The following is a 57367-nucleotide window of genomic DNA, read 5'->3' as shown; positions in this document are numbered from 1 at the left end:
AATCTCCTGCAGCTCATCTGTGCCACGGTCGAATAACAAGCTGGCCAGGTCGCTGCGCGAGAACAGCAACGCCTGCGGCTGATCGAAACCGAGCATGCGCGCCAAGGCAGGATTAGCCGCCCGCATGCCTTGCTCCAAGCTGGCCTGGAAGATCCCATGTACCGCGTGCTCGAACAGCCACTTGTAGCGATTGCGCTCTGCCTCCAACTCCTCCAGGCGCACCGCCAACTCCGGGTAATGGCTCTTGCGCACGGTGTGGTTGGACAACCCCAGCAGCCCAGCCAGGGCATCGGCGCTGGGCTCAGAGGGCCTCGCCATACACCACCTCGACATCACGCAGGCTGGAGTTCCTCGGGTTGGTGAGGATGCACGGGTCATCCATGGCGTGACGCGACAAAAATGGGATATCGCTGCTACCCACCCCGTGCAAGCCAAGCGTTTCATGGAAACCCACCGCATGCTTGAGGGCGATCAGATGCTCGACCAAGCGCTTGCGTACCTGCTCATGGTTCAGGCCACGGCAATCGATACCCAAGGTTTGGGCGATCACCTTGAAGCGATCTGGCGCGGCGCTGTAGTTGAACGCCACCACATGCTCGACCAGCACCGCATTGCACAGCCCATGCGGAAGATCGAGAAAGCCGCCCAGGCTATGCGACATCGCATGCACCGCGCCAAGGATGGCATTGGAAAACGCCAGGCCCGCCTGCATGCTGCCCAGCATGACTTTTTCGCGCAGGGCGATATCGTTGGGGCTGGCGATCATCTGCACCAGGTTGCCATTGATCAGGCGCATCGCCTCCAGTGCATGCGGGTCGGTCAGCGGCCCGTGGCCGGTAGAGACGAACGCCTCGATGGCATGCACCAGGGCATCGATGCCGGTGCAGGCAGACAGGAACGGATCCATGCTCAAGGTGGTTTCGGGGTCGATCAACGACACATCCGGCACCACTGCCTTGCTGACGATGGAAAACTTCATCCGCTCTTGCTGGTTGGAAATGATCACGAACTGCGAAACATCGGCAGAGGTGCCCGCCGTGGTGGGGATCAGGATCAGCGGCGGGCTCGGCACGCGAATGGTGTCGACCCCTTCGAACTCAAGAATGTGCCGGCCGTGGGCGACCACGATGCCAATACCCTTGGCGCAGTCCATCGGGCTGCCGCCGCCAACGGCGACGATCACATCGCACTGTTCGCTGCGGTAACGTTCGGCGCCGGCCATCACCTCTTCGACCCGCGGATTGGGCGAGACGTCGGTGTACAGGCAGTAGTCGATGCCCTGCCCTTGCAGACTGGCTTCGATATCGGCCACCCATCCGGCAGCCACCACACCCGGGTCGCTGACCAGCAGCACCTTGCGCGCACCGAACGTGCGGGCATAGTTGGCGACATGGTGCCTGCAACCGGCACCAAAGATGATTTCGGGGGAAACGAACTTGCGCAACTGGCTCAGATTCGGGCTCATGCAACGCCTATTGTTCTTGTCGTAGTGTTCCTGAGCCTAAAGCATCCAGCAGGGTTTGTAATCAAGGTGAGCGCCGGCCGCCGCACACAGCGACCGGCGCCTGGAGGATCAACGGTTGGCGAAGTACATGGTCACTTCGAAACCGATACGCAGATCAGTGAACGCGGGCTTTTTCCACATAGGTTCATCCTCTTCTGGCACCACGAGATTGCGGTGCGTTTATTGATACACCGTTTCCGGTGCACTGCCATTGCTACTTTAGGACCGGTTACGACCCGTACCGATCAAAAAAAGCCCAGGGGATTGATGTCGTAACTGACCAGCAGGTTCTTGGTCTGCTGGTAGTGATCGAGCATCATCTTGTGGGTTTCACGGCCTACGCCGGATTTCTTGTAGCCGCCGAAAGCGGCGTGGGCCGGATACAGATGGTAGCAGTTGGTCCACACTCGGCCAGCCTTGATCCCCCGCCCCATGCGATAGGCGCGGTTGATGTCGCGGGTCCACACCCCGGCCCCGAGGCCAAACTCGGTATCGTTGGCAATCGCCAGCGCCTCGGCCTCATCCTTGAAGGTAGTGATGCTGACCACCGGACCGAAGATTTCCTCCTGGAACACGCGCATCTGGTTATTGCCCTTGAGCAGGGTCGGCTGGATGTAATAACCGCTGGCAAGCTCACCCTCAAGTCGCTCGGCCCGGCCGCCAGTCAGCAGCTCAGCGCCCTCCTGCTCGGCAATTTCAAGGTAGGAGAGAATCTTGTCGAACTGCTGCTCGGAGGCCTGGGCGCCGACCATGGTCGCGGTGTCCAGCGGGTTGCCGCGCTTGATCTGTTTGATCTTTTCCAGCACCACCTGGATGAATTGCGGATAGATCGACTCCTGCACCAGCGCCCGCGACGGACAGGTACACACCTCGCCCTGGTTGAAGAACGCCAGCACCAGCCCTTCGGCGGCCTTGTCGATAAAGGCAGGTTCGGCTTGCAGGATGTCCTCGAAGAAGATGTTCGGCGACTTGCCGCCCAGCTCCACAGTGGAAGGAATGATGTTTTCGGCTGCGCATTTCATGATGTGCGAGCCTACCGGGGTGGAGCCGGTAAAGGCGATCTTGGCGATGCGTTTGCTGGTGGCCAGCGCCTCGCCCGCTTCACGGCCCAAACCATGGACGATGTTGAATACGCCGGCAGGCAGCAGATCGCTGACCAGTTCGGCCAGCAGGGTGATCGATTGCGGGGTCTGCTCGGCCGGTTTGAGCACCACGCAGTTACCCGCAGCCAAGGCCGGCGCGAGCTTCCAGGCGGCCATCAGCAGTGGGAAGTTCCACGGAATGATTTGCCCAACCACCCCCAACGGTTCGTGGAAGTGATAAGCCACAGTGCCGTCATTGATCTCGGCAGCGCCGCCTTCCTGGGCGCGGATACAGCCGGCGAAGTAACGAAAGTGATCCGCCGCCAGCGGCACATCGGCATTGAGCGTCTCGCGGATGGCCTTGCCGTTGTCCCAGGTTTCGGTGATCGCCAGCTTCTCAAGGTTGGCCTCGATGCGATCGGCGATCTTCAGCAAGATCAGCGAGCGCTCCTGCACCGAGGTTCGGCCCCAGGCATCGGCAGCGGCGTGTGCGGCATCCAGTGCACGCTCGATATCAGCGGCGCCGGAACGGGGGAACTCGGCGATCGGCTGGCCATTGACCGGTGATGAATTGGTGAAGTATTCACCGGCAACCGGCGCAACGAACTCACCGCCGATGTAGTTGCCATAGCGCAATCTGAACTGAACGAGGGCACCGGGGGTGCCGGGTGCGGCGTAGATCATGGGAAGAGCCTCGGCTGGACTGGGCCTGTCGCGCTGACAGGCGGTGTCTGGATTCTAGGGACGCCGGCGGCGCCGACGAATCAGCCGATGGGCGCACTTGACTGGTTCCTTGGTATCAACCGGTTAACACCCATCAACCCCAGCTCAAAGGCTTGATGCAGGTCCATCAACTACGGCTGGAACCCTCATGGATCTGCATCAACGCCTTGCCCAATACAGCGCCCTGGAGTGCCAGGTCGCCAAACGCTTCAGCTCTCGCCCGACGCTGCTGGAAGTAGCCACCGGTATGCTTCGCCAGCAGTGGTCTGCGCAGCATATAAGCAACCGCTACGATCCCTTGAACATCTACCTGGTCAGCCGCGAATCAGCCGACCTTGCCTGGATACGCCCACTGCCCCAGGTTGTCGTGGAGCGTTTCTGCCTGCGCCGTACCCTGAACCTGATCGATGGCGAAGACAGCCTTTCAATGCGCGAGGATGGTGACCCCAGCGGCAAGGTATATGTCGACCTGCACAAGGTTGAAACGCTGATCAACGCCTGTGCGCCGTTCTTGCTCGATATCTACAAACAGGCCCTGGTCAGCTACTGGAGCCAGTTTGACCGCAGCGGGCAAACGCCCTGGGGCTGGTACGCCAGCCACCTGCAAGAGCAACTCAAGCTGGCCATCGACGCAAGCCAACCCGACAACGCTCAGTCGACCTTTGCCAACAGCCTCGCCCGCCTGGTACAGCGCTATCCAGACCACGTCCAACGCAATCTGCGACCCAATGCCGAGAACCTGAGCGTGTCGAACCTGCAACTGGACTTTTCCAAGGCCGGTTTCATGGACGAGGACATGGCCAGCGCGGTGCTGATCGAACACCCTTGCCAAAGCCCAGAGCGCAACGTTCACCTGCTGTACACCTTGGGCGGAATTCTCTACCCGTTCGCTTCGCGCCAAGCACTGCTCAGCGCCATAACCAGACATTGGCCTGCGCAAGCGGCAGACCTGCCACGCCAAGTATCTATCGAACCGTCGCTGGGGCAGGTGTTCGAGGTTCAGGCCAGCACCCTGTTGAACCAGCAACTCAACCTGATCGATCAGCTAGCTCCAGGCTATCGCACACGCCAGCAGGCCCTCACCCTTGAACTGGACCTTGATCGGCTGACGGCCATGCTCGACCTGTGTAGCGCCAGTGAAGCCGATCAACGGCGAGGCTTGATCAGCCAACTGCCGGATTGGCTACGCGATGCCCAAGCCCAGACGTTGGTGCGCTATAGCACCCTGCTGTTGAACGTGGCACAGGCTTACAAGAATGCCAACGGCCAGTTCTGGCTCGACGACGTCGCCACTGCCGAGCAATTCGCCAACCAGGCGTTGGCGGCGCGCTTTAACCTTGATCACCCTGGCCAGCCGCTGGATCCCAACCAGGTGCGGGTCATCAATCACCAGACCATTGCCGCCGCCAGCCCCGCACAGGGTGCGCCATTCGTCGCTGGTGAAGTGCGCAGCGTAGAACTGTCCCTGGCCCAATTGGCCATCGGCAATCTTGGCTTGCTCAAGCCCGGGCGGGTCGAGCTACTGTCCAGCACCGAGCAGGCACTGCCGAAATGGATGAACGAGGCCTATGTACGCACCCTCGTTACCCAACTCGACATCGCCAGCCGCTACCCACAGATGCTCACCACGAAGTTGCTCGATAATCCGTCCCAACGCCAACACCGCCAACGTCTGCTGGCCAATCAACTGCGCTCACAGCTGCCAACGCTAGCCCTGGAATTGCACCTGCGTGGCCAGGGTATCGGGATCGATGCCGCAGACCACATCGCCCAGGTCTTCAGCCCAGTGCCGGTCGAGGAAGCGCTGCGTTGGGTACTAAGGCCGCTGGGCTTCATCAAGTCGGCAGGGGCAGCCCCCGATCATCCGCTCAATACCTGGTTGATCGAACCCCTGCGCCCCGGCCATACACCTTGCCTGCTGTATCGCCCGCTGCATCGCCAATCGCTGTTGGCGTTTAGCGACCGCATGGCCTTGTTCGTTGCCATCAGCACCCCCGGCCCACTGCAAGATGACCTGTTGCAGCGGCTGCCGGCCGTTGATCGCAAGGTATACGCCCATGGCGGGTTCGTTGAACCGCACCTGTTCTACCCACTGGATGACACCAGCGCCATCCCCTTCGGCGCCCCGCCCCCGGTGGAGCTGGCGACCGAAGCCCCCGCAAGTGACCCGGCTCAGGCCTTGTATCAAGGCTGTGTCGAGGAATCCATCCAGCGTTTTCGCGAACACTCCGCTACCAGTGCCCAGACCCGCTGGAACAGTTGGAAAGAGCTCAGTTGGCTGCTATTCAACACCTTGCTGCCACTGGCCGGTGAGACCCTGGGCAGGGTAGCTTGGCTGGCGCAGATGGAAGTGGCCCTGGCCGAGTACGTTGACCTCGAGCCGCAAACCGAACCTGGCAAGCAGCGCCTGGCATTGGTCAATCTGCTGCTCAATGTCGCGATGCTATTGTTTTCCCATTCGATGTTCCGCATGCGCCTGGAGCTGGATGAATCTGCTCAGCCGAACGAGGTCCAGCCCCTGCAACCCGATCAGCCGCTTGCCCAGGCGCAGCCCTCGACACTGCCTGCCATGTTGGATTTCAGCTGGGCACGGGCGCAACCTGCGCTGTCAGCCATCCAACGCACGGCGCTGGCGCAGTTGCAGTCGACACTCAGCTACCATGAACTGGGCAGCGCCATCCCCCATGGCCCTCTATGGGGCCTCTACCTGCATCAGGACAGGCTCTGGGCGGTCGTGGAAGGCAAGGTCTACCCGGTCATGCTCGATCCTCAACAGAACCAGGTACGCATCGCCGCGCAGACACCTGAACAGACCTATGGCCCGTGGTTGAGGCGCGACGAATCCGGGCGCTGGCAGTTGGATCTGAGCCTGCGCCTGCGCGGCGGCATGCCATTGGACGAACGACTGCGCCAACGTCAACAGCGGCTGGCCGAGCAGTGCAAACCACTCGATGCCCAGCTCGATGAAGAAATGGCTGCCAGCAAACTGTGGGAACAAAAGCTCAAAGTCGTCACCAACCTGGCCAATAGCACCAGCGAACAGAGCGTACTCAATAGCTGCCTGATCACCGCCAGGACAGTTTCGTCAGCCTGGTCCGAGCATGTGCGCCACGCCGACGCCCGTAATGCCATCATGCCGATGGCCGATTATGCGACCGTGCGCGCCCAAGGCCTGCACCAAGACAGCCTGTGCTTGCAACTGATCGAGCTGATTTTGCGCAAGCTGTGGAAGCCCAAGCGCGAACAGCTGTTGGCACTGGCCCGGCGCCAGGAAACCGGAGCTGTGCTCAGCCCTGCCGAGCTGGCCGACGCAACCGACCGGCTCAACGAAATGGCGCCGTTGCTGGAGCAAAGGATCAGCAACATCGATGCGCTCAAAGCGCGCCAATTGGAGCTGGGCAAGATGGCCAGCCGCACTCGCTCCGATATTGCCCATGCACATCGCCAGGCATGCTGGGTCGATGCCGGGCCCGAGAAAGCCCTGATACTGCGTTTCATGCACTTGGAATCATTGGTCAACCGAATGATTCTGGTGCATGGCGTGACTGACGACGACGCCGCTTTCTGGCTGGAGCGCTGCTGGACCAACATCCAACTGGGCATCGGCCAGCGCATCAAGCTGTTCGAACACGATGACCTGAGCGAAGAGGTGCAGGTTCGCCTGCTACGCAGCATCCATGAGCAATTCAACGCCGCCAAGCGCCAGTTGGGCAACCTCATGCCACTGTACGAGCAAACGCCCGCGGCGTTAGAGACCCTGACGCGGTTGGATCAGGCCCTGGACTCAGTCATCGGCAGGGTGACCCAAGACCTGGGCGAACTGCCCAATTATCCTCCAGTCAAGACCCTCGCCCAGCTGCGACGCAATTTGCCCGGGCTGATCGAGACCAGCGAGCATGGTCTGCTTCTGGGAGAGCCGAGCGCCAATGACAGCAACATCGTGCAAATTGCCGGCCCCGACGGGCAGAGCCCGGCGCAAACCTACCGTCTCGATCAAGGCGCCTGGCGTGAGGTTGCAGCGCCGCCAGCAGCGCCTGCGCGCAACCGTCAAGCGCTGGCGCAGCTGCTTGGCGACAGCACCCGCTTGATGGACCGTGCCCGTGCAGAGGTGCAAAGGCTTGGCGCCTACAGCGCTAGTAACTACTTACCGATCGAGCTCGAAGAGTTGGTCCATCATCAGCGCGACAAACTGCGGGCTCAGGTCAGCGCCATCGAACAGCGCCTGACCGAGCACAATCAGGTCGATGAAGCTGGCGACGGTGAGAGTGCCGCCCAGATGATCCAGGCGCTCGACACCCTGGCCACGCAGTTCGATGAGCAAGCCATCACCCTGCGAACTCGCGCCGCGCTTGCCCAGCGCCCTCGCATGGCCGAAGTGCAGTATCTGATCGACAACCATCAGGTGACCGTCAGCCCCATCGGGACACGCACTCGCCTGGCCAAGGTCAAAGGCAGGCCAGACGACTTCCTCGACGAGTACGCCATCAATTACCAAGGGCGCACCCTGTGGTTCGCGCATTTTCACTATGCGGCCAACAACACCGCCAGAGCGCAGTTCACCGTAGGTCATCTGAAGACGGCGGCGCAGCGCCATAGCGCCGGCCAGCAGGCCAACGACCCAGTGACCGGCAGGCCGGTTGCGGTATATCGCGCGCCGATAACCGCAGCTGCCGCGCAGCGTTACTTCTTTTCGACTTGAACCTTGTCCGGATCCGGTTACGGCCAGTCCGCGCCCGGCCCCCCGGCCAGAAGACGGGGGCGCTGGCCGACCGTGCAATTGCATGACATCAGCGATCTTTAAACTGCGCCTCGCGCTTGGCAACGAAGGCCGCCATGCCTTCCTTCTGGTCTTCGGTGGCGAAGGCTGCGTGGAACACCCGGCGCTCGAAGCGCACACCTTCGCTCAAGGTCACTTCGAAGGCGCGGTTGACGCTTTCCTTGACCATCATGCTGACCGGGATCGATTTGCTGGCGATGGTCGCGGCCACCTTCAAGGCTTCTTCCAGCAGTTCGGCCTGTGGTACCACCCGAGCCACCAAGCCAGCGCGCTCGGCCTCTTCAGCACCCATCAGGCGACCGGTCAGGCACAACTCCATGGCCTTGGCCTTGCCCACCGCACGGGTCAGGCGCTGGGTGCCGCCCATACCCGGCAACACGCCGAGATTGACTTCCGGCTGACCGAACCTGGCGTTGTCAGCGGCCAGGATGAAATCGCACATCATCGCCAGTTCGCAGCCGCCGCCCAAGGCAAAGCCAGCTACCGCGGCGATGATCGGCTTGCGCCGGTTGGCAATGCGATCGGCGTCGCTGAACAGGTCATCGACATAGATCTGCGGGTAGGTAAGGTCGGCCATTTCCTTGATGTCGGCGCCAGCGGCGAACGCCTTGGCCGAGCCGGTCAGCACCACGCAGCCGATGTTCGGATCCTTCTCCAGCTGGTCCAGCGCCTGGTTGATCTCACTGACGATCTGCGCGTTCAGTGCGTTCAACGCCTGCGGACGGTTGAGGGTGATCAGGCCGACTTTGCCGTGGATATCCAACAGGATGGTTTCAAATGACATGCAGGCTGCTCCTTCAAAGATTGCGCGCAATGACCATGCGCTGAATGTCGCTGGTGCCTTCGTAGATCTGGCAAACCCGCACATCGCGGTAGATGCGCTCCAGCGGGAAGTCGCTCAGATAGCCATAACCGCCCAGCGTCTGCAAGGCATCCGAACAGACCTTTTCAGCCATTTCCGAGGCGAACAGCTTGGCCATCGAGGCTTCTACCAGCGCTGGGCGCCCGGCATCGCGCAAGGCCGCAGCGTGCAGCACCATCTGCCGGGCGACGGCAATGCGCGTGGCCATGTCGGCCAAGCGGAAGGCGACCGCCTGGTGCTCGATCAATTTTTTGCCGAAGCTCTGGCGCTCGTTGGCGTAATCACGCGCCACCTCGAATGCGGCGCGGGCCATGCCGACCGATTGCGAGGCGATACCGATGCGCCCTCCCTCCAGGTTGGCCAGGGCGATCTTGTAGCCCTCGCCCTCCTCGCCCAAGCGATTGGCCAACGGTACGCGCACATCATCGAAGACGATCTGGCAGGTATCGGAGGCGTGCTGACCGAGTTTGTCTTCAACCCGCGCCACCTGATAACCGGGTGAGTCGGTGGGCACGATGAACGCGCTGATGCCACGTTTGCCCGCTTCAGGATCGGTAACGGCGAAGACGATCACCACCCCGGCGTTCTGCCCGGAGGTGATGAACTGCTTGCTGCCGTTGAGCACGTAGTGCTCGCCATCGCGCCGCGCCCGCGTCTTCAGGCTGCTGGCGTCGGAGCCGGCCTGCGGCTCGGTGAGGGCGAACGCGCCGAGCATCGCGCCACTGGCCAGCGGCGCGAGGAACTGCTGCTTTTGCTGCTCTGTGCCAAATTTGAGAATCGGTACGCAGCCCACCGAGTTGTGCACACTCATGATGGTCGAGCAGGCGCCATCGCCCGCAGCGATCTCTTCCAAGGCCATGGCATAGGCAACATAACCGGTGTCGCTGCCGCCATATTGCTCAGGCACCAGCATGCCAAACAGGCCCAGCCCGGCCATCTCGTCAATCGCCTCGCGGGGGAAGCGATGCTCCTTGTCCCATTGCTCGGCGAAAGGCTTCAGACGCTCCTGGGCAAAATCACGTACAGCGTCGGCAATCTGTTGTTGTTCGTCAGTGACCAGCATGTTTCACCTCAGTACAGGCATTCGACCGCGATGGCGGTCGCTTCACCGCCGCCGATGCAGATCGCCGCGATGCCACGGCGCAGGTTGTTCTGGCGCAGCGCCGACAGCAGGGTGACTAGGATGCGCGCACCAGACGCGCCAATCGGGTGGCCCAGGGCGCACGCGCCGCCATGGATATTGACCTTGGCGGGCGGCAGGTCCAGGTCCTTCATGGCCGCCAGGGTGACCACGGCGAAGGCTTCGTTGATCTCGAACAGATCGACCTCGGCCAGGGTCCAGCCGGTGCGCTTGATCAGCTTGTCGATGGCCCCGATTGGCGCGGTGGGGAACAGCGCCGGGGTGTCGGCAAAGGCCGCATGGCCATGGATCACCGCCAGCGGTTTGAGGCCACGTTGTTCAGCCTGAGAGCGGCGCATCAGCACCAATGCTGCGGCGCCATCGGAAATCGAACTGGAGTTGGCCGCAGTGACCGTACCGCCTTCGCGGAACGCCGGACGCAGTTGCGCAATTTTGTCCAGGCGCGCCTTGGGCGGCTGCTCGTCATCACTAACCAAACGTTTTTCCTTGCCCTCAGTGACTTCCACTGGAACGATTTCAGCAGCGAAACGACCATTCTGGATAGCCTGTTGAGCGCGGGTCAGCGACTCGATGGCAAAGGCATCCTGCACTTGCCGGCTGAACCCAGCACTTTGCGCGCAATCCTCGGCGAAGGTGCCCATCAGCCGGCCTTTGTCGTAGGCGTCTTCCAGGCCATCGAGGAACATGTGGTCGATGATCTTGCCGTGCCCCATGCGATAGCCACCGCGGGCCTTGTCCAGCAGGTACGGGGCATTGCTCATGCTTTCCATGCCGCCTGCCACCACCACCTCGGCGCTGCCTGCCAGCAGCAGATCATGAGCCATGATCGCCGCCTGCATGCCTGAGCCGCACATCTTGTTCAAGGTGGTGCAAGTAGTACCTTTATCCAGGCCTGCGCCCAGTGCCGCCTGGCGCGCCGGCGCCTGGCCGAGGCCTGCCGGCAGCACGCAACCGAACAGCACCTGCTCGACGCTGGCGGCATCGATGCCAGCGCGCTCGACAGCGGCCCGAATCGCCGCAGCACCCAGCTGCGGCGCGCTCAGGCTTTTCAGATCGCCCTGCAGGCCACCCATGGGCGTGCGCACGGCACTGACGATAACAATCGGATCGTTGGCGAGGGTCATGAGCAATTCTCCTTACTTGGCAGCCATGCGCAGGGCACCGTCGAGGCGGATCACCTCGCCGTTGAGCATGCTGTTTTCAATGATGTGGCGAGCTAGCGCTGCGTATTCGTCAGGGCGGCCCAGGCGTGGCGGGAACGGCACTCCGGCGGCCAGCGAGTCGCGTACTTCCTGGGTCATGCCGGCCATCATCGGGGTTTCGAAGATGCCCGGGGCGATGGTCATCACGCGGATGCCAAAGCGCGCCAGCTCGCGCGCCGCTGGCAGGGTCAGGCTGGCGATGGCACCCTTGGAGGCGGCGTAGGCGGCCTGGCCGATCTGGCCGTCATAGGCGGCAATCGAGGCGGTGTTGATAATCACCCCGCGCTCGCCATCTTCACCCGCCTCGCCCTCGGCCATGGCCGCAGCAGCCAGGCGCAGCAGGTTGAAGCTGCCAATCAGATTGACGTTGATCACCTTGGCGAAGCTGTCCAGGCCATGCGGCCCGTGCTTACCGAGAACCTTCTCGGCACCGACGATCCCGGCGCAATTGATCAACCCGTGGAGGCTGCCAAAGGCGCTGACGGCAGCGTCCACCGCAGCCTTGGCGGCCTGTTCGTCGCTGATGTCGGCGACCGCGTAGCGCGCCTGCTCACCCAGCGCCTGGGCCTTGGCCGCTACCGCTTCGGCGTTGAGGTCGACCAGCATTACCTTGGCGCCGGCTTCGATCAGCATCTGTGCGGTCGCCGCGCCCAGCCCGGAAGCTGCGCCGCTGACGATGAAGTGTTTGTTGGCAATGTGCATGATGAGGTTTCCTTCAGGCGCTGGCGGTTGCTGCCAGGGCTGCTTGTTGTTTGGCGATTTCCTGGTTGCGCAGGATGAAGCGTTGCAGCTTGCCGCTCGGGGTCTTGGGCAGCTCGCTGACGAATTCGATTTCACGCGGGTAGGCATGGGCATACAGGCGCTGGCGCACGTGCTGGCGCAGGGTCTCTTCCAGTTCAGGGCTACCCTGCACGCCGCTGGCCAGCACCACGAAAGCCTTGATCAGCTCGGTGCGCTCCGGGTCGGGCTTACCAACCACTGCGGCCTCGATCACTGCCGGGTGTTCGATCAGCGCGCTCTCGACATCGAACGGACCCACCCGATAACCGGAAGTGGTGATGACATCGTCACTGCGCCCGACGAAGCTGATACTGCCGTCAGTGTTGAACTCGACCGTGTCGCCACTGAGGTAGTACTTGCCCACGAAACTTTTGGTCGGCAAGCCGTGATAGCCGCCGAACCAGCACAACGGCGATTGCTCGCGGTCCACCGCAAGGATCCCGGGGACACCGGCCGGCAGTTCGTTGTGTTGCTCATCGAGCACAACGATGCGATGGCCGGGAATGGCAAAACCTGCCGAGCCCAGGTGCACCGGATGGGCCAGGCCATGGTGGTTGCACAGGACCATACCCAGTTCAGTCTGCCCGTAGTGATCGTGAATGGTCACGCCCAGCTCATCGGCAAACCAGCGGATAACCTCCGGATTAAGCGGCTCGCCAGCACTGCTGACCACCCGCAGACGACCCTTGATCGGCGCTGAGAACTCGCGCCCAGCGGCGATCAGCAAGCGATAAGCGGTGGGCGAGCCCGCCAGGTTGGTGATGCCGAGCTTGTTGATGATCCGCGCACAGCTCTCGACGCTGAACGGCCCATCATAGAAGGTGGTGGCGTGGCCCAGCGCCAGCGGCCCGGTGACCGCGTAATACAGTCCGTAAGCCCAGCCTGGGTCAGCCAGGTTCCAGAAGTTATCCTCAGGGCGCAGCTCGATGGCATCGCGCATGTAGCCTTGGAAGGCAACGATGGCGCGCAGCGGCACCTCCAGCGGCTTGGCCGGGCCGGTGGTGCCGGAAGTGAACATCAACAGAAACGGATCATCGCCACTGCGCAGCACCGGCTCGCACTCCGGCTCGGCCGACGCCAGCAGTTGCTGGAAATCAGCATCGCCGGCACGCGCATTGACGCTGATGATCGACGGGCAGTCAGCCACCTCATCGAGTTTGGCCCGGTTGTTGGCATCGGTGATGACCACCTTGGCCTGCGACTGCTGCAGTCGGTGCTCGATCGCCTTGGGCCCGAACGCGGTGAACAGTGGCTGATAGACAGCGCCCAGGCGCCAGGTGGCCAGAATCGTGATCAGTAGTTCAGGGGTGCGAGGCATCAGCCCTGCGACCCGGTCACCGGCAATAACGCCCTTGGCTTTGAGCACATTGGCAAAGCGCGCAGCCTGCGCCTGCAGTTGCTCGAAACTAAAGCGCTGGCCACGGCCATCGCGGTCTTCGTAGACCAGGGCGAGCGTGTTGCTGCCGGTGTGTCGATCACAGCATTCAACACAGGCATTGAGGGCGTTCAGATTGCCGTGCAAGGCCGCCTCTGCGGCCTTGGCGTGTTCGAACGAACGGACGGCCTCGGCATAATCGCGCATCGTCAGACTCCTGGTTTCTTATTGTTGGAGTAGCACCATCGGTCTGACGATGTTGTCGCCGCAAGAGCAGAGCGGCAATGGCCAAACCGCTCAATCAAGATGAGCGGTTTGGCCGTTACAGGGATCATTCAATTGGCGGGGTGCCAGGTTCTCATTATTTCGCGGGTCAATCGCAGGGCCAGGTCGGCTTGCGCCTGCCTGAACGCACTGGCGATCTCATTGCTGCGGGTCAACAGCTCACCCTCGGGCAGATCTCCCAGGGCTTCCAGTTGATCTTGGGCGCGCGTGGCGACACCTTCGAACTGGGCTGGACGGGTACGGCGCAAGTAATCGATCCAGAAATCGCGCTGAGCGACATCGGTCACCAGCGCGTCGGTCGCAGAGGACCATCTCACCTGGGCGGCTGCATTGCCCAATTGCTGCTGCGTTACCCCGGCAAGCGCTTCAAATTGCATGGTGCGCGGCTGCCCCGGCAGGCTCAAGGTACGGTGCAGACCAACCCGGTATGCCAAGCTGACTTCAATTTCATCCACCAGAGCCCGAGCCCGCACTGCAGCGTCAACTTCGGCCAAACCGGCGTTGCGTAACCTATCGGTTTCCAGGGTTATCCGCCGCTCGATATCCAGATGGGCAATTCGCTCGACTTCATCCAGGCGAAACAAGCCACGCGCCAATTCCAGCAGTGATTGTTGTTCGTTAGCCGTGCCCGCTTGCGCGATCAGCATGCGGATCTCCAGCCTACTGAAACAGGAAATCAAGCGGTCCACGCATCCCCGCGCGGCCGCCAGTTCGAACACTTCGGCACGCAACAAGCGGTTGTCGCTGGTCGCTGCAATCAGGTCCCATACGCGTCGACCCAAGTCGTGCTGGGCATGCTGAAAATCACTGGTATCCATCAACTGCTCAAGCATTCGGAAGAATTCTTCACTGTTGGGCTCGGCCTGTAATGCATCCCATTGCTCAGCCCGTGCAGCTCTGGCCCCGTCTTGCACCAGCGCGAGCCATGCTTGCCTGGCGGGCGGGCGTTCCTCAACGGGCGATTCCGGCTCAACCGGCGACTGGCCAGGAGCATATAGACGATCGCGAATATGCGACGATAGCGGGTTGTTACGCAGCTCCAAGGCACGTCGAGTACCTAGGGGCGCCGTGAGCAAGCTTTCCGGGATTTGTGCGATCTGGTTGTCGCGCATATCGGCCAGCTCCAGCAAGCCGCACCATTCCAATCCACCAGGTACTGCCTGCAGATTTGTCTGGCGCAACCCGAGGTTGCGAAGGCGTGACCACTGACGAAACTGCAGACTGATCGAGCCCAGTGGGTTGAAGCTCAAGTCCAGCGTTTGCAATCGATGCAGATCAACCAAGGCGTTGGCTGCGGTCTGGGTCATGCGAATCCGATTGCGCGCCAGGCGCAGATCGAGCAGATCATTCAACTGGCCGACTTCATCAGGCACCAGGGTGAGCCTGTTATCGCTGAGGTTGAGCAACCGCAAGCGAGAAAAACAGCGTAAGAATCCCTCTGGAACGGCTTCAAGATTCAATCCAACCAGGGCCAGGTCAGTAATGTGACCAAAGTCTGCGTTGCCAGGCAGCGTCGGCAGACTCCCGATATCGAAGCCTATCAGGCTCAAGCGCAAGCCGGCCAATTGCCCTGTTGCTGTTAGCAAACGGGGGCCTTCAAGGCGCCAGCTACGGCGCAGCTCATCAGCGACATGGCGGCGCCTGGCAGCCAAGTTCGCGGCTCGTCCTTGCACCACCCAATTCTCCAGCGACTCGTCAAGCAGCCGGTACTCCTGAAACTGCTGAGTCAGATTGATATAAGCCGTTTCGGGATTGTCCAGCAACAGTGTCACGAAACGGTCCAGTTCCCGGTCGTTGAACCCCGGATAAAGGGTCCGGGCAGCACTCATCAGAAAACGCCTGGATGGGTGCCGGCCCTGGCCACGCCCACTAAGCGGGTAACCAACGCGACCATCGGCGAATCGACGCAGCGGGTTATACCAAGGCTTGATCTCAGGCAGCTCAAGCAGTTGGGCCAATGCCAGGTTGCCTGAGGGCAGCCAACGACGCAGGTCGCCGATGATTCGTTCGCTGGCGTCGGCGCCAAGCCATTGCAGACGACTGAGATCGGACTCCGACAGACACATGGCCAAAACCTGCGGCAAGCCGCGTGGATCAGGCAGATCGATCGGTAGCTCACGCCCTTGCAGGTCATAGCAGCGGAAAACGCCAAAGCGCCTGACCAAGACTGCGCTGATCTTCTGCGGGTCCTTATCTGGGTACAGCCGCGCCAACACCGCCCCAGAATCAGAGCCTTCACGCAGTTCAAGATCAGCCGCGCCCGTCAGCGCTCCATACTGGCGCAGCAAGGCGAAGGCTAACTGCACCGTGCCCGCCTGATAGCTGCCCTTGAGGTACAAACCTTCGCGCATACGTGTCAGCTGCGCCAGTTGCAAGTGCGAGCGGGCCTGCTCGGCGACCGCCAGGGGAATACGCTTCTCGTTGAGCATCCGCTGACGTTGAACATCGTTGGCCAACTTCAGTACATCCAGCGCATAAGCGTCTGGCAACGTCTTGAAGTCCCGCTGGATCAGCGCCAGCAAGGGGTCGTCTGGCAAGTACCGACGTGAGAGATGCGCGAACAGTTGCTCGCGTAGCTCAGGAACATTCTCTAGGAAGGTCGCTCGTTGCTGATCGATTGACAACGTGTCGATACCCATCCTGTTGCTGCACCAACCAAACAACTCAAGATCATCTTCGCGACCTTTGGCCAACTGCGCGAAGAACGCCTCCAACCGCTCATCTACGGCAAATCGCTCGAGGGTGTCACGCAATGCGACTGGCAGTGCTCGCCCTTCCACGAGCAAGCCGCGCAGATAAGCCTCATCTACATCAGCCACCTTCAGGATCTGAGCAACACGCTCGGCCGGCAGGCTGACAGTTGCTGGCCACAAGCGCCCCAGCAGCAGGCCTGCCCCCTGCCACTCCAGTGGTGGTTCGACCGACAACCGCCAGCAGCGCTCCCCGTTGAATTCCAGCGTCGGCCCAAAGCTGGCCTCACGCAGGGGGTGGCACAACTGCCAGACACTGCGTCCCGGCACAGCCCTGACCCTGTAGTAAGTCTCGCCGTTGCGCCACCAATGACCTGTGCCGTTGGCTAGCAAGCCGTTGTCGAGTTCGACCAGGTCAGCAGGGGGTGAGCGGTCGGCAAAAGGGCTTAGATCGCCAGACCATAGCCGTGCCTGACCCGCGTCGTTCTCAATCGGCAACAGTTGATCGACAACCGAGCTGCGCCTGAATGCTCGGGCAGCTAGGGCTGCACCGCTCGCTACAGCAGTCGCAACGACCACTGTTTCGGCAACTCCAAGCAAGTGTTCGATAGCTTCATGTTGATGGCCCTCGCTCCAGTCCCAGACACCTTCACAGACCTGCGAAAGGGTTTGCCCGACCAGGTCAGCCGTCAGCAACGCGCCAATTGCCGGAACGAACAAACCGGCCAGATTGAGGAGGGTCAGCCCAGCCGATTCCAAGGTCTGTACCTGCTCGGCAGTAGCACGGGCATCGATCTGCGCCGTCGGTACCGCAAGGAATCGCGCATTGTCACGGATGCGTTGCACGTGCTGATTGGCCAGAGCCTGCAACAAAGGGTCGTGAATCACCTCGCAGGTTGCAGTGGCATCGCTCTGTGAATCGGCCAGACGCAGACGCAGCAATCCAAGGTAGCCAGCCCGATCAGCCAGTGCCACGCGCTGATTGAACCTGCGTTGGTAACCCGGCTCTCGTAACAGTCTGCCCAAGGCCAGACTGGCTTCTCTCCAGTTGCGATAGGCGCGTAGCGATTGCTGGTGATCGCCGGGAAGGTAGAGGATTACTCCTCGGACATTGACCCGCGGCAAGCGACCGGGAATGGGCACTATTGCCTGCAATTCGAATGCGAGGGCACCTTCGATGCAAACCCCCAGGACATGCAGCGCACCGGCATGAACCCTGTCACTTTGCGCGTGAGTCGCTGGCTGGCCGTTGGCAACCCGCCGCAACATGTCCAGATCAGCAGGCTGCAGTTGCCTTTTCAACGCTGCGATTTCAGTCGCCAAAGCCAGTTGCAGGCGCTTGTCCTCAGTCAGCGTAGTCAGCAAGGCTGGGCTGAGGATCGTATCCAGATGCTGCTGATACTGCCTGCCAACATCCACGCGGCGACACAGACTCACTAACTGCGCGCTGTCGCTGGTCAGTACCTGTTCTGCCTGACCGCTCGCCGGATCGGCGGGAATGACCAGGGCGGTCTGCGAGAAAAACGGCTCGCCCTGCTTGAAGTTCTGCAGGAAGGCCTGGAGAGCAGGCGTGCGTACGAAGTATGAGCTGTGTTCCTGAGGGCCAGATGTATCTGCGCGCAGTCGGCGCCGCTCCTCACGCCACTGGGCATTGCTCAGGTCGACCGACAAGGACATCGACGAGAGCAGCGCCTTGGCCAGCAGGGGCTTGGCGAAGCTGTCCAGCGGCTGCAAGCCGGCGAGCGCCTGCTGGACCAGCTGCTGGCTGCGAACATGCTGTTCGAAGCTGCTGCGCAGCGCCTGAAACTGATTGAAACTGGCGTTCTTCAGCCAGTCTGGAAGCGAATGCGCAATGAATGCATCGGTTGCCTGTTGCAGTTGGGTATCGGTGTTGTTCTGTTCCATGATCAGCACTGTTCGATTGATGAGCCACCTAGAGTGCGGTGCTTCAACAGCCTCGATCAGCCGGAAAGCGCACCGCCTAGGGCAGCTCGTCCCCACGGCTATGGACCAGGTTCCGATAGTGCCCAGGGTTGCAGCCGAACCACTTGCGAAACGCCTTGTAGAACGAGCTGCTATCAGCGAAGCCAAGCCGCTCGGCGATGTCCCCCAAGCTCGGCTCGGCCTGTGCTAGCCAAGCTATCGCCAGTTCTCGACGCACGCTGTCTTTGAGACCCTGATAGGTCTGCCCTTCCTCAGCCAGACGCCGACGCAAGGTTGCACTGGACAAGCACAAGTGCCGGGCCAGGCTACCTGCATCTGGCCATTGCGTCGGGTCCAGGCCCAGCAGATCAGCACGGATGCGCCTGGCCAAGCTGGCTGGGTCGCGGTACTTGACCAGGATATTGCCTGGGGCCTCGGCCAAGAAACGCTGCAGCTCCTGCGTCGAGCGCTTGATGGGCAGCTCCAGGCAGTCGGCGGCGATGATCATGCGCGTGCGTGGCCGACCAAATTGCAGGTTTTCCGAGAACATCACCCGATAATCATCGCAAAACGGCGGCTCGGCGCAGCGCAGGTCGACTGCCAGGATCGCAATGCGCCGCCCGGCCAGCCAGCAGGCAACGCCGTGCACGATCATCCAGAAGGTGAAATAGGTAAATGCCCGGCGCGGCTGCTCGCACGGTTCATTGATCACGATCTCGGCCAGGCTCTGCTGGCGCACCAGGCTCGGTTGCAGGTCGTCGAGCATCAACGAAAGAAAACCCAAGGCAATCTCCAGCCCCGCTCCCAGGCTCGGCTGGGCCATCGCCGCGCGGGTCATGAAGGCCAGGCTGCCATTGGGCAAACCGCGCCGGTCCATGGCGAAGAACTCATCGTTGCAGCGCCGCGCCAATAGCCGCCAGAGCCTTGCATAAGCTTGCGCAGAAACCCGCGCCTCAGGCAGCTCCAGCTGCGCCGGGTCGATGCCGGCACGCAGCAGCACGCCGGTGTCGGGCTGGCCCGCCGGGCAGGTCTGCAACAGGGCTTCGCGCACCAGTTGCATGGAGATGGTGTCTTTCTCGCTCATCGGCCGTCCAGCGCCAGGTTGCTCGGTGTCGGCCATCTTAGGCCGCTGCGCGGTATTCGTCAGCATGGCTCAAAGATCTATGGCCAGCCCCAGGAAGGCCTGGATCAAGCGCAGCTCGCGGCGCCGTTCCAGGCAACCGATCATATGCCGGTTGATCAGCCCCGGCCCGCTGATCGGCCGCGCCACCACCCGTGGGTCGTGGGCCACTTCAACCGACGAGACGATACCAATGCCAAGCTCGGCGGCGACCGCCTCGGTGACCGCCTCGCGGCTGTCCAGTTCGAGCAGCACTCGCGGGCTGACCTTGGCCTCGCCACAGGCCTGATCGAAGGTGCGCCGGGTGATCGAGCTGGGTTCGCGCAGCACCATGATCTGCCGATCGAGATCGGCCAAGGGCAGCTCGCCCTGATCGTCGGCCCACGGGTGACCGACCGGCAACAGCGCGCACAGGCGTGAGTCGCCCAGGCTTTGCAGGTACAAGCCCTTGCGCGGCTCGACCTCGGTCAGTACTGCCACGTCGGCATGCTCCGAAAGCAGCGCCGCCAAGGTTTCCTGGGCATTGCCCAGGCGCAGGTTGACGGTGATACCAGGGTAGCGGGCACGCAGCTGGGCGAGCATCGGCATCACCCGGTGCGGCCCATCGGCGGCAACCTCCAACCGTCCGGTCAGCAACTGGCGATTGGCTTCGAGCATCGCCTGCGCCTCTTCCGCCAGGCCGAACATGGCCCGCGTGATGGCTGCCAGGCGCGTGCCCTCTTCGGTCAGCTCGACCCGGCGCGCGGTCCGTCGCAGCAAGGTGATCTGGTAGTGCTCTTCCAGGGCTTTGACGTGTCCGGTCACTGCTGGCTGGCTGATGAACAAACGGGCGGCGGCGCGGGTGAAGCTGCCTTCGCGGGCGACAGCATCGAATGCACGGAGCTGGAACAGGTTCATATCTATCGGCCTGACTTATGGCTGGCATAACGACAAACAATTTGATTGATGGCAAGGCCAATTGCAACCTAGCACCCGTAGTTTCAGCACCACTTTTCGGCTGACCACCTGCTGCTTGCGAGGAACTTCGGTATGAGTAACGCCCCGATCCTGCTGACCCCCGGCCCACTGACCACCTCCGCCCGTACCCGCCAAGCCATGCTGGTGGACTGGGGCTCCTGGGACCGCGACTTCAATCAACTGACTGCCAGTGTCTGCGAGCAGCTCCTGGCAATCCTCGACGCCAGCGCCAGCCACCACTGCGTGCCGCTGCAAGGCAGCGGCACCTTCGCCGTGGAAGCCGCCATCGGCACCCTGGTGCCACGTGACGGCAAGGTCCTGGTACTGATCAATGGCGCCTATGGCCAGCGCCTGGCCAAGATCTGCAAAGTGCTGGGGCGCAACTTCAGCACCTTCGAGACCGCCGAAGACCAACCGACCACCGCCGAAGACGTCGAGCGCCTGCTGGCAGCCGATGCGGCCGTGACCCATGTGGCACTGATCCACTGCGAGACCAGCACCGGCATCCTCAACCCGCTGCCCGAGATCGCACAAGTCGTGAAACGCCACGGCAAGCGCTTGATCATCGACGCCATGAGTTCCTTCGGCGCGCTGCCGATCGATGCGCGTCAGGTGCCGTTCGAAGCGCTGATCGCCGCCTCCGGCAAGTGCCTGGAAGGCGTACCGGGGATGGGCTTCGTGTTTGCCGAGAAGAGTGCCCTGGCTGACGCCGAAGGCAACGCCCATTCGCTGGCCATGGACCTCTACGACCAGCACAGTTACATGGCCAAGACTGGCCAATGGCGCTTCACCCCACCGACTCACGTGGTAGCCGCCCTGCACGAAGCCTTGCAGCAATACGACGAAGAAGGCGGCCTGCCGGCGCGTCATCAGCGCTACTCGGACAACTGCCAGACCCTGCTCGAGGGCATGGCGGCGATCGGCCTGAAGAGCTTCCTGCCGGCTGAAATCCAGGCGCCGATCATCGTCACCTTCCACGCTCCCAACGACCCGCGCTATCAGTTCAAGGACTTCTACGAGCGGGTCAAGGCCAAGGGTTTCATCCTCTACCCAGGCAAGCTGACCCAGGTCGAAACCTTCCGTGTCGGCTGCATCGGCGTGGTTGGCGCAGACGGCATGCAGGCCGCCGTCGATGCCGTGGCCCAAGTGCTGCGGGAAATGGAAGTGCTGGACATCTGACTTCGCCCCTACCTTTGAAGGATTACAGGACATGAACTACAGCAACCCTACCCGCCTGCAAGCCGCCATCCTTGACTGGGCTGGCACCGTGGTCGACTTCGGCTCCTTCGCGCCAACCCAGATCTTCGTCGAGGCCTTTGCCGAGTTCGATGTCGAGGTGTCCATCGAAGAGGCCCGTGGCCCAATGGGCATGGGCAAGTGGGACCACATTCGCACCCTGTGCGACCAGCCGGCGATTGCCGAGCGCTATCGCAAGGTGTTTGGCCGCACCCCGACAGATGATGATGTCACAGCCATCTACAACCGCTTCATGCCGCTGCAGATCGAGAAGATCGCCGTGCACTCGGCGCTGATCCCAGGGGCGCTAGAGACCCTGACCGGGCTGCGCCAGGATGGCCTGAAGATCGGTTCGTGCTCGGGTTATCCGAAAGTGGTGATGGACAAGGTCGTGGAGCTGGCCAAGCAAAACGGCTATGTCGCCGACCACGTGGTGGCCACCGATGAGACCCCCAACGGCCGCCCCTGGCCGGCCCAGGCCCTGGCCAACGTGATCGCGCTGGGCATCGATGATGTGGCGGCGTGCGTAAAAGTCGACGACACCGTGCCGGGGATTCTCGAAGGTCGCCGCGCCGGCATGTGGACCGTGGCGCTGGTGTGCTCGGGCAATGCCCTGGGGCTGACCTGGGAAGGCTACCAGGCCCTTAGTGCCGAGAAGCTCGAAAGTGAGCGCAAGCGCATTCATGCGCTGTTCGAAGGCTCGCGCCCGCACTACCTGATCGACACGATCAATGACTTGCCAGAGGTGATTGCCGACATCAACCGGCGCTTGGCCAAGGGTGAGACGCCGCAGGCATTTTGATTATGTGCTGGCAGAGATGACGCTATCGCGGGGCAAGCCCGCTCCCACGCCACGCCTCAGGCATGAGGTAATTGGCGTGGGAGCGGGCTTGCCCCGCGATCAACGACTCACACGGCCCGATTGAGCTTCACCCAGGCAGTAAACTTATCGATAAACGCCTGCAAGAATGGCCGAGTCTTGTCATTGAGCTTGCCAGACTCTTCGAACAAGCTCGCCGCCCCACCGATATACGCCTCGGGCATCTGCATGCACGGCATATCGAGAAACACCAGCGACTGACGCACTGCATGGTTGGCGCCAAACCCGCCAATCGCCCCCGGCGAGACGCTCACCACCGCCGTTGGCTTACCCCCCCAGGCGCTCTGGCCATACGGCCGCGAGCCCACGTCAATGGCATTTTTCAGGCAACCCGGCACCGAGCGGTTGTACTCCGGGGTGACGAACAGCACTGCATCGCTACGGCGGATCTCGTCGCGAAAGCGCTTCCACGCATCCGGCGCGCCGCTGGCCTCGACATCCTCGTTGTACAGGGGCAGGTCGCCGATCTCGACGATCTTCAGGGCAAGGCTGGAGGACGCCAGCTCACTCAAGGCCCGGGCCACCTTGCGGTTGTAGGATTCCTTGCGCAAGCTGCCGACCACGACTGCTACCGAAAACACCTGGCTCATAGCGATTTACACCCTCTGCTGGCTGATGGACCTAGTAGTTATAGATGACCGTTCCTCGGCGCCGAGGTTTTTTTCCCCTTGATAGAAAACTTCCCAAGGGTTTCACTGGTCTACGTCTGCAGACATTTCCTACATTTTTCAGAGGTTTCCCCCCAAAATGGCAGCAGTACTGGTCGGCCAATTCCACGCCCGTGACGCCGAAGGCCGTATCTACCCCGTCCATGAGTTCCAGGAGTCGACCCTCCAGGCCGATGGCAGCGTGCTTGGCGCGCCGATCAGCAGCTATCGCCTAGCCATCGGTGACCGGGTCAACCACCTGGGTGAGGACCGTTTCGAACTGGCGCAAAGCGGCGTGGAAATCATCCGCATTCCTTGACGCAGTCGACCGTGTAGATGCGCCCTTGGCCACAGTCTTCGCTTTGCAGGCCGTGCACATCGGCGACAAAACCGGGGAAGCCCTGGTCGAACGCGCGGGCGAAGGCCAGGTAATCGAGGATCGAGCGCGTCGCTTCGGTGAAGCGCTCGCCTGGCATGATCAACGGGATACCAGGCGGATAGGGCACCAGCATCACCGCCGAGATCCGCCCTATCAACGCTTCGACCGGCACTGCCTCGACCGCCCCGCGCACCAGATGGTCATAGGCCAGCGCCGGGCTGATGGCCACGTCCGGCAAACGGGTAAACAGGCGCTTGAGCTGCTTGGCCGTGGCATTGCTGCGATAACACTCGTGCAACTGGCCGCACAGATCACGTAGGCCCAATCCCTGATAACGCATCGGCGCCTGCGCCACCACGCTCGGCAGGCTGACGCTCAAGGGGCTGTTCGCGTCATAGTGGCGCTTGAACTCCAGCAACTCGGTTAGCAAAGTGCTCCATTTGCCCTTGGTGATGCCCATCGAGAACAGCACCAGAAAGCTGTACAGTCCGGTCTTTTCCACCACCAGCCCACGCTCCCAGAGAAACTTGCTCACCACCGCCGCCGGAATGCCGTGCGCACCCAGCGCGCCACCAGCCGTCAGCCCAGGCATGACCAGGGTGACTTTGAGCGGATCGAGCAACACGTAGTCCTGCTCGACCTCGCCAAAGCCATGCCAGGGCGCACCGGGCTGCAACAGCCAATCCTGGGCGGTAATGTGCTGGCTGCCCTCGGCACGCTCCGGCTGCCAGATGCTGAACCACCAGTCATCGGCAGCGATATGCTCGCGCAGGTTGGCCAGGGCGCGGCGAAAGCTCAGCGCCTCGTCGAACATCTCCTGCAGCAGCGAGCGTCCGGCGGGGCCTTCCATCATCGCCGAGGCGACGTCCAGCGAAGCCAGGATGCTGTACTGCGGCGAGGTAGAGATGTGCATCATGAACGCTTCATTGAAGCGGTCGCGGTCGAGCTGGCGCGTGGCGCCGTCCTGCACATGAATCATCGACGCCTGGCTGAAGGCGGCCAACAACTTGTGGGTCGAATGGGTGCTGAACAGCAGCGGGCTGTCGGTGCTGCGCGGCGTACCCATGGCATAACGGCCGGCAAAAAACTCATGAAAGGCAGCATAGGCGAACCAGGCTTCGTCAAAATGCAGCACTTCGACGCTATTACCCAAAGCCTGCTTGATCATCCCGGCGTGATAGCACAGCCCGTCGTAGGTCGAGTTGGTCACCACTGCCAGCTTGATCCGCGCCGGTCGGCCTGTGGCCAGCGGGTTGGCGGCGATCTTGGCCTGGATCGACTCAGCGCTGAACTCACTCAACGGAATCGGCCCGATGATGCCGAGTTCGTTGCGCTCGGGGCACAGGTAAATGGGAATGGCGCCGGTCATGATGATCGCGTGCACCACTGACTTGTGACAGTTGCGGTCGACCAGCACCAGGTCGTCACGGCCGACCATCGAATGCCAGACGATCTTGTTGGCCGTCGAGGTGCCGTTGATCACGAAGAAGGTGTGATCGGCGCCGAAATTGCGCGCCGCCCGTGCTTCAGCCTCGGCCAACGGGCCGGTGTGATCGAGCAAGGATCCCAGCTCGGGCACCGATACCGACAGGTCGGAGCGCAGCGTGTTTTCGCCGAAGAACTGGTGGAATGCCTGCCCCACCGGGCTCTTGCGATAGGCCACACCGCCGCCGTGGCCGGGGGTGTGCCAGGAGTAGTTCGATTGCGCGGTGTGCTGCACCAATGCCTTGAAAAACGGCGGCAGCAGGCCATCGAGGTAGTTGTGCGCAGCCCGCGCGACCTGGCGGGCGAGAAACGGCACGGTGTCTTCGAACAGGTAAAGAATGCCGCGCAGCTGGTTGAGCTCGCTCATCGCCTCGGCGGGGGCGTTCTCCAGGGTGACCTGCTCGCCGAGGGCGAAGATCGGCAGGTTGGGCGCCCGCAGATGCGCCAGGCTGATCAGCTCGGCCATGTTCTGCAACAGATGAGTGTTGTCGCCGACCCCTTCAGCGGCGATCAGCATGCAGGCCAAGCCATGATGGGTAGCGGCGACCAGGCGCGCTTCGGCGTGGTCGGCGGCGGCCAGGATGGTGAAGCCGTCCTGGGCCAATTCAGCGGCGATGGCACGCACACGCTCGCCGGCGACGCTGTCAGCCTTGATCGCCCTGTGAACGATCAGGATCGGGAACTGCAGGTCCTTGTACATGGGCAACCACCTGGGCAGAACTGCTGGGTTCTTTCAGGGTAGAAGCTGGTTGCTCAGTGTGCTGTCGGTATGTGATCAGCTCTCGGTGAGGGTCTGCCACAACGCCGGCCCACCCGCCGACTTGGCCACTGCTGCCAGACGCTCGGCATGCGCTTCCAACTCTTCAGCCGAGGCCATGATGATCCGCCCAGGCTGGCGTCCGACGATACGGCGAATCTCACTGCCAGTGCTGTTGCCACCCTCTTCACCGTCAGCGCCATGCCCAGCCAGCGACAGGCTGGTCTGCCCACCGGTCATCGCCAGGTAAACGTCCGCCAACAACTCGGAGTCGAGCAAAGCGCCGTGCAGTTCACGGCCGGAGTTGTCGATACCGTAGCGTTTGCACAAGGCATCGAGGCTGTTGCGCTGGCCCGGATGGCGCGCACGCGCCAGCATCAGGGTGTCGAGAATGCCGCAGTGCTTGGAGATGTCTGCGCGGTCGTGCTGACCGAGCATGGCGAACTCGTTGTTGATGAAGCCAACGTCGAACGCCGCGTTATGGATGACCAGCTGGGCACCCTGGATAAACTCGAAGAACTCCTCGGCCACGTCGGCAAAACGTGGTTTGCCAACCAAGAATGCATCGGTGATGCCGTGCACGCCAATCGCGCCTTCGTCACTCTCGCGGTCGGGCTGCAGATAGACGTGGAAGTGCCGCCCGGTCAGGCGCCGGCCCATGACTTCGACACAACCGATCTCGATGATCCGATGCCCCTCACTGACCGGCATGCCGGTCGTTTCGGTATCGAGGACGACGAATCTGCTGTTCTGCTGCTCCACGCGGGTGGCTCCAACTGGTACTTCGAGGGAAAGCCGGCGATTGTACCCCAGCTCAGCGCTTGGCGCGTACCTCGTCGACGCCGCGATTGGCCAACTGGTCAGCGCGTTCGTTGCCAGGGTGGCCGATATGCCCGCGCACCCATTTCCAGGTGACCTTGTGTCGGTTGACCTGCTCGTCGAGCTCGCGCCACAAGTCAGCGTTTTTCACCGGTTCCTTGGCCGCGGTCTTCCAACCGCGCTTCTTCCAGTTGGCCATCCACTCGTTGATGCCCTTCATCACGTACTGCGAGTCGGTGGTCAGCACCACCTCGCACTCACGCTTGAGCGCCCGCAGGCCCTCGATCGCCGCCATTAGTTCCATGCGATTGTTGGTGGTCTCGAGCTCACCGCCCCACAATTCCTTTTCGACGCCTTTGTAGACCATCAGCACCCCCCAGCCACCCGGGCCAGGGTTGCCCTTGCAGGCGCCATCGGTGTAGATCTCGATGCTATCGCTCATGTACTGCCTTAACTCGCTGTGGATTATCGACCGGGATGGCGCTCCCGCTGGCTAGTTGCCTCGCGGTTGACCTTGGCCAGCGGTAACGGCAGCAACTTACCCATTGGCTCGCGCCGCTCCAGACGCAGCGGCCGCAGGCCGACCACCATCTTGCGCGCCACCAGCAGGTAGACCCCGCCACCAGAGGTTTGCCAACCGCCGGCCATCCGCTCCCAACCGGCCAGGCGTTGTTGCCAGGCCGGCGAGGCCAGCGGCGGACGATAGCAGCCGAAGCGGCGTTTCTCCAGCGCAAAGCCGAGCAGGTTGAGCCAGTCGCCGACCCGCGACGGCGAGATGCAACGCGCCTTGCGCAGCGCCCCATGGCTGAAGAAATGACGCATGCCCCAGCTGCTCCACGGGTTGATGCCCACGATCAGCAAATGGCCACCCGGGCGCACAGCGCTGGCCGCCTCTCGCAGCAGGCCATGCGGCGACAGGCTGAAGTCCAGGCCATGCTGCAGCACCACCACATCGGCTGCGTGCTCGGAGAGCGGCCAGGCCTGTTCTTCGCAGACGATCTCGACCCCCGGCAGCGGCGCGCCAAGGCGCACGTTGCGGTGCACCTGTGGAGCACTGGGCGGGGTTTCGGCGCAGGGGCCGTAATGCACCAGGTAGCCGCCGAAGAAGCGCGCCAGTTCGTCTTCGAGCAGCTTTTCTTCCTCGCGCAGCATCAATTGCCCCAGGGGGCCCTGGAACCAGTCGCGGGCCAGGCTGATCAGTTCGATCCAGTCAGGATCGGCCTGGGCAAAGGCTTGGTCGGTCATTGCGTTTTCCCTCCAAGGTTCTCCCGCCGCGCCATCGCGGCTAAGATGCCCTCATGTCCCACGCCAGATGATTCGGATCCGCACCATGATACAGATCGATGCCCTACCCGCTTTCTCCGACAACTACATCTGGTTGTTACAGGATACTGCCAAACGCCAGTGCGCGGTGGTCGATCCCGGTGACGCCGCGCCGGTGCTGGCTTGGCTCGAGGCCAACCCCGACTGGACGCTGACCGACATCCTGGTCACTCATCACCATCACGATCACGTCGGCGGCGTCGAACACCTCAAGCAGGTGACAGGCGCGCGCGTTTGCGGCCCGGCTGCCGAAACCATCCCCGGCCGCGACCTGGCCCTGCAGGACAATGCCCAGGTTACCGCGCTGGGCCTGAGTTTCCAGGTCATGGCGATGCCCGGCCATACCCTGGGACACATTGCCTATTTCACCACGCAGACGCCCACCCCCCTGTTGTTTAGTGGCGACACCCTGTTCGCGGCCGGTTGTGGCCGCTTGTTCGAGGGCACCCCAGAGCAAATGCACCACTCCCTTGAGCGGCTGGCCGCCTTGCCCGCCGCAACCCAAGTGTACTGCGCCCACGAATACACCTTGAGCAACCTGCGCTTTGCCAAGGCTGTAGAACCAGAAAACCCGCACGTTGTCGCACGCTTTGCCGAGGTTAGCCGCCTGCGTGAGCAAGATCGCATCACATTGCCATCAACGATCGGCTTGGAACGCTTGACCAACCCCTTCCTGCGTACCGCTGAAACATCCGTTAAACAAAAAGCAGACGAATGGAAGGGTCTTTCAAACGTAGGCCAAGCCGCTGTTTTTGCTGCCTTGAGGTCTTGGAAAGACGGCTTTTGATAACCTCAAGATATATCGCAATTGGTCCTCAAAGGTTGACCGGGCGGTAAGCGGTTCCTAGAATCGCCGAAATTTTTTGCCCGGATACCCGTCCCAGCCGATGTCTTCCCGTAGCCGCAGAACCTCGCAATCCGTCGCTTTGACGCGCCTCGCACAGATCAGTGCGCTGGCCCTGGCCGCCACTTTGGTGGGCTGCCAGAGCACCCGTCAGGTTGACGAATCCGAAAGCGTTCGCGCGCACAACTACCAGGCTCGGATCAAGCACAAACCGGCGCCGCTGATGGTCAAGCCCAAGGAGCAAGCACCCCAGGATGTCTGGGAGCGCATGCGCCAGGGCTTTGCCCTGCAAGACAGCATCGACGTCAACCCGCGCATCGAACAGCAGCGCCTGTGGTTCGCCAGCAACCCACGTTTCGTTGAAACCGCCGGCGAGCGCGGCAGCCTGTACCTGCATTACATCGTCGAGCGCCTGGAAGAACGCGACATGCCACTTGAGCTGGCGCTGCTGCCGGCGATCGAAAGCGCCTACAACCCGATGGCCTACTCGCGGGCCCACGCCGCTGGCATGTGGCAGTTCATCCCGTCCACCGGGCGCCACTTCAACCTGCGTCAAACCAATTTCTACGATGGCCGCCGCGACATCACCGCGTCGACCAATGCTGCGCTGGAATACCTCACCCGCCTGCACGACATGTTCAACGGCGACTGGCTGTTGGCGCTGGCCGCCTACAACGCTGGTGAAGGCACTGTCAGCCGGGCGATCGAGCGTAACGAAAAGCTCGGCCTGCCGACCGATTACTGGAACCTGCCCCTGCCGCAGGAAACCCGCGACTACGTGCCCAAGCTGCTGGCGCTGTCGCAGGTGGTGTCGACGCCTGAGTCCTACGGCGTCAACCTCAACCCGATCGCCAACGAGCCCTACTTCGAGGCCGTGGCCATCAACGACCGCCTGGACCTGTCCAAGGTCGCCGCCTTCGCCAACATGGACGAAGACGAACTGATCCAGCTCAACCCCGCGTTCAAGAAGCGCATGACGGTCGATGGGCCCAAGCAGTTGCTGGTGCCTACCGCCAAGGCGCAGTTGCTATCGGCCAGCCTGTCCAACCTCAACCCCGAGCAGTTGGTCAGCCTGCAACCGCGCAAAGCGGTGTTCGAGGCTGCGGTGGCTGAAGCCAAGGCGCCTGCAGCGCGTAGCTACCGGGTCAAGCGCGGGGACAACCTGGGCAGCATTGCCAAGGCCAATCGGGTTTCGGTCAAGGACATCCAGCGTTGGAACCGGCTCTCGGGCAACCGCCTGAAAGCTGGCCAGGTTCTGGCCCTGCGCGGCGGTAATGCACCTTCGGCTGCCGGCAACCGGGTTGCGTCGTCCAAGCAGCGCTCGACCCAGTACAAAGTACGCAAGGGCGACTCGCTGTACCTGGTGGCCAAGCGCTTCAATGTCGAGATGCAGCACCTCAAGCGCTGGAATCCGCGTAGCGGCCATGCGCTCAAACCCGGCCAGACCCTGACTGTCTACCTGGGCCATTGAGGCAATTGGGGCTGCTTTGCAGCCCCACGTTAGCAACAGCACCCCATAGCGCTGCGGTCTCCCCGCTCCCAGCACTCTTTTTCCAACCCCGCCAAGCTGTTACTGTAGCCCGACCAAAGCCCAAAGCCCTCTGGATCGGATGCCGACTTGATACGTCCCCTCCTGCTGTCATTCAGCCTGGCCTTGAGCTTTCCCGCAGGCGCGATGGTGAGCGAAAGCCACGGTTACGCGCAGTTCGGTACGCTCAAATACCCGGCCACCTTCACCCACTTCGACTGGGTCAATCCGCAAGCGCCCAAGGGCGGTACCTTGCGGGCCATGGCATTCGGCACCTTCGACACGCTCAACCCTTACACCTTCAAAGGCTCAAGCCCGGTCACCACGCCAAACTTCCTGCAGTACGGCATCAACGAGCTCAACGAGACGCTGATGGTCGGCACCGGCATGTACGACCCGTCTGGCGACGAACCCACCTCCAGCTACGGCCTGATCGCCCGCTCGGTCGAGTACAGCGAGGACCGCAGCTGGGTGGTGTTCAACCTGCGCCCTGAAGCACGCTTCCACGATGGCAAACCGATCACCTCGGCGGACGTGGCGTTCTCCTACCGCACGCTGCTCAAGGACGGCCACCCGCTGTACCGCACCAACCTGCAGGAAGTGCAACGGGTCGATATCCTCGGGCCGTTGCGCATCCGCTTCGTGTTCAAGCGCGCTGGCAACCCTCTGCTGATCCTGCGCCTGGGCGAAATGCCGGTGTTGCCCAAGCACTACTGGCAAAAGCGCGACTTCAAGGCGACCACCTTCGAGCCACCGCTGGGCAGCGGGCCGTATCGCATTTCTGAAGTGCAGCCAGGCCGGCGCCTGGTGTTCACGCGGGTCAAGGACTACTGGGGCAAGGATCTGCCGGTCAACCGCGGCAAGTACAACTTCAACCGCGTCGAATACGAGTTCTATCGCGACGCCACCGTCGCCTTCGAGGCGTTCAAGGCCGGTGAGTTCGACATCTACATCGAGCACCAGGCCAAGAACTGGGCCAACGGCTACAACTTCCCGGCGGTGCGCCGCGGTGAAGTGATCAAGGCGCAGATCCCGCATCGCATCCCGACCCAGACCCAAGGCCTGTTCATGAACAGCCGCCGGGCGACCTTCAGCGACCCGCTGGTGCGCCAGGCGCTGGGCCTGATGCTCGACTTCGAGTGGACCAACCGCGCCCTGTTCAGCAGCGCCTATCGCCGCTCGACCAGCTACTACCCCAACACCGAGTTTGCCGCCACCGGCCTGCCGACCGGCAAGGAGTGGCTGCTGCTGGCGCCGTTTCGCGAGCAACTGCCGGCAAAGCTCTACACCGAGCCGTACAAGGTCAGCCACACCGACGGCAGCGGCGTCAGCCGGCAAACCCTGCGCCAGGCCCTGGCGCTGTTCGCCCAAGCGGGCTGGAAGCTCGATGGCCAGCGCCTGGTAGACGCCAAGGGCAAGCAGCTGCGCATCGAGCTGTTGCTGGTCAACCCCAACCTTGAACGGATCCTGCAACCTTATGTCGAAAATCTGGCAAGCATCGGCATCGATGCGCGCTTGCGCACCGTGGACCGCGCCCAGTACAAACAACGGCTGGACCAGTTCGACTTCGACATGATTCTGATGACCCTGAACCAGACCTTGAGCCCCGGCCTTGAGCAGTGGCTGTACTTCCATTCCAGCCAAGCCTCGACCAAGGGCAGCAAGAACTATGCTGGGGTCAAGGACCCGGTGGTCGACCACCTACTCGACACCCTGCTCGCCGCCCGTACCCGCGACGACCAGGTCGCCGCTGCGCGCGCCCTGGACCGGGTACTGTCGTGGCACTACTACATGATTCCCAACTGGTATCTCGACAATCACCGCTTGGCCTACCGCAACCGGTTCGCCTTCGTCACCACACCGCCCTACACCCTGGGCTTGAACAGCTGGTGGCTCAAGACTTCGGAGAAAGCCAAATGATGCCGACCCACAGCCTGCGCCGCCTGGCTGGCGGCCTGCTGCTCGCCTGCCTGAGCGTGACGGCGATGGCCGCGCCGCAACACGCCCTGACCCTATACGATGAGCCGCCCAAGTACCCGGCGAGCTTCAAGCACTTCGACTTCGTCAACCCCGACGCGCCCAAGGGCGGCACCTTCCGCCAATCCAGCTTCGGCGGTTTCGACAGTCTCAACCCATTCATCAACAAGGGCGTGCCTGCAGAAAACATCGGCAGCATCTACGACACCCTGATGCGCCAAAGCCTGGATGAGCCTTTCACCGAGTACGGCCTGGTGGCCGGCAAGATCGAAAAGGCCCCGGACAATAGCTGGGTACGCTTCTACCTGCGCCCCGAAGCGCGCTTTCACGACGGCCAGCCGATGCGCGCCGACGACGTGGTATGGACCTTCAACACCCTGGTCAGCAAAGGCGCGCCGCTGTACCGCGTGTACTACGGCGACGTCGCCGAAGCCGTGGCAGAGAACCCGCTGACTGTACTGTTCAAGTTCAAGCACAAGAACAACCGCGAGCTGCCGCTGATTCTTGGCCAACTGCCGGTACTGCCCAAGCACTGGTACGCCGAGCGCGACTTCACCCGGGGCAACCTGGAAATCCCGCTGGGCAGCGGGCCGTACAAGATCGCCCAGGTCAAGGCCGGACGCTCGGTGCGCTACGAGCGGGTCAAGGACTATTGGGCCAAAGACCTGCCGATCAACCGCGGCTTCTACAACTTCGACGCCATGACCTTCGACTATTACCGCGACAACACCGTCGCCCTCGAAGCGCTCAAGGCCGGCCAGTTCGACTACATGCTGGAAATGACCGCGAAGAACTGGGCCACTGCCTACAACGTGCCAGCGGTGCGCGAAGGCCGGCTGATCAAGGAAGAGCTGCTCAACGGCAACCCGGTCGGCATGCAGGGCTTTGTCTTCAACCTGCGCCGCCCGGTATTCCAGGACATTCGCGTACGCCAGGCGCTGAGCCTGATGCTCGATTACGAGTGGACCAACAAGCAGCTGTTCAACGGTGCCTACACCCGCACCGGCAGCTACTTCGAAAACTCGGAAATGGCCGCCAAGGGCCTGCCCTCGCCGGCCGAGCTGAAGATCCTCGAACCGCTGCGCGGCAAGATCCCCGAGCAAGCCTTTAGCGAAGCCTTCCACAACCCGGTCACCGACGGCAGCGGCATGATCCGCGAGCAACAGCGCAAGGCTTACAAGCTGCTGCAAGACGCCGGCTGGAAGATCGTCAACGACAAGATGGTCGACACCCAGGGCAAACCGGTGAGCATCGAGTTCCTGGTCGCGCAGACCGAGTTCGAGCGCGTGCTGCTGCCGTTCAAGCGCAACCTGGCCGACCTGGGCATCGAGCTGAGCATTCGCCGCGTCGAAGTCCCGCAGTACATCAACCGCCTGCGCTCGCGCGATTTCGATATGATCGTCAGCGGCTTCCCGCAGTCCAGCTCGCCAGGTAACGAACAGCGCGAGTTCTGGTCAAGCGGCGCCGCCGACAACCCCGGCAGCCGCAACTTCATCGGCCTGCGCGACCCGGCCATCGACCAACTGGTCGAAGCGTTGATCAACGCCGACTCCCGCCAGAGCCTGATCGACCACGCCCGCGCCCTCGACCGGGTACTGCTGTGGGGCTACTACGTAATCCCCAATTGGCACATCAAGACCTGGCGCGTGGCCTACTGGAACCACATCGGCCACCCCAAGGTATCGCCCAAGTATGACGTTGGCATCGACACCTGGTGGATCAAACCCGACGTCACCCCGGCAGTGACCGCGCAGCCTGCACAGCCGGCAGACGCCGAACAACCTGGCGAGGCGAACTGACATGCTCGCCTACATCCTGCGCCGTTTGCTGCTGATCATCCCAACCCTGCTGGGCATCCTGGTGATCAACTTCATCATCGTCCAGGCCGCCCCCGGTGGCCCGGTCGAGCAAATGATCGCCAAGCTCGAAGGCTTCGACGGCGCCACCAGCCGCATCGCCGGCGGCGGCGCCGAAGTCTCGGTGGCCGGCTCCAACTACCGTGGCGCACAAGGCCTGGACCCAGCGCTGATCGCCGAGATCGAGCGCATGTACGGCTTTGACAAGTCGCCGCCCGAGCGGCTGTGGATCATGATCAAGAACTACGCCCAGCTCGACTTCGGCGACAGCTTCTTCCGCGACGCCAAGGTCATCGACCTGATCGCCGAAAAGATGCCGGTGTCGATCTCGCTCGGGCTGTGGAGCACGCTGATCATGTACCTGGTGTCGATCCCCCTGGGGATCGCCAAAGCGGTGCGCCACGGCAGCCACTTCGACGTCTGGACCAGCTCGGCGATCGTCGTCGGCTACGCCATCCCGGCGTTCCTGTTCGCCATCCTGCTGATCGTGTTGTTCGCGGGCGGCAGCTACTTCGACTGGTTCCCGCTACGCGGGCTGACCTCGAACAACTTCGAGGAGCTGTCGACCACCGGCAAGGTGCTCGACTACTTCTGGCACCTGGTGCTGCCGATCACCGCGCTGGTGATCGGTAACTTCGCCACCATGACGCTGCTGACCAAGAACAGCTTCCTCGACGAGATCAACAAACAGTACGTGGTCACCGCCAAGGCCAAGGGCCTGAGCCGACCACGGGTGCTGTACGGGCACGTGTTCCGCAACGCCATGCTGCTGGTGATCGCCGGCTTCCCCTCAGCGTTCATCGGTATCTTCTTCACCGGCTCCCTGCTGATCGAGGTGATCTTCTCGCTCGACGGCCTGGGCCTGATGAGTTTCGAAGCGGCGATCAACCGCGACTACCCGGTGGTCTTCGGCACCCTGTTCATCTTCACCCTGCTCGGGCTGGTGGTGAAACTGATCGGCGACCTGACCTACACCCTGGTCGATCCGCGCATCGACTTCGCCAGCCGGGAGCACTGACATGGCCCTGTCCCCTCTCAATCGCCGGCGCTTCGAGCGCTTCAAGGCCAACCGCCGCGGCTGGTGGTCGTTGTGGTTGTTCATCATCCTGTTCGGCCTGAGCCTGGGCGCCGAACTGATCGCCAACGACAAACCGATTGCCGTACGCTACGACGGTGAGTGGTACTTCCCGGCATTCAAACGCTATCCAGAGACCACCTTCGGCGGCGAATTCCCACTCGAAGCCAACTACAAGAGCCCGTACATCCGCGAGCTGCTGGAGAAAAAAGACAGCTGGGTGCTGTGGGCGCCGATCCCGTTCAGCTACCAGAGCATCAACTACGACCTCAAGGTCCCGGCGCCCGCCCCGCCCTCGGCGGATAACTGGCTAGGCACCGACGACCAGGGCCGCGATGTGCTGTCGCGGGTCATCTATGGCTTTCGCGTATCGGTACTATTCGCCCTGACCCTGACCGTGCTCAGCTCGATCGTCGGCGTCATCGCTGGCGCCTTGCAGGGCTTCTACGGCGGCTGGGTCGATCTGGCTGGCCAGCGCTTTCTGGAGATCTGGTCCGGCCTGCCGGTGCTGTACCTGCTGATCATCCTCGCCAGCTTCGTGCAACCCAACTTCTGGTGGCTGCTGGGGATCATGCTGCTGTTCTCCTGGATGAGCCTGGTCGATGTGGTGCGCGCCGAGTTCCTGCGTGGGCGCAACCTCGAATACGTGCGCGCTGCACGCGCCTTGGGCATGCGCAACGGCGCGATCATGTACCGGCACATCCTGCCCAACGCGATGATCTCGACCATGACCTTCATGCCGTTCATTCTCACCGGCGCGATCGGCACCCTGACCGCGCTGGACTTCCTCGGCTTCGGCCTGCCCGCCGGCTCGCCCTCGCTGGGCGAGCTGGTCGCCCAGGGCAAGTCCAACCTGCAAGCGCCGTGGCTGGGCATCAGCGCCTTCGCCGTACTGGCGCTGATGCTCAGCCTGCTGGTATTCATCGGCGAGTCCGCCCGCGATGCCTTCGACCCGAGGAAATGACATGAGCGAACACAACCTGATCGAAGTCCGTGATCTTGCGGTCGAGTTCCTCAGCGGTGACCAGGTCAACCGCGTGGTCGACGGCATCAGCTTCGACATCCGCAAAGGCGAGACCCTGGCCCTGGTCGGCGAAAGCGGCTCGGGCAAGTCGGTGACGGCGCACTCGATCCTGCGCCTTTTGCCCTACCCGCTTGCCCGCCACCCCAGCGGCAGCATCCGCTATGGCGACAAAGACCTGCTGCAGCTGGGCGAAAAGCCCATGCAGCGCATTCGCGGCAACCGCATCGCGATGATCTTCCAAGAACCAATGACCTCGCTGAACCCGCTGCACAGCATCGAAAAGCAGATCAACGAGATCCTCCTGCTGCACAAAGGCCTGACCGGCAAGCAAGCCACCGCGCGCACCCTGGAGCTGCTTGAGCTGGTCGGCATCCCCGAACCACGCAAGCGCCTCAAGGCCCTGCCCCATGAGCTGTCTGGCGGCCAGCGCCAGCGGGTGATGATTGCCATGGCCCTGGCCAACGAGCCGGAGCTGCTGATTGCCGACGAACCGACCACTGCGCTCGACGTCACGGTGCAGTTGAAGATCCTCGACCTGCTCAAGGAGCTACAAGCACGCTTGGGTATGGCCCTGCTGCTGATCAGCCACGACCTCAACCTGGTGCGGCGCATCGCCCATCGGGTGTGCGTGATGCAGCGCGGCAAGATCGTCGAACAGGCCGAGTGCGCCACCCTGTTCAGCGCCCCGCAACATCCCTACACGCAGATGCTGATCAACGCCGAACCCAGCGGCCAGCCCGCGCAAAACCCGGTGGGCGCCCCGCTGCTCGAGGTCGATGACCTGCGCGTGTGGTTCCCGATCAAGAAAGGCCTGTTGCGGCGCACCGTCGATCATGTCAAAGCGGTCGATGGCATCAACTTCAGCCTGCCCCAGGGGCAGACCCTGGGCATCGTTGGCGAGAGTGGCTCGGGCAAGTCGACCCTGGGCCTGGCGATCTTGCGCTTGATCTCAAGCCAAGGCGGCATCCGCTTCCACGGGCAGAACCTGGAAAGCCTCAATCAGCAAGAAGTGCGACCACTGCGACGGGAAATGCAGGTGGTGTTCCAAGACCCGTTCGGCAGCCTCAGCCCACGTATGTGCGTGGCGGATATCGTTGGCGAAGGCTTGCGGATCCACCGCATTGGCACGGCTGAGGAGCAAGAGGCGGCGATCATCTCGGCGTTGCAGGAAGTGGGGCTCGATCCAAGCACTCGTCATCGCTATCCGCATGAGTTTTCCGGCGGGCAGCGGCAGCGGATTGCCATTGCCCGGGCGTTGGTGCTCAAGCCGGCGTTGATTCTGCTCGATGAGCCGACCTCGGCGCTGGATCGGACTGTGCAGCGGCAGGTGGTGGAGCTTTTGCGCTCGCTGCAGCTTAAGTACAACCTGACTTATCTGTTCATCAGCCATGACTTGGCGGTGGTCAAGGCGTTGAGCCACCAGTTGATGGTGATCAAGCATGGGCAGGTGGTGGAGCAAGGGGATGCGCAGGCGATATTTCATGCGCCGCAGCATGCGTATACCCGGCAGTTGTTGGAGGCGGCGTTTTTGGAGGTTGAGGCGGCTGTATAGGTTTTGTAGAAACTCTGCATCTAATTACAGCCTAACTTAAGATCTTCGGAAGCCGCTACCAGCTGCATTTATTCAAGCAAACTATTAATGACCACCCTTGCCCTACCAATCGGAACAAGGCCGCTCCTTGATGCCGTATCACCACCTTCACGAGGGCAACACTGGCACAGTGGGCAGTCTTGTTCCGCAATGGGCTTCGAAAACTTTGTCCTGCAGGTCTGGCCTACGGAAGCGTAGCGTGAAGATCGAACTTCACGATATTCAGCTCCCCGTGGGTCTTGAAGTAGGCCCTATTGTGGAAGTCGTAGATAGTCGCACTGGTGCGCAGCTTCACCGTGATGCCTTCAACACCACGAACTGCACCAGTACTTTGTGTTACCAGGAAGGGCGTAGCCTTTTTTGTTTTTTTTAAGACTGCCTCCTCACTGGCCTGAAGGTCCATTACAAAGTACCGATAAACGTAGGGGACAGTCGCGCCCCCTGAGCCATAAAGGACTTCATAGATGGCACCGCCTTCACCCACCGGTGTGACAGCTACGACTCGGTCAGGGTCTGGTCGTGCCGGGCTGGATGCATAGATGTACAGCATCTGCCCGAAACAAACGACCACCAGAGCCCAGAGAGTCCATTTAATAGCCTTGAGATTTTGCATAATCGATACCTGCTTTGATCCATGCTTGGTCAACTGGGTCATCACCGTAGGGCGCAGCCGCCCACCACTTGTCAAATTCGGCCTGTGAAGTGCCCGCAACCGTTTGTGCGGCCCCGGCAGCCCGCAATAACACCGCTGCTGAGATTCCCGCCGCAGTCCCTACAGCGCCATAATTGAAGTTGCCAAAACTCGCGTACTGACCGCCGCGCTGCTTGTAGTCCCAGTCTCCGCGATTTCGGACTTTTTTATAGAACCAGCTGAAAAGAAACGCTGTACCGCCGTTCTTGAAGTGCTCCTTCTGTGCTTTCGACTCCTTCAGATTGTTCTCCATAGAGACGCCTGGCGGTGCCACCGGGTATTGCTTAAGACGGATCTGTTTCCTCGCAGCATTCAGATCGTCAGCTGCACGCTTGGCCTGAGCGCTTGCGATGGCCTCCAGTGCACTCCCGCGCAGTTGCAGGCGCCGCGCCATCTCCGTGTAAACCTGGGCCAGCCTGGCGGCTTGCAGGCCATTTGCCCAATTGGCGAGGCGCAGTTGGTCTACATACACCTGATAGCCATTGGCATGTACGAAGGTGTTCGATCGGGCGCTTTTGCGATCAATTACATTTCCATTGAACAGGCCCTTCGAGGATGAGGATTTCTCGTTGGCCTTGGATTGCTTGGTCAAATAGAGCTTAACGATGATGTTCTTTTCTTGGGTAACGGTTTTCTCTGACGTAGACAGATTCATCGGCGTATTCAGTCCACCAGCATCCTTGATTTCCTTATCCAGTTCAGCGTCGATGGCGGCCATGTTTTTCTCGTGGTGCTGGTTGATTTTGGTCCATTTGTCGCTGATCCAGCTGTCTACATATTTCGATGCGCGAATCAGCCACTGCAGGGTGTCTTGGGCCTGAGGATCTATTGGCTCCACAAGAGGGCGATCGTTAATCGGCGAAAAATCAGGGCGACGTCCAGTGATGGTGGTCGCGGGTAGTTCATCCGGCATTTATAAAGTCCTTTTTGGCGTATTTGCTGCAACAGCCAACTGCTTTCTGTGCGTTGTGGCGGCGTCGGGATAGGCGCAGCGCTTATGAGAAAAAGATATAAAAAATCAGCAATTTCAACAACTAACATCTATGAACCTATCGCGATTCAATTGCAAGTGGTATTAATTCCCATCTAAATCAATGGGTAGAGGTTCTCGGGTGGGGATTAGCCTGCAGGCCAGTTCCCGACAACGTGGCGCCAGCGGTCTTGACGCCTAGCTCTCGAGATTGGACCTCGGAAGGGAGGGGGTTATGAGTGCGTTGAGCAGCCGCGCAACACGCATTAGTTGATTGGCAGCTTTGAGTCCAATGCTGCTGCCATCTACAGCCTTGAGATGTTGACTAAACATTGGGCGGTCTTGTGAATTACCTTGAGCGTCCACGAGCCCTAAGATGGCGCTAGAAAATCAGATTAAACCCCTTCCTTGTAGTCCATTTCCCAAACATACTCCCGCCGCCCTTTTTCCGTTGCGGTCGCTCAGACAGCGCTCTAGTCTCGGCCGGTCGCTGAAAAGCAGCGATCGGCTTTGACAGGCCGCAACGAAATTCAGGGCATTGCTGCAGCTCAATGGCAGCTGTGCTTGGGGCACGTTCGCGTGCGCCGGTTTTCCTGTATTTCACCGGTCTGTCAACCCATGCACAGCTGCCACCCACTTGTTTGACAGCAAGTCGGTGGTAGCACCTGACCGAAATACAGGAGCTGCACATGCTTAAGATCGTTCCCGATCCACCCCAAAACCTTCACTCTCTCGAAGACACCCTCCTCCAAGCCACCGAGTACGCCCTGTGCGCTCAGACTGTGGTGCATCACGCATTTGCCTTACTGCCCAAGTCCCCCGTCTCGGCTTTGATGATGGCCTCGATGCATGAGCTTGAGGCGCTGCGGGAGTTGCTTGAATCGGCGCTGATTCAGGTGCAGATGCCGGCTGAGGCGCGGGCTGTGCATTGAGACTTTAGAGCGTTGCTGGCTGGTCTGGCCTATTCGCGGGCAAGCCCGCTCCCACAGGGTTTTGCAATGGCTGTGGGGTTGCGCTGTGTCAGGTTTGTCGCTGCGCAAGAGGCTGGCGCAGGTAGATAATCAGGGAGATTGAAATGAGCGTTGAACAGAACACTAGCGTTAACACTACTGTGGGCAAGACCAAGTTCTATCAGGGCGAGGGGCTGACGCAGCCGTTGTTTTGCATTGAGCCGGGGATCCCTTGCCAGCATGCGCGGGAGCAGGCTTCGGAGTTGATGGGCTGTGTGCGCGATCTGACCATTACCGGGGTGATGGAAGATAACCCGCAGTTGATTTGGGCTTCGCATTACTTGAGCGCGCTGGCCAAGGCGCTGATGGATGATGCGGAGTTGGGGATGATGAACTGAGGTTTGGTTGGGCGGGTGTGGAGCAAGGTTTGCCTGGTGGTGGAGGTTGGCAGGGCTGGCCTCTTCGCGGGCAAGCCCGGTCCTACAGTTTTTGCGTGTCGGGACAGATGTGGACATGGGTTGCATCTGCAACGTGTCTTGTAGAGAATCGGCGCCCTTCTGCTCGAAAGGATGCGCGCAATGAAGTTCGAAAGGACTTTCCAATACATGGCCCAGCACGGGATCATCTTCACCGTCTCGCAAATCACCCTCACCGACAATGAGCGCGGCAACCTGCGCGAACTGCATTTTGGCGAGGCGAAAAGCGCCCATTATCAGGTCAACAGCAAGGTCGTAGAGATTTACGACAAGATGCAGGCCAACAACCGGCCATGCCTGATGATGGTCGGTATCTCCAAGCCGCTGACCCGGCAACAGGCCGATGCCCTCAACACCCGTCGCACCAGCATCGCCAATGCAGCCGGCTCGGCCGCTGGTGGCGCTGCCGGAGCCGCCGGTAGCTTGGCTGGCCCCGCTGCCGGTTTCGTCGCGGGGTTGGCGGCAAAGACGGGCGTGAGCTCGTACGTCAACGGCGCGCTAAGCACCCATCATGCTGGCGACGTTATCGTCAGCATCGAGGCGCAGGTCAATGGCGGCATTGGCCCTCAACGCACGACTGAATCCCTGCTCATCAGGGCCTGACGGGAGTTGCTCATGTCCGAAGTTACCCAGACAGTTATCGTCGTAGTACTGGCCTTTGTACTGCATTGGTGGGTGAAGCCGTACCCGCTGCGCAAGTGGCTCGGGGTGGCGCTGGTGATACTTGGCGCGGTCGGCTGCATTGCATTGAGCCAAACCCAGCTGCTGGGCTTTGACCTGGGCTTGATGGCGTCTTTTGCGGTGCCAATTGGCGTAGTGCTGTTCATGACCCGTCGGCACTATGCAGCGGTTGACTGATCCCCACTAGCTCATTGCCTTAGCAGGGACCCTATGGGAGCGGGTTTACCCGCGAACGAGGGCGTAGTCCTCGCCAAAAGGGGATGGTGGCCATGCCAACTTCTTCGCGGATAAACCACTGCCACAGAGACTGAGGGGAGAGGTTGCAGCTTAAGGCGCGACCAATCGATACCCAACCCCAGGCTCGGTAATGATGAAGCGCGGCGCGGTCGGGTCATCGCCGAGCTTCTGCCGTACATGAGCGACGACGATGCGCAGGTAATGGCTGTCGTCGACGTGGGTCGGGCCCCAGATGTCCTTGAGCAGTTGTTGCTGGGTGATCACGCGACCGGGGTGCCCGGCCAGCTGGGCCAGCAGCGCGTACTCTTTGCGAGTCAACGCCACTTCGACGCCATCGAGGGTCACTTTGCGAAAGGCGAAGTCGACCAGCAGCGGGCCAAAGCTGGCCGTCGCCTGCCCTACTTCGGCTTGCGGGGCTTGGCGCAACAAGGCGCGGATGCGCGCGAGAAACTCCTGGATGCCAAACGGCTTGGTCACGTAGTCGTTGGCGCCGCCATCCAGCGCATCGACTTTCTGCACTTCGCTGGCGCGCACCGACAGCACCATCACCGGCACCGTGCTCCATTCGCGCAGCTCGCGCAGCACTTGCTGGCCGTCCATATCAGGCAGGCCGAGGTCGAGCACCACCAGGTCCGGTTTGGCCAGCGCGGCTTGAGCCAGGCCTTCGGCGCCGGTGGCGGCTTCGATCACTTTGTAGCCCTGGGACACCAGGCTGATGCGCAGGAACTTGCGAATCTGTGGCTCATCGTCGATGACCAACAGGGTGGCGGCTTGGCTCATGAGTCTTGGCTTTCGGTTTCAGGTTGGGTGGGCAGCGGCAAGCATAGAGTGATGCAGGTGCCCTGGCCATCGATGCCTTCGCTGACCAGGATGCTGCCGCCGTGGGCGCCGATCATGCCTTGGCAGATCGCCAGGCCCAGGCCGGTGCCTTGGCCACCGCGGTCGCCACGGGCAGCGGTGTAGAACATGTCGAAGATCTTCTCGCGCTCGGCCACCGGGATGCCTGGGCCTTGGTCGCTAACGGCAAAGCACAGTTGCTCGTCGCGCACCTGTACGTGCAGTTCGAGGCGGCCGTTGTTGGGCGAGAAGCGCGCGGCGTTTTCCAGGACGTTGACCAATGCCTGCTCGATCAACGCAGCGTGCACGAACAGCAGCGGCAACTCAGTGGGCACGTCGGTGCTCACCCGCAGTGGCGCCAGCACCACACGCAGGCGGTTGAGGGCGCTGCCGACGATGTCAGCCGGGGCGACCCAGTCGCGGGCCAGCTTGAGACCGCCATGGCCGAGGCGAGTCATGTCGAGCAGGTTCTGGATGTAGCGATCGAGACGCTCAGCTTCGTTGCGGGTGCCTTCGAGCAACTCGCGGCGGTCCTCGGGAGGGATCGCATCGCCCAGCGCCAGCAGGCTGTCGATGCTGCCGCGCATGGCGGTCAGTGGGGTGCGCAGGTCGTGCGAGACCGAGGCGAGCAAGGCGCTGCGCAGTTGTTCGGTTTCGCCGTGCAGACGCGCCGCTTCCAGTTGCTCGCCCAGGCGCGCGCGGGCCAGGGCCTGGGCCAGCGGTTGGGCCAGGGCCATCAGCAGACGGCGGCGCTGGGCGCTCAGGCTGTCGTCTGTGCGCGGGCGCACGCCTAGCAAGGCCAGCGGCTGGTCTTCGACCGCCAGCGGCCACCACCACCAGCGGCCATGGGGCAAGGTGTCGCTGCCGTGGCCGGCGGCCTGGCCATGTTGCCAGGCCCAGTCGGCCGCGGCGCGTTCGTTATCGGTCAGCGCCGGCGGCTGGCCACTGGCGACCTGCAGCAGGCCTTCGCTACCGCGCTCCATCAGGCACACCTGCACGTCTTGCCAGCCGTCGAGGTGCTGGTTGGCGGCGTTGAGCACGGCCTGACGGTCGGTGGCCACGGTCAGGCGGCGCGACAGGTCAAGCAATTGGTTGGTCTGCGCCTGGGTCTCGCGCAGGGCTTGCAGCTGGCGACGCTGGCGCGCGGCGAGGTTGCCGGTCAGTGCGGCCATGAGCAGGAAGAACACCAGGGTCAGCACGTCTTCTTCGCGCTGGATGCTGAAGGAGAAGTTGGGCGGGATGAACAGAAAATCATAGGTCAGGAACGACAGCGCGGCGCAGGCCAGTGCCGGGCCAAGGCTGCTGCGTACTGCGACCAGCAATACAGCGGCGAGGAACACCAGCGAGATGTTCGGCAGCGCCAACACGCTGGACACCGCCCAGGCCAGACCCGCTGCCAGCGCGGTGGCGAGCAGCGCCAGCAGGTAATGGCGCCAGACCCAGACACGCTTGACCACCGCCCGCGCCGCTACCGGCTGCACATCGCGGTCGAGCACGTTGATCTCCAGGCCATGGCTTTCGCGCAGCAGGCGCGTCGCTACACCCGCGCCGAACAGACGTCGGCGCCAGCGGTCACGCGATTGGCCGACCAGCACCAGGCTGGCGCGGCGTTCGCTGGCGTGTTGGATCAACGTGCGTGCGACTTCGCCAGCGCGCAGCAAGACCACCTCGCCGCCCAGCCGTTCGGCCAATTGCTGGGCCGCTTGCAGGCGTTGCCGGGCACTCTCGTCGCGCAGCTTGCCGTTATCGACATGGACCAGGCTCCACGGCAGGTGGCGGCGCTGGGCGACGCGGCTGGCGTGGCGCACCAGGCGCTCGGCCTGCTCGTCGCCGTCGACACCGACCAATAGCCGGCCGCGCAAGGCGGGGGCTTCCTGACCGCGTTGGCGGTAGCCGTGGGCGAGGTCGGCATCGACCTGCGCGGCGGCGGTTTGCATGGCCAGCTCGCGCAGGGCGCTGAGGTTGGTTTGCGAGAAGAACGCGTCGATGGCGGCGCGGGCCTGCTCGGGTACGTAGACCTTGCCTTCGCGCAGGCGCTCGAGCAGCTCGCGCGGCGGCAGGTCGATCAGGACCAGTTCGAAAGCTTCTTGCAGGACCCAATCCGGCAAAGTTTCGCGCACTTGCACGCCGGTGATGTCGCGGACTTTGTCGTTGAGGCTTTCCAGGTGCTGGACGTTGACCGTGGTGTAGACGTCGATGCCGGCCGCCAGCAGTTCCTGGACGTCTTGCCAGCGTTTGGCGTGGCGGCTGTTGGGGGCGTTGGTGTGAGCCAGTTCATCGACCAGGACCAGTGGCGGTGCGGCCTTGAGCAGGCCGTCGAGGTCCATCTCTTCCAGGGTTACCCCGCGGTAGTCGCTGCGTAGCAAGGGTTGCTGGAGCAGGCCGGCGAGCAGCGCTTCGGTTTCGCCGCGGCCGTGGGTTTCGACCACCCCGGCGACCACTTGCACGCCTTGGCGTTGCTGGGCGTGGGCGGCCTGGAGCATGGCGTAGGTCTTGCCTACGCCGGGGGCGGCGCCGAGAAATACCTTGAGCCTGCCGCGGCCTTCGCGGGGCAAGCCCGCCAACAGCGCGTCGGCGCGGGCGGAATCACTCATGTTGCATCCTTCACTTTTGCGGCGGTCAGTCGGGCTTGGGCCGCGTTGCGGCCCCCACAATCAATGTGGCCATTTTTCCAAGGCCTGATTCAAGGCCAGGACGTTGACCACTGGCGGGCCGATCAGTGGGTGGAGGGTGGCCTCTTCGAGCAGGGCTTGCAAGCGCTCTACCGGTACTTGCCGCGCCGCTGCCACCCGCGGGATCTGATAGGCCACCGCCGCTGGCGGCAGGTGCGGGTCCAGACCGCTGCCGGAGGTGGTCAGCAGGGCCAGCGGCACAGGGCCAAGATCTGCGCGGTGAAGCGCACTGGCATCGGCCGTTATCCGCTGTGCCAGCGCCGGATTACTCGGGCCTAGGTTACTCGCACCACTGGCCACAGTGGCATACGCTGCCGCCGAGGGCCGTGGGTGGAACCAGCCATCACCCGTGGCCTGCTGGGCGATCAGGGCCGACCCGCGCACCTGCCCTTGGGCGTCGCGCACCAGGCTGCCATTGGCCTGTACGGGAAAAGCGAGCTGGGCAAGGCCGGTCACCGCCAGGGGATACAACGCACCGGTCACCAGGGTCATCAGCAGGGCCAGGCTCAAGGCCGGGCGTACATAAGCAGTCATGTTGGTCTCCTTCACACCAGGTGCAATGCGTTGAGCAGCAGGTCGATCAGCTTGATCCCGGCAAACGGCACGATGAGCCCGCCCACGCCGTAGATCAGCAGGTTGCGCCGCAGCAGGTGGGCGGCGCTGGCGGCTTGCACGCGCACGCCGCGCAGGGCCAGCGGGATCAGCACGATGATGATCAGCGCGTTGAACACGATCGCCGAAAGGATCGCGCTCTGCGGGCTGGCCAGTTGCATCAGGTTGAGCACGCCCAGTTGCGGGTAGATCGCGGCGAACAGCGCCGGAAGAATGGCGAAGTACTTGGCCACGTCGTTGGCGATCGAGAAGGTGGTCAGCGCGCCACGGGTGACCAGCAGTTCTTTACCCACCTGGACCACGTCAAGCAGCTTGGTCGGGTCGCTGTCCAGGTCGACCATGTTGGCCGCCTCGCGGGCCGCCTGGGTGCCGTCGTTCATGGCCATGCCGACGTCTGCCTGGGCCAGGGCCGGGGCATCGTTGGCGCCGTCACCACACATGGCGACCAGGCGGCCGTCGTTCTGCTCCTGGCGGATGCGGGCGAGCTTCTTCTCTGGGGTGGCTTCGGCGAGCACGTCATCGACTCCGGCCTCGGCGGCAATGGCGGCGGCGGTCAGCGGGTTGTCGCCGGTGACCATCACGGTGCGGATGCCCAGCTTGCGCAATTGGGCGAAGCGTTCGCGAATGCCGGGCTTGACCACGTCCTTGAGGTGGATCACGCCGAGCAGGCGTTTGTCGACGCAAACCAGCAAGGGCGTACCGCCGCTCTGGGCGATGCGCTCGACCTCCTTGGCCAGCGGCACGGGCATCTCCAGGCGTTGCATGCCGACGAAGGCCAACACGGCATCGACGGCGCCCTTGCGGTAGCGGTGTTGTTGCAGGTCGACGCCGGAGAGACGGGTCTCGGCGCTAAAGGCGATCGGGGTCAATTGCTCAGGCGAGGGCTCGATGAAGTCGTGCAGTTGGCGCAGGTACTCGACAATCGACTTGCCTTCGGCGGTATCGTCGGCCAGCGATGCGAGCAAGGCGCCCTCCCCCAGCTCTTTGGCGGTAATGCCAGGTGCCGCGTGCAGTGCGCTGCAACGACGGTTGCCGAAGGTGATGGTGCCGGTCTTGTCGAGCATCAGCGTGTGCACGTCACCCGCGGCCTCGACGGCGCGACCGGAGCGAGCGATCACATTCAACCGCACCAGCCGATCCATGCCGGCGATACCGATCGCCGACAGCAGGCCACCGATAGTGGTGGGGATCAGCGTGACCAACAGTGCGGCAAGGAAGATCAGTGGCAGGCTCCCCCCCACAAAATGGGTGAACGGCTGCAAGGTCACCACCACGATCAGGAAGATCAGGGTCAGGCCAATCAGCAGGATGTCCAGGGCAATTTCGTTGGGGGTTTTCTGCCGTTTGGCGCCTTCGACCAGGGCGATCATGCGGTCCAGGGTCGACTCGCCGGGGTTGCTGCTGATGCGGATCAGCAGCCAGTCGGACACCAGCCGGGTGTTGCCGGTGACGGCCGAGCGGTCGCCGCCGGACTCGCGGATCACCGGCGCTGACTCGCCGGTAATGGCCGCTTCATTGACCGCAGCGATGCCTTCGATCACTTCGCCGTCACCGGGGATCAACTCACCGGCAATCACCTTGACCACGTCGCCCTTGCGCAGCTCGCTGGCGGCAACCTGCTCGAACTGGCCAGCGGCGTTGCGACGGGTGGCTTGCAACCCTTGGCTGCCGGCCTTGAGGCTGTCGGCTCGGGCCTTGCCACGGCCTTCGGCGAGGGCTTCGGCGAAGTTGGCGAACAGCACGGTGAACCACAGCCACAGGGCGATCTGCACCGCCACCGCGGTACTCACGCCGCTGTCCGGCGCGAAGCACAGCAGGGTGGTGAGGATGGCGGTCAGTTCGACCACCAGCATCACAGGCGAGCGTTTGAGCTGGCGTGGGTCGAGCTTGACCAACGCCTGGATCAGGGCCGGCCGCCACAACGCGGCGAGGCGGGTCTGGTCGGCGCTGACGCGCGGCGCTTTGACTTCAGCAATGGGCATGTTCATGGTTGATTCCTCAGAAACCCAGGCTCAGGTGTTCGGCAATGGGGCCCAGCGCCAGCGTTGGCAAGAAGGTCAGGCCGCCGACCAACAGGATGGTGACCAGCAGCAGGCTGGTGAACAGCGGGCCGTGGGTGGGGAAGCTGTTGTGCCCCAGCGGCGCGCTTTTCTTCGCCGCCAAGCTTCCCGCCAGGGCCAGCACCGGCAGGATGTAGCCGAAGCGGCCGATGAGCATGGCCAGGGCGATCATCAGGTTGTGGTAGACCGTGTTGGCGCCGAAGCCGGCGAAGGCCGAGCCGTTGTTGGCGGTGCCGGAGGTGTAGGCATAGAGCAGCTGGCTAAAGCCGTGCGCGCCGGGGTTGGTTACGGCAGCGGCCGGGCCTGGCAGGCTGGCGGCGATGGCGCCGAGCACCAGCACGCCGACGGGCATCACCAACAACGTCGCCACCAGCAACTGCACTTCGCGGGCCTGGAGCTTCTTGCCCAGGTATTCCGGAGTACGGCCGATCATCAGCCCGGCCAGGAACACCGCGATCAAGACGAACAGCAGCATGCCGTAGAGCCCAGCGCCGACGCCGCCGAAGATCACCTCGCCGACCATCATGTTGACCATCGCGACCATGCCGGTCAGCGGGTTGAGGCTGTCGTGCATGGCGTTGACCGAGCCGTTGGAAGCGGCGGTGGTGGTGACCGTCCATAGCACCGAACCGGTGGTACCGAAGCGGCTCTCCTTGCCCTCCATCGGCGCCGATTGCTGCACCTGAGGGTTCTCAAGCGCGGGGTTGGGCTGATATTCGGACCACAGCGCGGTGCTGCCACCGATCAGGAACAGCGCCAACATGCAGGCAAGGATTGCCCGGCTCTGGCGCAGGTCCTTGACGTAGTGGCCGAAGGTGAACACCAGTGCGACCGGGATAAGGATGATCGAGGCCACCTCGAACAGGTTGCTCCAGGCCGTTGGGTTCTCGAACGGGTGCGCCGAGTTGACGCCGAAGAAGCCGCCGCCGTTGGTGCCCAACTGCTTGATGGCGATCTGGCTGGCGGCAGGGCCCAGTGGGATGGTCTGCTCGCTGCCTTGCAGGGTCAGCGCGTGGGCATAGTCGGCGAACGTCTGCGGTACGCCCTGCCAGACCAGCAGCAGCGCCAGCACGAAGCACAGCGGCAGCAGGCCGTAGAGGGTAGCGCGGGTCATGTCGACCCAGAAGTTACCGAGGGTGGTGGACGAGCGCCGGGCGATGCCACGGCACAGCGCGACCAGCACGGCAAGACCGGTGGCGGCACTGACGAAGTTCTGCACGGTCAGGCCCAGCATCTGACTCAGGTAGCTGACCGAGGCTTCGCCGCTGTAGGCCTGCCAGTTGGTGTTGGTGACGAAGCTCACCGCCGTGTTGAACGCCAGCGACCATTCCTGGCCGGGTAGCTGTTGCGGATTCAGTGGCAGGTAACCCTGCAACAGCAGCACCGCGAACAGCAGGAGGAAGCCGGCCAGGTTGAATGCCAGCAGCGCCAAGGTGTACTGCTTCCAGTTCTGCTCCTGCTCCGGGCGCACCCCCGCCAGGCGATAGCAGCCCTGCTCCACTGGCGCGAGAACGGGTGACAGCCAGGTACGCTGGCCTTCCATGACCTTGTAGTAGAACCTTCCAAGCCATGGTGCTGGCAGCAGCACAATGGCGAAGAACGCCAGCAACAACGCGAAATCATAACTGTGCATGGCCGCTCCCTAGCTGCGATCGGCGCGCAACAGCGCCACCAGCAGGTAAACCGCCAACGCCACTGCCAACAGCAGTGACACCCCGTCGAGCATATTCATGAGCGATCTCCCCGAATTGCGGCGTTGGCCGCTTTGGGGAAATTGTCCGAGGGAGGGGCGTAAAGGGGCGAGATCGGGGGGTGGCTCAAGCCATAAAGAATGCGTAAAGACCAGCAGTTTGCTGTTAGCGGCTGCTGAGCCTGGAGCGGGCTTATCCCGCGATGGCGTCAGCTCAGGCGATGATATTGAGCCTGCTGACGCCATCGCGGGCAAGCCCGCTCCTACAGGGGTTGTGGAGGTCGGATCAGCGCTGTGGCGTGTGCTGCCCGGCGCTACGGCTCCAGTCCAGCAGCAGGCTGTAGGCCACTGCGAGCAAGGTCGGCCCGATGAACAGGCCAATGAAGCCAAACGCGATCAATCCGCCAAATACCCCAAGCAGCACGATCACCAACGGCAGGTTGCCGCCGCGGCTGATCAGGTAGGGCTTGAGCACGTTATCCACGCCGCTGATGACGAAGGTACCCCAGATACCGAGGAACACCGCCATCCCATACTCCCCCTGCCACACCAGCCAGGCCGTCGCGGGGATCCAGGCCAACGGTGGCCCCATGGGGATCAGGCTGAGCATGAAGGTGACCAGGCCAAGCACGATAGCGCCAGGGACCCCGGCGATCAGGAATCCGATCATCGCCAGCAGCCCTTGCGCCGCCGCGGTACCAATCACGCCATTGACCACCCGCTGCACGGTGCCGGCCACCAGGTCGATGTAGTACTCGGCACGCTCGCCAATCAACCGCTGCAACAAGCGCAAGACGAACGCCGCCAGGCGTGGCCCGTCACGGTAGAAGAAGAACACGAACACCAGGCTCAAGGTCAGCTCGAGCACGCCGCTGCCGATCTGTGCACTGCGCGCCAGTAGCCAGTTGCCCACCTGGCCCAGATACGGTTTGATCGATGCAATCAGCGCAGCGCCTTGCTGGTCGACAGAGTCCCACATCGCCACCAGCCGTTCACCGACAAAGGGAATACCCCCCAGCCAACTCGGTGCGTCGGGCAAGCCATCGACCTGGACATCGCGCACGAAGGCCGTGGCATCACGGATATGGTCGGCCAGGTTGAACCCCAGCCACACCAGCGGCAGCGCCACCAGCAAGATCCACACTGTGGTCAGCACGCTGGCGGCGAGGGTCTCGCGCCCGCCGAGCAGGCGCGTGAGCAGGCGCATCAATGGCCAGCTGGCGAACGCCAGGATAGCGCCCCACAGCAGCGCGGAAATAAACGGCGCCATCACCCACAAGCCGGCACCGAGCAGCGCCAGCAGGAGGATCTGGACCAGCAGGCGATCATTGTTGGCCATGGTGACTCACTTTCAGCGGATCAATTCCAGGTGCAAGCCTTCTGTCGGTGCCGTGCCCACTTCCAGGCGCGCGCTACGCACACCGGCCTTGGCCAGTTGTTCGCGCCAGGCTTCGGCTTGCTCGCCGCTCAAGCTCACTCGCAGGGTGCTGTCGAGGTTGAGGCTGCGGCTCAGCAGGGTCACCCAGGCATCCTTGGGCTCAGCAAGATCAGGGTAGTCGAGCTTGCCGGTGTCGCGCAGCTCGCGCATCACCGTAGCCGAGGTGGGCAGCAGTTCGCCCAGTGGTTGCTCGGCAACGAACTCTTCCACATGCAGGTAGGCGCGCTTGTTGCCAGCGGTGACGCTGTACAACGCTACCAGGGTGTTGGCCTCTTCTGCCGAGCGCCGCAGGAGGATGAACGCCTGTTGGTCGTCGCCGCCATTGAGCCGAGCGTTCTTGAACACTTCATTGGCCCACAGGCTGGCTTCGCCGCAGTCACGTTTTTCACACCAGAACAACGGGTAGCCGCCGTCGCGCTGCAGCGCTTCGCGGGCGCTGGTGAAGGCTTCGCGCGCGGTACGCTCGGTGGGCAACAGGTAAGTGACGGAATTGACCTGGCCACGGCTCTCGACCTTGCCTTCAACGCGCAGGCGGCCACTGATCTTGCGCAATGCGCCCATCGGATAGACGCGCTCCTGCTCGACCGCAGGGCGCTCATCGACAACTTTGCCGTCCAACGGGACCGGCAGCGTGCCGGCCCACACTATCGGGCTGGCCAGGCCCAGGCAGGCGGCGATGACGATTCGAATGCTCATCGGCCACCCATGCCGCACGCAGCGCCGGTGATCGATGGATGGATGTCTGGCATGTACATGGTTGTCTCCCTGTTCAACCCGCCAAGCCTCGACACTTGTCCGGTGCAAGTCAAGGAAACCCGAAAAAGCGATTGATACAGTCTGCGACAAGGGTCGCGCCGTGCTCGTCATTCAGGTGCAGGTGATGGCCGCCTGGCAGTGAAACCTGTTCAAAGGGTAGCTGCTCCAGCAACGCCGTGTGCCGGGCAAGCATGCCATCGGCGGCCACCACCAGGCAGGCATTGCACTTTACGCGTTTGACGAAGGCCATGGCCTGGGTTTCGCTCAGCCGCACGGGCGATGGCAGGGTCAGGCGGCTGTCGCTGCGCCAGCTGTAACCGCCGGGCACCGGCATCAGGCCGCGCTGGGCCAGCAGTTCGGCGGCTTCGCGACTGACGGCGACCATGCCTTTCATGCGCGCCTCGACGCCCTCCTCCAGATTGGCGTACACCGACTTGCGCTTGCCATCCAGGCGCAACTGGGCCTGCAGCGCCATGCCTAGCCGTTCGGCAGCGTCTTGCTCGACGCCGGTCGGCGGAATGACGCCGTCGATCATCAGCAAATGGCTGACCCGATCAGGCAAGGCGCCGGCCAGTTGCACGGAAATGATCGCCCCCAATGAGTGCCCAAGCAGGCCGAAGCGCTCCCAACCGAGCTGTTGGGCAACCCGCACTACGTCGTGGGCGTAATCGGCCAGCGCATAGCTGGCGCCGGCCGGGCGATGCTCCGAGTAGCCATGCCCGGCCAAATCCAGCGCGACGATGCGCAGCCCTTTGAGGCGGGGCGCCAGGCGGGCGAAGCTGTTGGCGTTGTCCAGCCAGCCATGCAGGGCGATCACCGGGATGCCGTCGGCGGGGCCGAACAGGTGCGCGGCCAGTTCGATATGGCCCAGGTTCAGGCGGATTTCCTCGACCTGCGCGCTCATGCCTGGCTCCAGCGATCGAACAGGCCCTTGATCAGGCTGGCGGTATCGTCGGGGCGCTCCAGCGGGAACATGTGCCCGCCCGGCACGCTGTGGTATTCCCCCTGGGGCATGCCGCGCACGGCCAGGGCATGGTGGCGGCGGATCACCCGGCTGCGCTCGCCGCGGACCATCGCCAGCGGCACCTGCAGCTGGCGCGCCGGAGCTGGGCTGAGGTGGGGAATGCTGCGGTAGATGCTGATCTCGGTGGCCGGATCGAAGCGCAGGCGCAGGCCGTCTTGCGCTGCTTGCAGGCCGTGTTCCAGATAAGCTTCCAGGCAATCCGGGTCGAAGTGGCGGAACAGGGTCTTGCCGGCAAAGTAGCCACGGGCGCTGTCGCGATCACTGAATGACTCGCGCCGGCCCAAGGTGCGCCCTGCCGGGGTGATGCGGTCGATGAAGCCAAAGCGCTTGGCCGCGCGGATTACCCATTGATCGGCGCGGGTCAGCACGGGCGAGTCGAGCATTACCACGCCGCGGTAGTACTGCGGGCAACGCAGCGCCGCATGCAAGTGCAGCACGCCGCCCAGCGAGTGGCCGACGCCCCAGACCGGCGCGTCCTGTTGGGCCAGGTGATGGAGTAGCTCATTGACCAGGTTCAGCCAGTTGTCATCGACCGGAAAGCGCGGATCGTGCGCATGCTGCTCCAGGTGCTGGACTTGGTAGTCCGGCGCCAGTGCGGCAAACAGCTTGCCGTAGGTGGCCGAGGGAAAGCCATTGGCATGGGCGAAGAAGATCTGCTGCGACATGGCCGGCTGCTCTGCTGGGGGAATGATGGCCCATTGTCGGCAAGCGCGGCGGTGGCGGCAACGTTTGGATAGGTCATCGCCAAGGGCGATCAGGTCATCGAAGTCAATCGAAACTGGCCATCGAGCGGCGCAGACAGGCGTGCATATACGCCAGCTGATACTCCAGCGCCTCACGCGCCAGGCCTTTATCGCGCTCACTGAGCTGGAGCCTGCGCAAGGCCAGGCAGCTGGTTTGCAGCAGGTGCGCCATGCGCATACTGGCCTGGCGCAGTTGTTCGAGTTCGTATTGGCCCTCGAACTTGCGCAGCAACAGGTTGAAGCTGGCATCTGCGCAGTCTTGCAACAAGCGGTGCTCGGCGAAATCCGGGACGCCCCGCTCATTGAGCTTATCCAGTGCCGCCTGCGGCTTTACCGACTGCACCAACTCCAGACGCCGACTGCTCATTCAATGCTCCCTGGCCCACTGCTCGCTTGATGTGCCGGCAACGCTAGCAATGCGCCCCACGCTAAAGCAACTGACAAAACTACCAGTTGCCAGGGATCAGCCTGGGTGGCTAAGGGCGCGCAGGGTCATCAAGCCTGCCAGCGGCCAATCGCCTTCCAGTTCGGCGAGGCTGGCGGTGCTCATTGGCGCGGCTTGTTGCCCATGGCCATGCTCGAGCATGCCGACCAGCGCCCCAACCAAAGGCTGGTGGCTGACCAACAAGACATGCTCCAGGCCCAACCGCTCGATCTCACCTATGACCTTTTGCACATCGCTTTCCGGGGTCAACCAGGGCACGGTGCGCACCGGCTCGGCGAAGCCCAGGGTGTCATGCACCAGTGCGGCGGTCTGCTGGGCGCGCACATAGGGGCTGGCGATGATCGCCTGCAGCGGCTGGCCGAGCAGCCGCGCAGCGCTGTGCAACACTTGCTCGCGGCCATGGGCGGTCAGGCGTCGCTCGGCATCGGTATTGGCGCGCGGCTCGGCCTCGCCATGGCGCAGCACCCACAGCTTCACAGCTTGGGCTCCTCGTCACGCACCGGATGGGGCGCCGGGGCGACGGCATGCGGCGCCTCGCCTTCCGGGGTACGCGGGGTTGGCCAGTCGGCGAACGGCCATGGCTTGTTATCGGTATGGAAGGTGCCGAAACGACCGATCTGCGCCAGGTACTGGCTGAGGCTGTCGCCAAAGTTCATCAGGCTGGCGCTGGGCGCGCCATAGATCAGCCGGTAGATCAGCTGGACCAGGACCAGGCCGCCGAGCAGCAACTCGGCCAACTGCCAGACCACCAGGAACACCACCATCCACAGCACCCGCAGGATGATCGACTCGCGTTGGGCGCGCTCGGGGGTATCGTTCATGTATTGCTCCTTGCTCTGGTCAGAGCCGCTGACGGCTCAGTTGAAACCGCTGGTGGAAATGAAGTCGACGTCGGTTTTCGGCTCGGCACGCATCAGGTGTTCGATGACCTGGTTGAGCGTGCGCCCCTCGAACAGGATCGCGTGCAAACCGGCCACCAGCGGCATGTACACCTGCGCCTCATGGGCCTTGGCCTTGAGTACCTTGAGGGTGTTGACCCCTTCGGCCACTTCGCCCAAGCGGCTGACGGCCTGTTCCAGCGACAGTCCTTGGCCCAAGGCATGGCCGACCTGGTAGTTGCGGCTCTTGGGCGAAGAGCAGGTGACGATCAGGTCGCCGACCCCGGCCAGACCAAGGAAGGTCATCGGGTTGGCCCCCAGGCTCACGGCAAAGCGGGTCATCTCGGCCAGGGCACGGGTAATCAGCATGCTCTTGGTGTTCTCGCCCATGCCCAGCGCCACAGCCATGCCGGCGATGATCGCGTAGACGTTCTTCAGCGCACCGCCCAGCTCGACGCCGAAGCGGTCGGCGCTGGCGTAGACACGGAAGGTGCGGCCATGCAGCACCTCCTGTACGCGCTGGCACAGCGCTTCGTCTTCACTGGCGACCACGGTGGCGGTCAGCGCGTGCTCGGCGATCTCGCGGGCCAGGTTCGGCCCGGACAGCACGCCAATGCGCGCCTGGGGGGCGATCTCTTCGAGGATCTGGCTCATCAGCTTGAAGCTCTGCGCCTCGATGCCTTTGGTCAGGCTGACCAGGCATTTGCCCCGCAGCAGCTCGGCATGCGGCGCCAGCACGCTGCGCAGCGCGCTGGATGGCAGGGCGACGAAGATTAGCTCGGCGGCTTGCAGGGTAGCCAGCAAGTCGTTGACTGGCTCGACGCCGTCCTGCAGGCGAATGCCTTTGAGGTAGCGCGGGTTCTCGCGATTGACGCGCATGGCCTGGGCCTGGTCCGGATCGCGCATCCATTGGCGTACCGGGTTGCCGTTTTCCGCCAGCAGGTTCGCCACGGCGGTGCCGAAGCTGCCGCCTCCCAGCACCGCAACAGGTTGCTGTTCAGTCATATCCAATCCGTTAAAGCCATAAGTTAAGTGGCAACCGCTGCATTATACGGCCCGTGTGCGTCAGAACCAGTGGCAGACGCGTGCGAGCTGCGAAGTCGCAGGCAGCCTGCACGCGTGAAGAAGCCAACACAGTACTCAGCCTTGACCTGAGCCGCTGGAAAAACCCGCAAGGTCAGTTAACATGCCTGTTTCAACACTGATACAAGGCCGTACCGTGTTTCCTGGCCCGCCACCGGTTCCTCGCCTGCTATTGCTGACTGCCCTGCTCGGCGGCCCTGCTGTGGCCGACGATCTGTTCATCGACAACCAGGACCTGCCGCAAGTTCTGACCGCCACCCGCCTGAAACAATCCCCAGCCGCGGTGCCGGGCAGCATGACCGTGCTCGACAGCGACCTGATCCGCGCCAGCGGCGCCCGGGATATTCCCGAGCTCCTGCGCCTGGTGCCAGGGATGATGATCGGCTATGGCGCCGGCAACCAGCCGACGGTCAACTACCACGGCAGTAACGTCAGCGAAGCCCGGCGCATGCAGGTGTTGATCGATGGCCGCTCGGTGTACCGCGCAGGCCTGGCCACGGTGGACTGGAGCGATATCCCGGTAGCCCTTGAGGATATCGAGCGGATCGAGGTGTTTCGCGGCCCCAACACCGTCAGCTACGGCGCCAACGCGCTGATGGCGGTGGTCAATATCCTCACCCGCAACCCCGCCGACAGCCATGGCACCCGGCTGAAAGTGACCCGCGGCGAGGACGGCATCAGTGATTTCTATGCCAGCCAAGGGCTTGGCTGGGACGGTGGGGATCTGCGCTTGTCGCTGTCTGGCCAGCAGGACGATGGGTTCGACCAGGACCAGTACGGCCGTGACTACCGCGACAGTCGCCGGTTGAACCGGATCAACCTTAATGTCAGCCACATGCTTGCGCCTAACCAGACCCTGGAGTGGCAGCTGGCGGCCAAAGAGGGTAGCAACCAGCGGCCATATACCTACCGACCGGTGTTTCCCTTCGTGACCCTGAGCGGCGACAGCGCCGACGTGAACGCCAAGGACTATGCCGGTTCGCTGCGCTGGAGCATCGATATCAACCCCGAACACAGCCTGTACGTGCAGGGTTCGGCGCAGCACTTCGACCGCCAGCAGGTGTGGCGGGCCTGTGATGCGGCACTCTCGTTCAGCCAGGAACTGACTCGTCTGTGGCAACTGGACTCGAACTACGCCGAGCAGGTGGCACGCAACATCACCAATCCCCCGGGCAACAGCAACCCCGCCTTACAGGCGTTGCGGGACCAGGTGAAACAGCAGTGGGACAGCCAGGGTGGCAGCCAGGTGGTGTGTGGCGATGTCGACCAGAGCACTCGGGAA

General features: G+C 62.6%; 49 protein-coding genes (2 of these 49 only partly in view). 16 read left to right on the top strand and 33 right to left on the bottom strand.

Annotated elements, in window-relative coordinates:
- The 4 genes from ACF8K2_RS14265 to ACF8K2_RS14250 form a co-directional block, all read right to left on the bottom strand.
- Positions 1 to 318, bottom strand: partial view of a NahK/ErcS family hybrid sensor histidine kinase/response regulator gene (locus ACF8K2_RS14265; protein WP_186555764.1) — the start only. 1347 nt of this gene lie to the left of the window's left edge; only the first 318 of its 1665 coding nucleotides appear in the window; its start codon is at positions 316 to 318; its stop codon lies off the left edge, out of view.
- Complete coding sequence (gene ercA / locus ACF8K2_RS14260; RefSeq protein ID WP_392465373.1) at positions 302 to 1465, bottom strand: alcohol dehydrogenase-like regulatory protein ErcA; 1164 nt, start codon at positions 1463 to 1465, stop codon at positions 302 to 304. Before ercA ends, ACF8K2_RS14265 begins: the two co-directional genes overlap by 17 nt.
- A gap of 108 nt (positions 1466 to 1573) precedes the next feature.
- A complete protein-coding gene (gene pqqA, locus ACF8K2_RS14255; RefSeq protein ID WP_009394664.1) occupies positions 1574 to 1645 on the bottom strand; it encodes a pyrroloquinoline quinone precursor peptide PqqA in 72 nt (23 codons plus the stop codon).
- A gap of 104 nt (positions 1646 to 1749) precedes the next feature.
- On the bottom strand, positions 1750 to 3270 hold the full coding sequence (locus tag ACF8K2_RS14250; RefSeq protein ID WP_392465371.1) for an aldehyde dehydrogenase family protein: 1521 nt from the start codon (positions 3268 to 3270) through the stop codon (positions 1750 to 1752).
- A 187-nt stretch (positions 3271 to 3457) separates the two neighbouring features.
- Between ACF8K2_RS14250 and ACF8K2_RS14245 the strand changes: the two genes are divergently transcribed.
- Positions 3458 to 8008 carry a hypothetical protein gene (locus tag ACF8K2_RS14245; protein WP_392465369.1) on the top strand — a complete coding sequence of 1517 codons (4551 nt, stop codon included), beginning with the start codon at positions 3458 to 3460 and terminating at the stop codon, positions 8006 to 8008.
- A gap of 88 nt (positions 8009 to 8096) precedes the next feature.
- On the opposite strand, the gene ACF8K2_RS14240 is transcribed toward ACF8K2_RS14245, so the two are convergent.
- The 8 genes from ACF8K2_RS14240 to ACF8K2_RS14205 all read right to left on the bottom strand — a co-directional run bounded on the left by ACF8K2_RS14240 (position 8097) and on the right by ACF8K2_RS14205 (position 20361).
- Positions 8097 to 8870, bottom strand: a complete 774-nt coding sequence (locus ACF8K2_RS14240) for an enoyl-CoA hydratase (protein ID WP_392465368.1) — start codon at positions 8868 to 8870, stop codon at positions 8097 to 8099.
- Between the two features lie 13 nt (positions 8871 to 8883).
- Positions 8884 to 10011 carry an acyl-CoA dehydrogenase gene (locus tag ACF8K2_RS14235; RefSeq protein WP_186555758.1) on the bottom strand — a complete coding sequence of 376 codons (1128 nt, stop codon included), beginning with the start codon at positions 10009 to 10011 and terminating at the stop codon, positions 8884 to 8886.
- A gap of 8 nt (positions 10012 to 10019) precedes the next feature.
- Entirely contained in the window at positions 10020 to 11213 is a 1194-nt protein-coding gene (locus ACF8K2_RS14230) for an acetyl-CoA C-acyltransferase (RefSeq protein ID WP_392465366.1), read from the bottom strand.
- A gap of 12 nt (positions 11214 to 11225) precedes the next feature.
- Entirely contained in the window at positions 11226 to 11993 is a 768-nt protein-coding gene (locus tag ACF8K2_RS14225; RefSeq protein ID WP_186555756.1) for an SDR family NAD(P)-dependent oxidoreductase, read from the bottom strand.
- 13 nt (positions 11994 to 12006) lie between these two features.
- Positions 12007 to 13653, bottom strand: a complete 1647-nt coding sequence (locus ACF8K2_RS14220) for an acyl-CoA synthetase (protein ID WP_392465363.1) — start codon at positions 13651 to 13653, stop codon at positions 12007 to 12009.
- A 128-nt stretch (positions 13654 to 13781) separates the two neighbouring features.
- Positions 13782 to 18326 (bottom strand): NEL-type E3 ubiquitin ligase domain-containing protein, encoded by a 4545-nt coding sequence (locus ACF8K2_RS14215; protein WP_392465361.1) that lies wholly within the window; start codon positions 18324 to 18326, stop codon positions 13782 to 13784.
- A gap of 76 nt (positions 18327 to 18402) precedes the next feature.
- Positions 18403 to 19428: an AraC family transcriptional regulator gene (locus ACF8K2_RS14210; protein ID WP_392465380.1), complete on the bottom strand. Its 1026-nt coding sequence runs from the start codon at positions 19426 to 19428 to the stop codon at positions 18403 to 18405.
- A gap of 69 nt (positions 19429 to 19497) precedes the next feature.
- Entirely contained in the window at positions 19498 to 20361 is an 864-nt protein-coding gene (locus ACF8K2_RS14205; protein WP_392465358.1) for a LysR substrate-binding domain-containing protein, read from the bottom strand.
- A 132-nt stretch (positions 20362 to 20493) separates the two neighbouring features.
- Between ACF8K2_RS14205 and ACF8K2_RS14200 the strand changes: the two genes are divergently transcribed.
- The gene (locus ACF8K2_RS14200) at positions 20494 to 21600 is read left to right on the top strand and encodes a 2-aminoethylphosphonate--pyruvate transaminase (protein ID WP_392465356.1); all 1107 of its coding nucleotides are present in this window, start codon (positions 20494 to 20496) and stop codon (positions 21598 to 21600) included.
- Between the two features lie 31 nt (positions 21601 to 21631).
- Positions 21632 to 22459, top strand: a complete 828-nt coding sequence (gene phnX / locus ACF8K2_RS14195; protein ID WP_392465355.1) for a phosphonoacetaldehyde hydrolase — start codon at positions 21632 to 21634, stop codon at positions 22457 to 22459.
- 107 nt (positions 22460 to 22566) lie between these two features.
- Here phnX and ACF8K2_RS14190 read toward each other — a convergent pair whose 3' ends face one another.
- Positions 22567 to 23127 (bottom strand): NADPH-dependent FMN reductase, encoded by a 561-nt coding sequence (locus ACF8K2_RS14190; RefSeq protein WP_392465353.1) that lies wholly within the window; start codon positions 23125 to 23127, stop codon positions 22567 to 22569.
- 157 nt (positions 23128 to 23284) lie between these two features.
- Between ACF8K2_RS14190 and ACF8K2_RS14185 the strand changes: the two genes are divergently transcribed.
- Positions 23285 to 23503: a hypothetical protein gene (locus ACF8K2_RS14185; RefSeq protein ID WP_186555749.1), complete on the top strand. Its 219-nt coding sequence runs from the start codon at positions 23285 to 23287 to the stop codon at positions 23501 to 23503.
- Here ACF8K2_RS14185 and ACF8K2_RS14180 read toward each other — a convergent pair.
- The 4 genes from ACF8K2_RS14180 to ACF8K2_RS14165 all read right to left on the bottom strand — a co-directional run bounded on the left by ACF8K2_RS14180 (position 23487) and on the right by ACF8K2_RS14165 (position 27869).
- Positions 23487 to 25748, bottom strand: a complete 2262-nt coding sequence (locus ACF8K2_RS14180; protein ID WP_392465352.1) for an Orn/Lys/Arg decarboxylase N-terminal domain-containing protein — start codon at positions 25746 to 25748, stop codon at positions 23487 to 23489. The two genes, ACF8K2_RS14185 and ACF8K2_RS14180, sit on opposite strands and share 17 nt — an antisense overlap.
- A 75-nt stretch (positions 25749 to 25823) precedes the next feature.
- Positions 25824 to 26567, bottom strand: a complete 744-nt coding sequence (dnaQ, locus tag ACF8K2_RS14175) for a DNA polymerase III subunit epsilon (RefSeq protein WP_392465351.1) — start codon at positions 26565 to 26567, stop codon at positions 25824 to 25826.
- Positions 26568 to 26619: 52 nt separating this feature from the next.
- On the bottom strand, positions 26620 to 27066 hold the full coding sequence (rnhA, locus tag ACF8K2_RS14170; RefSeq protein WP_186555747.1) for a ribonuclease HI: 447 nt from the start codon (positions 27064 to 27066) through the stop codon (positions 26620 to 26622).
- Positions 27067 to 27089: 23 nt separating this feature from the next.
- Entirely contained in the window at positions 27090 to 27869 is a 780-nt protein-coding gene (locus ACF8K2_RS14165) for a class I SAM-dependent methyltransferase (protein ID WP_392465350.1), read from the bottom strand.
- 85 nt (positions 27870 to 27954) lie between these two features.
- Here ACF8K2_RS14165 and gloB point away from each other — a divergent pair, with 85 nt between their 5' ends.
- From gloB to ACF8K2_RS14130, 7 genes are all read left to right on the top strand, one after another.
- Positions 27955 to 28734 (top strand): hydroxyacylglutathione hydrolase, encoded by a 780-nt coding sequence (gene gloB, locus ACF8K2_RS14160; RefSeq protein ID WP_392465349.1) that lies wholly within the window; start codon positions 27955 to 27957, stop codon positions 28732 to 28734.
- 100 nt (positions 28735 to 28834) lie between these two features.
- Positions 28835 to 30262 carry a lytic transglycosylase domain-containing protein gene (locus ACF8K2_RS14155; RefSeq protein WP_264234937.1) on the top strand — a complete coding sequence of 476 codons (1428 nt, stop codon included), beginning with the start codon at positions 28835 to 28837 and terminating at the stop codon, positions 30260 to 30262.
- 147 nt (positions 30263 to 30409) lie between these two features.
- Positions 30410 to 32239 (top strand): extracellular solute-binding protein, encoded by a 1830-nt coding sequence (locus ACF8K2_RS14150; RefSeq protein WP_392465348.1) that lies wholly within the window; start codon positions 30410 to 30412, stop codon positions 32237 to 32239.
- Complete coding sequence (locus tag ACF8K2_RS14145; protein ID WP_392465347.1) at positions 32236 to 34095, top strand: extracellular solute-binding protein; 1860 nt, start codon at positions 32236 to 32238, stop codon at positions 34093 to 34095. Before ACF8K2_RS14150 ends, ACF8K2_RS14145 begins: the two co-directional genes overlap by 4 nt.
- A gap of 1 nt (position 34096) precedes the next feature.
- Positions 34097 to 35170 carry a microcin C ABC transporter permease YejB gene (locus ACF8K2_RS14140; RefSeq protein WP_186555742.1) on the top strand — a complete coding sequence of 358 codons (1074 nt, stop codon included), beginning with the start codon at positions 34097 to 34099 and terminating at the stop codon, positions 35168 to 35170.
- A gap of 1 nt (position 35171) precedes the next feature.
- Positions 35172 to 36191 (top strand): ABC transporter permease, encoded by a 1020-nt coding sequence (locus ACF8K2_RS14135; RefSeq protein WP_186555741.1) that lies wholly within the window; start codon positions 35172 to 35174, stop codon positions 36189 to 36191.
- A 1-nt stretch (position 36192) separates the two neighbouring features.
- Positions 36193 to 37803 (top strand): ABC transporter ATP-binding protein, encoded by a 1611-nt coding sequence (locus ACF8K2_RS14130; protein ID WP_392465346.1) that lies wholly within the window; start codon positions 36193 to 36195, stop codon positions 37801 to 37803.
- A gap of 223 nt (positions 37804 to 38026) precedes the next feature.
- Here the strand turns inward: ACF8K2_RS14130 and ACF8K2_RS14125 are convergent, their stop codons facing one another.
- Positions 38027 to 38455 (bottom strand): hypothetical protein, encoded by a 429-nt coding sequence (locus ACF8K2_RS14125; protein WP_392465345.1) that lies wholly within the window; start codon positions 38453 to 38455, stop codon positions 38027 to 38029.
- Complete coding sequence (locus ACF8K2_RS14120) at positions 38433 to 39446, bottom strand: polymorphic toxin type 44 domain-containing protein (protein ID WP_392465344.1); 1014 nt, start codon at positions 39444 to 39446, stop codon at positions 38433 to 38435. The genes ACF8K2_RS14125 and ACF8K2_RS14120 overlap by 23 nt, the downstream gene beginning before the upstream one ends.
- Positions 39447 to 40192: 746 nt before the next feature.
- On the opposite strand from ACF8K2_RS14120, the gene ACF8K2_RS14115 reads away from it, so the two are divergent.
- The 4 genes from ACF8K2_RS14115 (at position 40193) to ACF8K2_RS14100 (ending at position 41787) form a co-directional block, all read left to right on the top strand.
- Positions 40193 to 40435 carry a hypothetical protein gene (locus ACF8K2_RS14115; RefSeq protein ID WP_392465342.1) on the top strand — a complete coding sequence of 81 codons (243 nt, stop codon included), beginning with the start codon at positions 40193 to 40195 and terminating at the stop codon, positions 40433 to 40435.
- Between the two features lie 143 nt (positions 40436 to 40578).
- The gene (locus ACF8K2_RS14110; protein WP_186555737.1) at positions 40579 to 40851 is read left to right on the top strand and encodes a DUF3077 domain-containing protein; all 273 of its coding nucleotides are present in this window, start codon (positions 40579 to 40581) and stop codon (positions 40849 to 40851) included.
- Positions 40852 to 41031: 180 nt separating this feature from the next.
- Positions 41032 to 41532: a hypothetical protein gene (locus tag ACF8K2_RS14105; protein ID WP_264234944.1), complete on the top strand. Its 501-nt coding sequence runs from the start codon at positions 41032 to 41034 to the stop codon at positions 41530 to 41532.
- A gap of 12 nt (positions 41533 to 41544) precedes the next feature.
- Entirely contained in the window at positions 41545 to 41787 is a 243-nt protein-coding gene (locus tag ACF8K2_RS14100; protein ID WP_392465341.1) for a hypothetical protein, read from the top strand.
- 150 nt (positions 41788 to 41937) lie between these two features.
- Here ACF8K2_RS14100 and ACF8K2_RS14095 read toward each other — a convergent pair whose 3' ends face one another.
- From ACF8K2_RS14095 to ACF8K2_RS14030, 14 genes are all read right to left on the bottom strand, one after another.
- Positions 41938 to 42627, bottom strand: coding sequence for a response regulator (locus ACF8K2_RS14095; protein WP_264234946.1), 690 nt, complete (start codon positions 42625 to 42627; stop codon positions 41938 to 41940).
- On the bottom strand, positions 42624 to 45278 hold the full coding sequence (locus ACF8K2_RS14090; RefSeq protein ID WP_392465340.1) for a DUF4118 domain-containing protein: 2655 nt from the start codon (positions 45276 to 45278) through the stop codon (positions 42624 to 42626). Before ACF8K2_RS14090 ends, ACF8K2_RS14095 begins: the two co-directional genes overlap by 4 nt.
- Positions 45279 to 45338: 60 nt before the next feature.
- A complete protein-coding gene (kdpC, locus tag ACF8K2_RS14085) occupies positions 45339 to 45890 on the bottom strand; it encodes a potassium-transporting ATPase subunit KdpC (RefSeq protein WP_264234948.1) in 552 nt (183 codons plus the stop codon).
- A gap of 11 nt (positions 45891 to 45901) precedes the next feature.
- Complete coding sequence (gene kdpB / locus ACF8K2_RS14080) at positions 45902 to 47956, bottom strand: potassium-transporting ATPase subunit KdpB (RefSeq protein ID WP_392465337.1); 2055 nt, start codon at positions 47954 to 47956, stop codon at positions 45902 to 45904.
- A gap of 10 nt (positions 47957 to 47966) precedes the next feature.
- Entirely contained in the window at positions 47967 to 49661 is a 1695-nt protein-coding gene (gene kdpA / locus ACF8K2_RS14075; protein ID WP_392465335.1) for a potassium-transporting ATPase subunit KdpA, read from the bottom strand.
- Between the two features lie 9 nt (positions 49662 to 49670).
- Positions 49671 to 49760, bottom strand: coding sequence for a K(+)-transporting ATPase subunit F (kdpF, locus tag ACF8K2_RS14070; RefSeq protein ID WP_186555729.1), 90 nt, complete (start codon positions 49758 to 49760; stop codon positions 49671 to 49673).
- Positions 49761 to 50004: 244 nt separating this feature from the next.
- Complete coding sequence (locus ACF8K2_RS14065) at positions 50005 to 51057, bottom strand: AI-2E family transporter (protein ID WP_186555728.1); 1053 nt, start codon at positions 51055 to 51057, stop codon at positions 50005 to 50007.
- 12 nt (positions 51058 to 51069) lie between these two features.
- Entirely contained in the window at positions 51070 to 51852 is a 783-nt protein-coding gene (locus tag ACF8K2_RS14060) for a DUF4892 domain-containing protein (RefSeq protein ID WP_186555727.1), read from the bottom strand.
- 109 nt (positions 51853 to 51961) lie between these two features.
- Positions 51962 to 52816 (bottom strand): alpha/beta fold hydrolase, encoded by an 855-nt coding sequence (locus tag ACF8K2_RS14055; RefSeq protein ID WP_392465333.1) that lies wholly within the window; start codon positions 52814 to 52816, stop codon positions 51962 to 51964.
- On the bottom strand, positions 52813 to 53601 hold the full coding sequence (locus ACF8K2_RS14050; protein ID WP_186555725.1) for an alpha/beta fold hydrolase: 789 nt from the start codon (positions 53599 to 53601) through the stop codon (positions 52813 to 52815). Before ACF8K2_RS14050 ends, ACF8K2_RS14055 begins: the two co-directional genes overlap by 4 nt.
- Positions 53602 to 53704: 103 nt before the next feature.
- Positions 53705 to 54046, bottom strand: a complete 342-nt coding sequence (locus tag ACF8K2_RS14045; protein WP_186555724.1) for a hypothetical protein — start codon at positions 54044 to 54046, stop codon at positions 53705 to 53707.
- A 96-nt stretch (positions 54047 to 54142) separates the two neighbouring features.
- Positions 54143 to 54601: a phosphohistidine phosphatase SixA gene (gene sixA, locus ACF8K2_RS14040; RefSeq protein WP_186555723.1), complete on the bottom strand. Its 459-nt coding sequence runs from the start codon at positions 54599 to 54601 to the stop codon at positions 54143 to 54145.
- A complete protein-coding gene (locus tag ACF8K2_RS14035; protein WP_392465330.1) occupies positions 54598 to 54945 on the bottom strand; it encodes a DUF4389 domain-containing protein in 348 nt (115 codons plus the stop codon). Before ACF8K2_RS14035 ends, sixA begins: the two co-directional genes overlap by 4 nt.
- A 36-nt stretch (positions 54946 to 54981) precedes the next feature.
- Complete coding sequence (locus ACF8K2_RS14030; RefSeq protein WP_186555721.1) at positions 54982 to 56007, bottom strand: NAD(P)H-dependent glycerol-3-phosphate dehydrogenase; 1026 nt, start codon at positions 56005 to 56007, stop codon at positions 54982 to 54984.
- Between the two features lie 181 nt (positions 56008 to 56188).
- On the opposite strand from ACF8K2_RS14030, the gene ACF8K2_RS14025 reads away from it, so the two are divergent.
- Positions 56189 to 57367, top strand: the 5' portion of a protein-coding gene (locus tag ACF8K2_RS14025; protein ID WP_392465327.1) for a TonB-dependent receptor plug domain-containing protein. The gene runs 969 nt beyond the window's last position; the window shows 1179 of its 2148 coding nt (coding positions 1-1179); it begins with the start codon at positions 56189 to 56191; the stop codon falls past the right edge of the window.

Source organism: Pseudomonas sp. xss_2 (assembly GCF_043104195.1).
GTDB classification, from domain to species: domain Bacteria; phylum Pseudomonadota; class Gammaproteobacteria; order Pseudomonadales; family Pseudomonadaceae; genus Aquipseudomonas; species Aquipseudomonas urmiensis.
This window is presented reverse-complemented; position numbering and strand designations above follow the sequence as displayed.

What these genes read in the sequence shown, in the direction of transcription:
- ACF8K2_RS14225 (WP_186555756.1), bottom strand. Translation starts at nt 11,993, where the DNA reads ATGCACATTGCCAACAAACACTTCATCGTCAGCGGCGCAGCTTCCGGG.
- kdpF (WP_186555729.1), bottom strand. Translation starts at nt 49,760, where the DNA reads ATGAATATGCTCGACGGGGTGTCACTGCTGTTGGCAGTGGCGTTGGCG.
- ACF8K2_RS14185 (WP_186555749.1), top strand. Translation starts at nt 23,285, where the DNA reads ATGGCAGCAGTACTGGTCGGCCAATTCCACGCCCGTGACGCCGAAGGC.
- ACF8K2_RS14030 (WP_186555721.1), bottom strand. Translation starts at nt 56,007, where the DNA reads ATGACTGAACAGCAACCTGTTGCGGTGCTGGGAGGCGGCAGCTTCGGC.
- ACF8K2_RS14120 (WP_392465344.1), bottom strand. Translation starts at nt 39,446, where the DNA reads ATGCCGGATGAACTACCCGCGACCACCATCACTGGACGTCGCCCTGAT.
- ACF8K2_RS14145 (WP_392465347.1), top strand. Translation starts at nt 32,236, where the DNA reads ATGATGCCGACCCACAGCCTGCGCCGCCTGGCTGGCGGCCTGCTGCTC.
- ACF8K2_RS14115 (WP_392465342.1), top strand. Translation starts at nt 40,193, where the DNA reads ATGCTTAAGATCGTTCCCGATCCACCCCAAAACCTTCACTCTCTCGAA.
- ACF8K2_RS14090 (WP_392465340.1), bottom strand. Translation starts at nt 45,278, where the DNA reads ATGAGTGATTCCGCCCGCGCCGACGCGCTGTTGGCGGGCTTGCCCCGC.
- ACF8K2_RS14110 (WP_186555737.1), top strand. Translation starts at nt 40,579, where the DNA reads ATGAGCGTTGAACAGAACACTAGCGTTAACACTACTGTGGGCAAGACC.
- ACF8K2_RS14125 (WP_392465345.1), bottom strand. Translation starts at nt 38,455, where the DNA reads ATGCAAAATCTCAAGGCTATTAAATGGACTCTCTGGGCTCTGGTGGTC.
- ACF8K2_RS14050 (WP_186555725.1), bottom strand. Translation starts at nt 53,601, where the DNA reads ATGTCGCAGCAGATCTTCTTCGCCCATGCCAATGGCTTTCCCTCGGCC.
- ACF8K2_RS14140 (WP_186555742.1), top strand. Translation starts at nt 34,097, where the DNA reads ATGCTCGCCTACATCCTGCGCCGTTTGCTGCTGATCATCCCAACCCTG.
- gloB (WP_392465349.1), top strand. Translation starts at nt 27,955, where the DNA reads ATGATACAGATCGATGCCCTACCCGCTTTCTCCGACAACTACATCTGG.
- ACF8K2_RS14210 (WP_392465380.1), bottom strand. Translation starts at nt 19,428, where the DNA reads ATGAGCGAGAAAGACACCATCTCCATGCAACTGGTGCGCGAAGCCCTG.
- ACF8K2_RS14190 (WP_392465353.1), bottom strand. Translation starts at nt 23,127, where the DNA reads ATGAGCCAGGTGTTTTCGGTAGCAGTCGTGGTCGGCAGCTTGCGCAAG.
- ACF8K2_RS14240 (WP_392465368.1), bottom strand. Translation starts at nt 8,870, where the DNA reads ATGTCATTTGAAACCATCCTGTTGGATATCCACGGCAAAGTCGGCCTG.
- ACF8K2_RS14155 (WP_264234937.1), top strand. Translation starts at nt 28,835, where the DNA reads ATGTCTTCCCGTAGCCGCAGAACCTCGCAATCCGTCGCTTTGACGCGC.
- ACF8K2_RS14180 (WP_392465352.1), bottom strand. Translation starts at nt 25,748, where the DNA reads ATGTACAAGGACCTGCAGTTCCCGATCCTGATCGTTCACAGGGCGATC.
- kdpA (WP_392465335.1), bottom strand. Translation starts at nt 49,661, where the DNA reads ATGCACAGTTATGATTTCGCGTTGTTGCTGGCGTTCTTCGCCATTGTG.
- phnX (WP_392465355.1), top strand. Translation starts at nt 21,632, where the DNA reads ATGAACTACAGCAACCCTACCCGCCTGCAAGCCGCCATCCTTGACTGG.
- ACF8K2_RS14245 (WP_392465369.1), top strand. Translation starts at nt 3,458, where the DNA reads ATGGATCTGCATCAACGCCTTGCCCAATACAGCGCCCTGGAGTGCCAG.
- kdpB (WP_392465337.1), bottom strand. Translation starts at nt 47,956, where the DNA reads ATGAACATGCCCATTGCTGAAGTCAAAGCGCCGCGCGTCAGCGCCGAC.
- ACF8K2_RS14200 (WP_392465356.1), top strand. Translation starts at nt 20,494, where the DNA reads ATGAGTAACGCCCCGATCCTGCTGACCCCCGGCCCACTGACCACCTCC.
- ACF8K2_RS14130 (WP_392465346.1), top strand. Translation starts at nt 36,193, where the DNA reads ATGAGCGAACACAACCTGATCGAAGTCCGTGATCTTGCGGTCGAGTTC.
- ACF8K2_RS14105 (WP_264234944.1), top strand. Translation starts at nt 41,032, where the DNA reads ATGAAGTTCGAAAGGACTTTCCAATACATGGCCCAGCACGGGATCATC.
- ACF8K2_RS14055 (WP_392465333.1), bottom strand. Translation starts at nt 52,816, where the DNA reads ATGAGCGCGCAGGTCGAGGAAATCCGCCTGAACCTGGGCCATATCGAA.
- ACF8K2_RS14065 (WP_186555728.1), bottom strand. Translation starts at nt 51,057, where the DNA reads ATGGCCAACAATGATCGCCTGCTGGTCCAGATCCTCCTGCTGGCGCTG.
- ACF8K2_RS14220 (WP_392465363.1), bottom strand. Translation starts at nt 13,653, where the DNA reads ATGCGCGATTATGCCGAGGCCGTCCGTTCGTTCGAACACGCCAAGGCC.
- ACF8K2_RS14100 (WP_392465341.1), top strand. Translation starts at nt 41,545, where the DNA reads ATGTCCGAAGTTACCCAGACAGTTATCGTCGTAGTACTGGCCTTTGTA.
- ACF8K2_RS14235 (WP_186555758.1), bottom strand. Translation starts at nt 10,011, where the DNA reads ATGCTGGTCACTGACGAACAACAACAGATTGCCGACGCTGTACGTGAT.
- ACF8K2_RS14215 (WP_392465361.1), bottom strand. Translation starts at nt 18,326, where the DNA reads ATGGAACAGAACAACACCGATACCCAACTGCAACAGGCAACCGATGCA.
- ACF8K2_RS14250 (WP_392465371.1), bottom strand. Translation starts at nt 3,270, where the DNA reads ATGATCTACGCCGCACCCGGCACCCCCGGTGCCCTCGTTCAGTTCAGA.
- ACF8K2_RS14060 (WP_186555727.1), bottom strand. Translation starts at nt 51,852, where the DNA reads ATGAGCATTCGAATCGTCATCGCCGCCTGCCTGGGCCTGGCCAGCCCG.
- kdpC (WP_264234948.1), bottom strand. Translation starts at nt 45,890, where the DNA reads ATGACTGCTTATGTACGCCCGGCCTTGAGCCTGGCCCTGCTGATGACC.
- ACF8K2_RS14095 (WP_264234946.1), bottom strand. Translation starts at nt 42,627, where the DNA reads ATGAGCCAAGCCGCCACCCTGTTGGTCATCGACGATGAGCCACAGATT.
- ACF8K2_RS14045 (WP_186555724.1), bottom strand. Translation starts at nt 54,046, where the DNA reads ATGAGCAGTCGGCGTCTGGAGTTGGTGCAGTCGGTAAAGCCGCAGGCG.
- ACF8K2_RS14135 (WP_186555741.1), top strand. Translation starts at nt 35,172, where the DNA reads ATGGCCCTGTCCCCTCTCAATCGCCGGCGCTTCGAGCGCTTCAAGGCC.
- ercA (WP_392465373.1), bottom strand. Translation starts at nt 1,465, where the DNA reads ATGAGCCCGAATCTGAGCCAGTTGCGCAAGTTCGTTTCCCCCGAAATC.
- rnhA (WP_186555747.1), bottom strand. Translation starts at nt 27,066, where the DNA reads ATGAGCGATAGCATCGAGATCTACACCGATGGCGCCTGCAAGGGCAAC.
- ACF8K2_RS14230 (WP_392465366.1), bottom strand. Translation starts at nt 11,213, where the DNA reads ATGACCCTCGCCAACGATCCGATTGTTATCGTCAGTGCCGTGCGCACG.
- ACF8K2_RS14035 (WP_392465330.1), bottom strand. Translation starts at nt 54,945, where the DNA reads ATGAACGATACCCCCGAGCGCGCCCAACGCGAGTCGATCATCCTGCGG.
- ACF8K2_RS14165 (WP_392465350.1), bottom strand. Translation starts at nt 27,869, where the DNA reads ATGACCGACCAAGCCTTTGCCCAGGCCGATCCTGACTGGATCGAACTG.
- ACF8K2_RS14205 (WP_392465358.1), bottom strand. Translation starts at nt 20,361, where the DNA reads ATGAACCTGTTCCAGCTCCGTGCATTCGATGCTGTCGCCCGCGAAGGC.